Raw genomic sequence first — 57,671 nt, 5'->3', positions numbered from 1 at the left:
TTCTCGGGGGGTGAGGTCGTCTGCGAGGTGCTGGGCGACGCGCTGCAGGGTCGGCGTCAGGGGTGTGATCGGTGCGCTGGTCGTCACGGGCGGGGTCACGGGTGTCTCTTTCTCAGCTGGGTGGACGGTCACCGGAAGGGGTGCCGCCGGCCCCCGCGGGGGACGGGGGCCGACGACATGGGCCCGTGCGCGGCGGTTTGGATTTACGGGGTGCCGCGCACGGGGGCTCATGCGGCGGTGGGGTCGGGGCGTGCCCAGGACGCTTCGGCGGCGAGGCGTTCGGACCACTGGATGTGGTCCTCGTCGAAGGCGGCCTCGGCGAGCCGTATGCGCTGGACTTCGCCGGTTCCGGCCGGTGGATAGGTGTGCTGGATGTCGCGCCACAGGCGCTGGAGGACGTAGTCGCGGTCGAGGGCGTGGGCGCCGTGCAGTTCCATGGCGTCCTGGGTGGACTTCATGGCCCACTGGTGGCCGAGATACTTGGCGTTGATCAGGTCGGCGTCGCAGGGCAGGCCCTGGTCGAGGAGGTGCACGGACTGGTAGGCCAGGATTCGTCCGGCGCGCAGGCGGGCCTCCATGTCACCGATGCGGTCCCGCAGAACCGGCAGATCGGACAGGGCGCCCCGGTAGCGGGCGCGCGCCTTGAGGCGGGCAGTCGTGGTGGCCACGACCGCCTCGTGGATCCCGAGGCTGAGCGCGGCCAGGTTGGGACGGCCGTACAGGATGCTGCTGCTCTGGGCCACGCTCAGCCCCTGGCCGATCTCTCCGACCACGTTGTCCTCGGGGACGCGGACGTGGTCGAGGTCGAGGCGGCCGGCGGAGAAGCCGTGCAGGCCGAGGCCGGGACGGTGGTCGGAAACCGAGACCCCGGGTCGGTCGGATTCGACCATGAACGCGGTCAGCGCCTGGGAAGTACTTACGCTGGCCTCGGCGGTTCGGGCGACGACGAGGTGGGCTCCCGCGAGATGGCTGTTGCCGATGTGGACCTTGCTGCCGGTGATCACCCATTGATTGGCGGCGCGTTCGGCGGTGGTTTCGATGCCACCGATGTGTCCGCCGGCCCGCGGTTCGGTCACGGCGATCGACAAAAGAAGTGAACCGTCCGCCACCCGCGGCAGCCAGCGGCCCTTCTGTTCATAAGTGGCGAAGTGCAACAAGCCGCCGACGGGGATCAGGGTGGCCTGCAGGACGGCCGCGGCAGCCGCCGAGACCCGCGCGATGCGGTGGACCAGGACCGTCTTGGCCACATGGCCGGCGCCAAGACCGCCGAAGGCGGCCGGGACGGTGACGGCGAACCAGCCCCGTGCGGCCATCAGATCGGCGACCTTGCGCTCCACCCTGCCCGGAGCGGCCTCCATACGTGCGGCACGCGGCGCGATGTGCTCTTCCGCGAAGGCGTCCGCCTCGTCCCACAGCAGTTCGTGGCGGGCGGTGAGGTAGGGACGCAGCGCCGGTGGCGGAGCGGTGGGTGTGGCGGGCATGGTCGTCTCCCTCTCCCTGGGTGAAAGTCGCACAGTGGAGCGGCCGGGGATCGCCTGCGGCTCCCGGGTGGGGGTGGTGGAACGGCCTAGCGGACGGGCGCGTGGGCGATGTGGTCCATCACCTGGGCGCCGGCGTTGATGACGATGTCTCTCAGCCGTCGGGCCTCGCTCAGGGGCCGCTTCTCGGGGTCGATGACGCACACTGTGCCCAGCACGGTGCCGCTGTCGTGGATGAGCGGTGCGCCGAAGTAGGAGCGGATCCCGACCGCGTCGACCACGTCGTTGCCGCTGAAGCGCGGGCTGGCGTGCACGTCGTGCAGCGGGAGGGCCTTCTTGCGGGCCATGACCTCCGGGCACCAGCCGTGGTCGCGGCTCATGGTGCGGCCGACGATGACGTACCCGCTGTCCGCGGGCGGCTGGTGCAGCCCGACGAAGGTCTGCTCCTCCAGGAAGAGATTGACGAACCCGTACAGGAATCCGGCCTGCGTGGCCATGTCGCGTGCCAGCTCGTCGAAGTCCTGGCTGGCAGCGGTGGGCACGCCCAGGCGCTTGAGCAGCTCATACCGCCGGGCCAGTTCGGTCGTCTGCTGGTCCTGCGGGCCGGTGACGGCGACGTCGGCCGAGACGGACGGCCCAAGGGCGATGTCTCGCATGTTGCGTCGCGGCAGTGTCCGGGTTGCTCGGACGGTCTGCGGTACGAGGTAGGGGTCGTTGGGCTGATATGACATCAGGCGTCCTGGAGGGTGGTAGTGGCTGCTGGGCGAGCGGGGTCTGTCGATGCGTTCTTCACTGCGTGGCCGACGAGGGTCAGCAGGACGCCGGCGACGTGGTTCGGGTCGCGGGCATCGCAGGTGACCACCGGCGCAGAGGTGGGGAGTTCGAGGGCGGTGCGAACCTGTTCGGGGTGGTAGCGGTGTGCTCCGTCGAACTGGTTGATGGCGACGACGAAGGGCAGGCCGATGTCTTCGAAGAAGCTGACGGGGGTGAAGCTGCTTTCCAGGCGGCGGGTGTCGACCAGGACGACTGCGCCGACGGCTCCGCGGGAGAGGTCGTACCAGAGGTCGACGAACCGGTCCTGGCCGGGCGTGCCGAACAGGAACAGTTCCAGGGGCACGGGCGCGTCCGGCAGGCTGAGGCGGCCGAAGTCGAAGGCGACCGTGGTGGTCTGCTTCGCCTCGACGCCTGCCAGGCTGTCCACGTCCGCGCTTGCCTCGGTCAGGTACTCCTCCGTGCTCAGCGGCGTGATCTCACTGACGGCACCAACGGCGGTGGTCTTGCCCGCGCCGAAGCCCCCGGCAATCACGATCTTCAGCACAGTCGGTGCACCGGCCTGCGCGCGCGACGGACTCCGCAGCGCCACGGTCGAGTCATCCGGCCTGGGGATAGGCGACGGCATCGGGCCACTTCCTCTTCAGGCCCACAGAGAGGGCCGCCAATAGGTGGGTGGTGGGACGCTCATCCGCGTCTGCGTCGGAGGCGGCATAGGCATCGGTGACGGAGACGACCAGGGCGTCGGCGTCCAAGAGGTCCGAGACGAGGATCTTGACGGCGGTGACGGGGCGGCGGAGTCGGCCCGCCAGCTCGGTCACGGAACGCCGGTGCTCTCGGCACAGGGCGAGGATCTCTTCGCACTCCGCGGCCTGCCCCGGGCCCGGCCGCCCCGAACCGGCGTCCAGCACGGTCTCCAAGCCCAGCAGGTGCCGCGGCTTGGTGCGCCCGCGCGTCAGCGTGTAGGTCCGCACGAACGTCGATTCCTCGGCCGAGCGGCCGTGTGTGCTCACCGGACCTCAGCACCCGTGCCGACGCGGACGGGGATCTGCATGTAAGGAGCGAACTTCTGGACGAGGCGCCCCATCTCGAACCCGACGGTGCCCGCGTCGGCGTCCGTGGTGGCGATGACGGCGAGGATCGTGTCCACCTCACCGCGTTCGTTGCCGGGATGGCCCTCGAACGCTGCGCAGCACCCGGCGCTCTGGACAAAGAACAGGCAGTCGTCTCGCTCGATGATGACTTGCTTGGCCGGCCTCTTCTTGTGGCTGGGGCCGGTGATGTTCGTCGCGAGGGAGGCCACTCCGCTGAGCGCGGCCGACAGTTCGTCCGCCCAGTCCTTGTCGACGTCGCTGTCCAGCAGCCGCAGTCCGTCGCGCGACAGCAGGACGGCGTGCGTGACGCCCGGAGTCTCGGATGTGAAGTGACGCAGCAGCCAGGCCATGTTGTCCCGTTGACCGCTTGCCGTCGTCTCGGATGCGGGCGCGTCGCTGGTCACGTTGTTCATCGCGGGGTGGGTGCTCATAGGGATCGCTCCAAAAGGGGGAAGGGCCAGCGGATGTAACAGGCCACCGGGAACGTGAAAGGAAGGGCGAGAATCAGGGCCTGGGTTGCTCTGCCGAAGCGGGCGGAGAACCAGCGGTCCCGCTGGCCTGGATGCCGTTGCGGAAGGCAGCTGCGAGCCCTGGCGTCGCCGCGGTCACGGGGGCTTGCTCCCACTCGCGTGGTGGACGGAACGAGCCGACCTGACGCGTACGCGTGGGAAGGGCGGGCGCATCAGCCGAGTGACCTGCCTCTCCGGATCTCGGCGCCCCTGCGGTGCCCGGGCGCGGTACCTGGCCCGCCGGGATGGCTGGAGCCGTGGCACTCTGCCGGGGCGGCGGCGCGGAGGGGCGAGGTCTCCTGGGGAGCACGCCCGAATCCTCGAGCGAGGGAAGCGCGACGAGGAGCCGTGCCGGAATGACGACCAGGGCGGTGGTGCCTCCAGTCACGTTCTCCTGGAGGAGAACGGACAGCCCATGCGACTGGGCGATTTTCGCGGCGACCAGCAAGCCGAGCTGTCCCGCTCGTACCTGACCGCTGACGTCCACCTCGTCAGGGGCCTTGAGCAGGTGGTTCATCTGCGCGCGTGTCTGCGGATGCATAGGGATGGCCCGGTCCTCAACCTCGATCGCCAGCCCGTTAGAAACCCGCTGCGCTCGCACGGTCACCTTCGTTGCCGGATCGGAGCACTCGCAGGCGTTCTCGATCAGCTCGGCCAGAAGGTGGGTCAGGTCCGGACCCACATGTCCCGGAAGGCCCAGCTCAGCGCCCACGGAACCAGCCGCGACGGCCACGCGCGGATACTGCACAACTTCGGAGACCGCGCCGCGCAGCGCCGTCGCGACGGGGACGGGCCGACGCACGCTGCGCAGGGACTGCCCGCCCAGCACCGCCGTGCTCTCCACCTGGCGACGCATCCGCGTCACGAGGTGATCGATCTCGAAGATCTTCGAAAGCAGCTCCGGGTCGTCGGTCAGCATCTCCAGTTGGCTCAGTGCCTGGAGCGCCTTGCCGACCAGGGCGTGCTCGCGCATCGCAAGACGGCGCAGCACTTCCAGGAGAACGACGGACTGGGACTCGTCGTGCACGCGTATCAGCGACGCGATGGCCTGCGCCTGGAGGGAACTCAACGCCTTGTTGATCTCGACGGTCGGACTGGCCGACGGTGGCGTCTGCATGTCCGGCAGCGCCGGGCGTCCCCCGCGGCACAGCTCGTCCGCCGACCACTGCACCGACTTCTCGACGGCCGCCCCTGCCTCGGCGACCGCTGTCAGCGCCGCTGCCTGGGCCTCCTCCACAGCTGCCTGCATGGCCCCTGCGGCCGTGCGCACTCCGCGAGCCGCCACCAGCGCGACCCAGACCAGCCCACAGACAAGGCCAGTCAGGAGCCAGCCGGGACCTACCGCAGACATCGACCAGAGGGCGAAGGCGGCACCCAACAGCGCGGCCAGAAGCACCACGGGCAAGGCCACGGCGCGGCGGACACGGTGCAGCGTGATCGTGTCGATCCGTGGAGGCCGACGTCTGTGGTGGCCGGGAGCGGCCGGCCGTGCCGGGAAGGCGCTGTCAGGCATGGGAATCCTCGTCAGGGGGTGAGGTTGCTAGGCGTGCTGCGGCGTCAGGCTTGTGCAGGTCTCGAGCGGTGAGGTCGAGCGAGGCGCCGGAACCTCGACCGTGCCTCGGTGGCAGGAAGACTGCGTCGCCAGCTGATGAAGGAGCCGGGCACTTTGGATCAGGCCCATGTGGCTGAATGCCTGCGGGAAATTACCGACCTGGCGCTGCTGGACGGGGTCGTACTCCTCGGCCAGGAGCCCGAGGTCGCTGCGCAGTGCGAGAAGGTGTTCGAACAGGGCGTGGGCCTCGCCGAGGCGGCCGGTCAGGGCGAGCGCATCGACGAGCCAGAAGTTGCAAAGGAGGAAGGTGCCCTCATCGCAGGCCAAGCCGTCCACTCCGGTGCGCTTGCCGCGGGTCGGGTACCGGTACACGAGCCCGTCCGGTGTGGAGAGTTCACGACGTACCGCGTCCACGGTGCCGATGACGCGCGGGTCGTTCGGCGGCAGGAAACCGACGCGGGGGATGAGCAGCGTGGCGGCGTCCAGTTCCTGGGAGCCGTAGGACTGGGTGAAGGTGTTGCGCGCCGGGTCGAAGCCCTTGGTGCACACCTCGTGGTGGATCGTGGCCCGCAGCTCGACCAAGGGGGTCAGGTCCACGTCGAGGGCACCGACTTCGGCCAGGCGGATCGTGCGGTCGACCGCCACCCAGGCCATCACCTTGGAGTGCACGAAGTGCCGGCGTGCCCCGCGGATCTCCCAGATTCCCTCGTCAGGCTCCTGCCAGCGCTGCGCCAGGTGGTCGACGAGGCGCTGGTGCAGGACCGCAGTGTCGGCGCAGTGGGCGACACCGCTCTGGTGCGCGAGGTACAGGGTTTCGATCACCTCGCCGTACACGTCGAGCTGGAGCTGGTCCGCCGCCCCGTTTCCGACCCGTACCGGGGTTGAGCCTTCGTACCCGGGAAGCCAGGCCAGCTCCCGCTCCCGCAGATCGCGCTCCCCGGTGATCCCGTACATGATCTGCAGGTTCTCCGGATCGCCGGCCACCGCACGCAACAGCCACCGCCGCCATGCTTGCGCCTCCTGCCGGTACCCGGTCCCCAGCAGCGCGGCCAGGGTCGTGGAGGCGTCGCGCAGCCAGGTGTAGCGGTAGTCCCAGTTCCGTCCGCCGCCGATCTCCTCAGGCAGTGATGTGGTCGGCGCCGCGACGATCCCGCCGCTCGGCCCATAGGTCATCGCCTTCAGCGCGATCAAGGAACGAATCACGGGCTCGCGAAAGGGGCCGTCGTAGGTGCATTCCTGCGCCCACTCCTGCCAGAAGGTGAGCGTCTCGGTGAGCGCGACCTCCGGGTCGGGAACGTCAGGCGCGGCTGCATGGGATGGGCACCAACTGAGCGCGAAAGTCACGCTCTGCCCGGCGGCGACGGCGAAGGCGCTGACGATGGCACCGTCCTTCTCCACCTGCTGGACGCAGGTGTCGAGCCACAGAGCGTCCGCGCCGGCCTCCGCGACCATGCGGCCTCCGACCTCGTGGATCCACGGGCTGACGCTGCCGTATCCCGGCCGCGGACGCATGGCCGAGATCATCGGCACTTCGCCGGTAAGACCCTCTACGATCCGGATCACCTGAGGTGCCCCGTCGCGTGGCGGCATGAAATCCAGGACGCGGACCGAACCGGTCGGGATGCGCCACACCGATTCGAGGACGAGTGAGTCACCGCAGTACCGGCGTTTGGCTCCCGCTTCGGAGCCGGACGGGTCAGGAGGCGGCGAGGCCGGAGCGATCTGCCAGGTGCCGTGTTTCTGCGTCCCGAGCAGGCCGGCGAAAACGGCCGGAGAGTCGAAGCGGGGCAGGCACAGCCAGTCGATCGAACCGTCGTCGCAGACGTGGGCACTGGTCTGCATGTCGCCGATCAGGCCGTACTGCTCGATACGCGGAAGACGTTCCATCGTTTGTGAAATCTCCATTGACCCCGCAGGCCGGGGGATATCGGGGGCCGCTACGGCGGCCGGGAACACTGAGAAGGAGGGGCACCTGTGGTCACCGGGGTGAGGTCGGGTCGTTCAGGGTCGGCGGGGAGTCCTCGTCGGCCGCGACAGGACTGGCTGCGCGCTCGCCGCGGAGGACCAGCCAGGCCGTCGGACCGAGAATCAGCCCGATGACGACGACCCTGGTTACTGTCACGTCCTTGGCACCGAAGCGGCCCAGACCAAACAGGCGAGGGCGACTGCGAAAACCGCCCCGCGCAGCATGTTGATCCGGGACTTCCACGAACGCCGCCTGCGCTCCGGGCGCAGCGACCCGGGATCACCGCGCTCCACAAGCGTGACGAGTTCCTGCGTCGCTTCGGCGAGCTCGACCAGATACACCCGGCTGGGCATGTAGCCCCCGGGGACGCTGTCCGAGCAGAGCCGCTGCGCGCGCAGCAGGACGGGGGTGCCCGAAGCGGTTCGTGCTCCCAACTGGGCAATGTGACCGCGCAGACGGCGAACGAGGTCCTCCACATCAGCAGCGCTCTCGGGTAGCGGTGAGTCTTCGCCCAGCACGAGCGTCACCGTCTCCGACGCGGCCACCACGTGATCACGCTGCGGCGCCCGCTTCACGGTGACGGACCCTCGCTCTCCGCTCCCGCCCACGCTCTGGATGTCTCCTCCGCGAGGGACCAGCGAAAGGCGCATGACACAACTCCTGTTCGGATCAAGCCAAAGTGAGCCGAAGTCGCCGGCTGGCACCGACGGCTGGCGTGCGAAGTGAGTGATCTGGCAGCTACGTTGAGCGAACCGTGAATCCCGTCTGAGGGGTATGCCTGTGCGGACCGGAAGGCCGCCAAAGGCGCCAAAGATCATTTCGGACCCGAGGGGCAGTCCATGGCCCGTGAACGAAACGTCGCCCTCGCCGCACTCCTGCGCGAAGCAGGCTGGTCCCAGCCACAAGCAGCCGCTGCCGTTACTCGAGTGGCCGCGGAGAGCGGAGTGCGTGAGCTGGAGGCGATCTCCCGCTCGCACATCTCCATGTGGGTGCTCGGCACGAAGCCGAGTGGCAGAGCGCCGCATATCCTGCGCGAGACGCTGTCCCGCAGACTCGGCCGCCACCTCACCCTGGCCGACCTCGGGCTGGAAGAAGAGCCAACAGGCACGACCGACACCGGATCCGACTGGAGCGTCGACCCTCTGACCACACTGGCCGAGCTGGGAAGCGACGATCTCGACATGCACCGACGCAAGCTGCTGTCCACCGCCGCCTACTCCGCGGCCGGCCTCGCCCTGCCCACAGCCTCGTGGTGGGCAGCCGCCCCCGCCGCAGCGGCGAAGCGCCGACCGGCATCCCCGCGCCCGGTGACCCAGACAGACATCGACGACGTCCGCGACCTCACGGCCTACTACTCCGCGCGCGACCAGCAGCGAGGCGGCGCCTCCGGCCGCAAAGCCCTTGCCAGCCACCTGCTCGACGAAGCAGTACCGCTGCTCGGCGGTCGATTCCGCACAGATCAGCTGCGCCGCGACACGTACTCGGCCGTGGCAGAGATGACCTACCTCGCCGGCTGGATGGCGTTCGACGCCAGTGAACACCGCACCGCCCAGCGCTACCTCACCATCGCCGCCCGGATCGCGGCGGAAGCCGGAGACGGACCGCTCGGCGGCCACGTCCTGCGCGCCCTCGCCCACCAGGCTGTGGACCTTGGGCATCCACGCAGGGCGCTCGCCCTGGCCGACGCCTCGATGTCCCGCGACCGCTACGGCCAAGCCAGCCATCGTGAAAAGGCACTTCTGGCGATCGTCCACGCTCGCGCACTCGCGGCCGACGGCGACCGGGCCGGTTCTCTCGCGGCCATCAGCCGTGCGGAGCGGGACCTCGCCCGCGCCGACACCAACGAGGCGCCGGCGCGCGTCGGCTTCTTCCAGGAAGCCTCCCTCGCCCACGAGACCGCCTGCGCTTTGCGCGACATGGGCCAGCAGCTCGACGCGGAGATCCACTTCAAGCGCAGCGTGGCCACCCGCCGGCGCCAGCAATACGCCCGCACCCACAGCGTCACGCTCGGCTATCTCGGCGCCGTCCAGGTCCAGCAAGGCCGCCTCGACGAGGCGTGCGCCACCTGGAATCAAGCACTCGACGCCATGACGGGCGTCCAGTCCGGTCGTGCCCGCGACGTCATCGTCCGCATCCAGAGCGACCTCTCGCCCGTCCGGCAACGTGGAGGCCGCCATGTCGCCGAACTGGACCACCGGGCACGGAGCATGCTGCGGGCCATAGGCTGATCCCGACACGGGCTTGTGGCGTCCAGCGGCAGCTCGCGGACCAGCATCTCCAAGGGAGAGGAACCAGTACCGGTGACGACGTACGAGGTCGAATCGATCGCAACGGTCGTCGGCGGCCACACCCGCGTTCAGGACGACTTCCAAGGCGGGGTCCAGTCGGTGATCCGACTCAACGAGGAGTACCCCCTCGAAACCCTTCTGGGGATCGAAGAGTTCTCCCACCTGACGGTGACGTGGCGCTTTCACTTGGCGCAGCCCGAGGATGTTCAGCTCCACGCCCGCAGCCCCCGGGGAAACCCGCAGTGGCCGGCGACTGGCACTTTCGTCCACCGGAACCATCGGCGCCCCAACCAACTGGCCATCAGCTACCCACGGCTGCTGAGTGTGAAAGGCCGCGACCTCCTGGTGACGGATCTCGACGCGGTCGACGGGACACCGGTTTTGGACCTGGCTCCCTACTTTCACGAGATGGGGCCCCGAGGCACCGTCCGCCAGCCGGCCTGGCCGAGCGAGATGCTTGCGGCCTACTGGCGTGACGCGTCGGAGCGCTCGTAGACGGGCTTGCCGTAAGTCCTCGACGGTGGCGTCGCCGTGGGCATTCATCACGGCCTGCCCCCGGAGATGCGGAGGAGGGTAGCCCCGGAGGCACGGTCGTCCTGGCTCCCGTTTCCCTCTTCGGAGAGGTTCCGCACGGGGGCCGGGCCCGGGGCCGAAGCCTCACCCGGGCTCTCCGAACGCATCGTCGCCGAAGATGAAATCCCGTCGACCTTCGGATCGGTTTCGTCGGCCCTGGGCAACGGCAGCGAGTGCCGGCACATGGTGGTGGTCCTTTCGCGGCTCTTGTGAGACGGGCAGGTCTGGCTACGCGGAGTGCAGGATCGTGGCCCAAACGTCCTTGCCGTGTGCAGTGGACGAGCAGCCGTAGCTGTTGCTGAGCTCCTTGACCAGCACCAGGCCGCGACCGCCTTCGTCCTTGTCGCCAGCCGAGACGGGAGCCGGGAGCCGGGGGTCCGGGTCACTGACGCACAGGAAGACACCGTCAGGGGTTCGGGTGAGAACGACCTTCACTGGAACAGAGGACTCGTGTTCCTTGCGGGCGTGCTCGAAGGCGTTCGTCAGCAGTTCGGACACGGCGAGAGTGGCCCGCCAGTCGAGTTCCGTCAGGCCCCACAGACGTAGGCAAGCCCTGACGAGGTCACGCACGCCCGAGACGGCTGCGGCTGTTAGAGCGATGTCGATCTCGCATGCTCCGGCGCGCGTCCGGATCGCTGAGCTTGTGCCCTCCGTGATGGGCTGTTGAGCCACCAACAGGTCTGCCTGCATGGGGAGTCCCTCGTTCGACGAAATCTCTCCAACCGGCGCCGGATGCGGTGTGTACTGGGGTGGCGGCCGTGAGCAACCATTGAGCCAGGCCGACAGGACCGCGTGCAGATCTTGATTCGGAAACCTCGATCTTCCGTTTCGTGAGCGAGGAACAGCCCATGCCAAGACCCGAGAAGCAGTTGACTCCGGATGCGTCTCCGCGCGACTGGTTCGGCTATGAACTGCGGACCTGGCGCAAGAAGCGCGGCCCCCTCACTCACTCCGAGTTGGGCGGAAGAGTGCAGGTCAGCGGCTCTCTTCTTGAGAAGATCGAGAAGGGGACCGCCACCTGCTCGGAGGACTTGGCCGAGCGCCTGGACGAGGTCTTGGAGACCGGCGGAGTCCTCACCAGGGCGTGGGGGATGGTGTTCGGCCAAACGGAAAAACCCCGCCCCGAAACGGAAAGTGCATCCCCCTGCAGGGCGGAGGCGTCGGTTCAGGTCCATGCAGGCCGCATCCTGGGCAGAGGTAGTACAACACCTCCAAGCGGGAGCCCTGCCTCTGTGGACCGTCGTGCCTTCCTCGCCACGAGCGGCCTTGCCGCCATCGCCCCCATAGACCTCGTCCACCTTGTGACCCCAACGGCCCCCCGGGAGATCCCGACTCTGATCCGCCCCCGCGAGATCGGGCAGCTGAAGTCACTGGCCGATGTCATCCACCGCCAGGACAATGAGTACGGAGGCGGCGGCGCGGTACGAGAACTTGCCCGGAGCGCCATCATGTGGGGTGCCTCCCTGCTGCCGGTGCCTTGCCCCGAGCCACTGCGCCCCGAACTTCTAGCCTCCGTGGCCCGCTTGGGGATTGTTGTCGGTGCCTCGCAGTTCGACGCTTACGCCCACGACGATGCCCGAGTCAGCTTCCGGCTAGCCGCCGAGTGCGCGGAGGAAGCCGGGGAGTGGCACCTGCGCGCCAAGACGTACTCGTTCATGGCTCGGCAGGAAATCTGGGTCGGAGATCCGGACACCGGCCTCACCCATGCGGAGAAGGGCCTGGTGCGCTCCGACCGCCTTACTGCGACCGAGCGTGCCATGCTGCATACCGCTCGGGCCCGCGCCTTTGGCAAGATGCGCGACGTAGCCAACACCCTGCGGGCGGTCGGAGAAGCCGACGCTGCGTTCGAACAGTCAGATCCGGCACAGGATCCGCCGTGGATGGCGTACTACGACTACGCCCAGCACCACGGTGATACCGCGCACGCGCTCTTCGATCTCGCTGTCCACGCGGACCAGGACCCGGGGCAAGCTGCCCGCCGATTCGAGATAGCGGTGAAGGGCCACGGGAACGCCTTCGCCCGCTCACGGGCCATCTCCGAGACGAAGCTCGCTTCCCTGGTCATGGCAAAGGGCGACGACCCGCGGTACGCGATCGCGCTCGGCCACCAAGCGTTGGACGACGTCGGCAAGTTGACCTCGTGCCGGGCCGCCGACGACCTGCGGGAACTCGCCCGGTTCGCGGGCCGTCACAGGAAGCTCTCCGAGGCCAGCGACCTGCGCGAACGCATCGCGGCTACGGTGCAGGCGTGACCACTTCACCCACGCCCACCCAAGCCGTACTTCAGGCGGCGTGCCTCGCCGCCGGCCTCGACGCGACCGACGCGGAACCGATACGGCTCGCCGAGAACGCCATATGGCGTCTTCCCGCGGGGGTGGTGGTGCGTATCGCCCGGCCCGGCCAGTCCGCCGCCGCAACGCGCGAGGTTCTGGTCGCCCGATGGCTGGCCGCACAGGGCGTGCCTGCGGTACGCGCCCTTGACCTGCGGCAGCCGGTAGCGGCGAACGGGTACCCAGTGACGTTTTGGCAAGAGCTGCCGCCACATGAAATCGGGACCGTCGCCGACGTCGTCGCGCTCCTCAAGCAATTGCACGCCCTGCCGAAACCAGACCTGCCGCTCGGCGAGCTGGACCCGTTCGTCCGGCTGGTCGAGCGTATCGAGGCAGCGAGCTCGCTCTCCGACGATGACCGACAGTGGCTGCACGACCGCCTCACAGACCTCAAGACTCAGTGGGCTTCGAGGCCGAGGGGCCTGCCGGAGTGTGTAGTCCACGGAGATGCATGGGTCGGCAACGTGGCGCGTACGGAGGCCGGCCCGTTGTTGATGGACTTCGAGCGCGCTTCGTACGGCCCGCCGGAGTGGGATCTCGTGTCGACCGCAGTCAAGCTCACCACGACCGGCGCGGTGTCTCCCGAACAGTACGCCGCGTTCTGCGAGACCTACGGCACCGACGTAACGGAGTGGGAAGGGTATGAACTCTTCGCTGGCGTACGCGAGTTTCGGATGACGACCTACGCGGCGCAGCACGCCGCTACCCGCCCAGAGTGGCGGCGCGAGGCGCAGTACCGAGTCGACTGCCTTCGCGGCCGGGCCGGGGCGCCGCCGTGGCGATGGAAGGGGATCATGTAGCCCGCAAACCTGGGCAACTACCAGCTGCTCACGCTAATACGTACGACCAGATCGGCGAGGAGGCTGCCTGCCAACCACGTACCGTGGCCTGATCCTCGGCTTTGGCGGTGTGTTTACTAACGCATGAGGCAAACGGGCAGGTGCTCGAGAGGACCGGCGTCTGCTCACCCTCACCCCGGCCTGACCCAACGGAGGAGTACATGCGGGACTCGAACTTGGCGGAGCGCTTGGCGGGCTTACAAACTCCCCCGCCGAACCGACTTGCTGACGGTCCGACGGCCCTGTTTGTCTACGGCACGCTTCAGTTCGAGCCGGTGCTTATCGGCCTCATCGGACGCGTCCCCGAGCGCCAGCCCGCCACCACGCTAGGCTGGCGCGCCGCGGCTCTCGACGGTCGCGTATATCCCGGTCTTGTCTCCGCACCCGGCTCTGAAACCCCCGGCCTGCTGCTGACGGGCATGAGCGAGCGGGAGTGGCGAGTCCTCGACACCTTCGAAGATGATCGGTACGACCTGCGGCGAATCGATCTGACCTGCGGGTCTGCCGCCTGGGCCTACGTCTGGCCAGACGGAGAAGTACACGAGGAGGACTGGGACGCGGCAGAATTCCAGGAACGCCACCTTCAGGGGTACGCCGCGCGTTGTGCGAGGATCGCTTCCCAACTGGCGGCCAGGGCCGGCTACTGATCCAGCGAGCAGCGGAGTGAGGGCTATTACTCATCGCTGTTCCGATGTTCCTCGACCGAGCAGCTGTCCGTGCAAGTCGTCTGTTCGTTCACCCACCGCTGAGCATCTGCGAGGTTCGCTGCGGTGCCCGCGGGCTCGTACGAAAATCCGTTCCATTCCTCCAGGACTCGAGGCTCGCGCGGGCGGAGGTGTCCGCCGCCGCCGTGGAGCGGTCGGTGCCGGCGGTGGACATCCAGCGGCGGGCGGCGCCGCTTGTTGTACGCGGCGAGCCTGTCGTCGGCGTCGACGCGCGGGAAGGCGCGGGATGGCTGGTTCGGCGGTCCGGGTCGGGAGTGCTTGCCCATGAGTCCGATGGTCTCAGGCAGCGACCGTGATTGGCCGGGCCGCGGCGAGATCCGCCGCGCGGGTGTGAACCTCGTCCGGTGCCGCAGCGCGGGCACCAGGGGGCGACGCGGTGGTCCTCGACCAGCAGGTACGGATGTGGGCGGATGCGGACGTGCGCGAGGGGCACACGGTGCTGGAGATCGGCACTGGGACCGGCTACTCCACGGCGCTCGCCTGCGAACGTCTCGGCTGAGCCGATGTCACGAGCATCGAGGTCGATCCTCACCGCCTGGAGCAGGCGGCCAGCGCGCTGTATGCCTGCGGGTTCACCCACACCCTGGCAGTGGCGGACGGGTTGTACGGCTACTGGCCGGCTCAGGCCAAGTTCGACCGGATCGTGGCCGCCTGCTCTTTCCGCGCCGTCCCTCTGGCCTTGCTCGCCCAGACACGGCCGGGTGGGAAGATCCTGCTCACCCTGTCCGGCTAGCTCTACGGATACGCACGCGTCCTGCTCACCGTGAACGGCGACGGTACCGCCGAGGCCAGCTCATGGACGGCACCGTCTCCTTCATGTCCGCCCGCACCCACGCGGCGCCGACGTTCGGCAGCCCCGCCGACTGGGCCGCTGGCCTCCTGGAGACGGGCCGCGCCGCCCGGCACTCCCCGGAGCGGATCACCGCGGCGACCGAGGAGGCGTTCCACCTGCTCTTCCTCGCCAAGTGCGCGGTGCCCGACGCGCAGATGACGACCGTCGGCGACGTCGTTCACCTGGTCGACGTCATGACGGCTCCGCCGCCACCCTCACCCCGCGCGAAGGCCGGTGGGAGGTGAGTGAGGGCGGCCCCTTCAAGCTGTGGGAGCGGATCGAGGCCGTGCTGTCCGCGTACGATGAGGCCGGCCGGCCGGGGCCTCAGACGTTCACGCTGCACGTCTACGACGGCGGGCAGCACCTGCGCCACCCGCAGCTGCCTGGCCTGCCGCTGCCCCGGCCCTGACCACGCCACGGGCCCGGAAGCCTTCGGGCCCCCGGAGTGTGGCCGTTGCGTCAGGGCTTGAAGACATCAGCTGCGGCTGACACGACGGTTCCCACCATGGCTAGCCCAGTCAGTACAGCAGCGACAGTTGCCACCTTGTCCGCGAAGGAGAGGCGCTGCCAGGCGGGGCCGGAAGGAAGATCGGACGCCACGACCAAAGTCGGTCTGGTGGCGCGCACTCCGACGAAGTGTCTTACTGCGTTGCCGATACACCACAGGAGAAGTGCGCCCAACACCACCAACGAACTAGTTGGAAGCTGGCCGCCCGCCTGCGTGAGCGCGTGCTTGCCGTTCGCGAGAACAACCTCCTCTTGAGCGGTCGGGTACACGGTGACGCTGTACCAAAGGACGAAGGCCCAGAGCCCGACCCCCGCCAGGGAACTACGCAAGCGCTTGGCCGCTGGCGAGCGGGTCTGGTCATGGCGGCCCGCGGCTTGGTCTGTCAGGAGTTCGCCGATGCGGGCTTCGAGACCGCGAGCCCAAGTGTTGTGGGTGTCAGTTTTGACCTCCACGGCCGTGCGATCTGGGTCGATTGTGATGCTGCATTCAGATCCAGGAGCGGGCCCTTGTGCGGTGATCGTAAGGTTGTCCCAGGGCTTATTGGTGCCGACGTCTGGAGACGCTTCCACCTCCGCAACGAGGGCAGCCAGGGTGTCCGCCTGAAAGTGGTAAGTGCCAAAGTTCGTACGGAAGGACACTGATCCCGGCGCCATGTCTTCGCCAACCATGGCCGCCAGGTTGCGCAGCTGAGCCTGTCCGAAGCGACAGCCGTAGTACCGCTTGGTGTTCTTGTAGAGCGATGGCATGTCGGCATGTTGCCAGTGCGCCTTGGATCATCGCCACGCCCTTGCCTCAACGGGCGCGAACTTCCGCTAGTGGTGTGGCCGCATAGGTTCACCGGGTTGGCGGTTGGATGGGTGGTGACGAGGTCCCCGGTGGCGGGCGTGCTCGCGGCCCAGTGCGCCTGCGTGCTGCCTGCGGACGAACGCAGCCCGTCCCCTGCGGTCGCTGTTGCGGCACTAGAGCCGCGCCGTGCTCCGCTTCCGCCTCGTCGACACGGGGGGCCAGGAGGCGTAGGCAAGGGGACCATCAGACCGCTGTCCGGCCCGGCCAGTCGCTGTAGCGGGTCTCGCCAAGGATCGCGTCACTGCCCGGCACCAGAGTTCCCTCGCTCAGTTCGGCTCCGAAGTAGCGGGCGTGAGGGTCCGTGACAGCCTCACCGGAAGAAATCGTCCATCCGGAACCGCTCGGGCCCGGCGACCTCGACCCTGCCGTTCAGCGGCGACCCGGTCGAGATTCGGCCCATCGCCTGCGGACGTCGTCGCCTGCGATGGGTTGGAAGAGCGCCGGGGCCAGCCGGACTGCGCCGTCGGTAGTGGCGTCGTCGGCGATGCTCGCGACCAACTCGAAGAACTCTGTATCCAGAGCGCTCACCCCTCTGACAAGCATCCAAGTCGAGGGATTTGGGCCGACACGAAGAGAAACAGCTTGCAGAACTAGTGGTGACCTGTGCCGCCTGCTTCCTGGCCGGGTGCTCACCGCGGATCCGGATCGCAGGACCGGAACTCTTCGTGACTCGTCGCAAGTGATTCATGGGTAGGTTCTGGCGCTACACGCCGGGGTAACTGGCCCCCGGTTCGGCAGCTACCTTTCCTTATTCGCCCACGGCAGAAGAGAAAGGCGCAGAAGGAGGTGGAAGTTGCCGTTGGGGTATGTCAACGTACAACACCCCTGAACCCTGTGGTCGGTCAGCCCGTCCCTGACGTAACGAGAAGCTCGCCCTGTCCGTGAACGTTGCCGATATGTCCGCCTTCTCTTCGCCCCACCAACCTAAGCGACGCACTCAGAGCGTGGATCGTGTGGGGACGGCGAGCGCAACATAGACGACGATCGCCGGTTAGCAAAACCGGCGATCGTGACGATCCTCGAAGCGCGTTCGCGCGAGCGGCTGTGCTTGGCGGTGGAGCTGCGCGAACCTGCAGATGCCGTTCTGCGCCATGGCGCAGAACGGCGCTGGTCTGTTGTCAATCAGATGAGCTAGTGCCTAGCCGGCGTAGGCCACGTACAGAAGGAGAGTGAGTACCTCCTGTCCGATCCGATCAAGAAGCTCCCACCCAACTCGAAGGGGCTGGTGCGATACCGGTTCGTGGTCGACGTGGGAGTCGACCCTGCTACCGGAAAGCGCAGGCAGTTGACTCGTACGTTTGCCACGCTCAAGGAAGCGAGGGTTGAGTACGCGCGCATCACCAACCGTCGCCAGGAAGGGACGTTCGTTCCTCCCAAGCAGATCACTGTCAATGAGTGGCTAGATCGGTGGCTAGCCATGAAAGCGGATGATCTTGAAGAAACCACGATCTACAACTATCGGATTACCTTGGATCGGGTTCGTGGAAAGTTGGGCCACATTCAGCTTCAAGAGCTCACGGAGGAAGACGTAGAAGAGTGGATGCATTGGGCGCTGAGGTATGGACGCGCACGCGGCGGAAAAGCCGGCACTCCGCTCGGAGTGACCAGTGTGGAAATGAGTCTCGCACGATTTAAGGATGCCTTGAATCGGGCAGTGACGCGACGGCTGCTAGCCATGAATGTGGCCCAGCACGTCACAATTCCCCGCAGGGCGCGTAAAGAGGACCGGAAGAAGAAGCAGGAGGTGAAGCCGTGGAACGTCCAGGAAGTCCAGATGTTCATTCACGGCGTCAGGACGGAACGGCTCTATGCTCCCCTTCTGCTGTCCCTCATGGGTCTGCGTCCCGCTGAAGTCTGCGGACTTCGATGGGAGGACGTCGACTTGGACAATGCCACGATCACCGTAGCCAACACCCGGACGATGATGGGGAATCGATACGTCGTGGAAAAGGACACCAAGTCCATGGCCGGAGAACGTGATCTTCCTTTGCCGGGTCCAGTACTGATGGCCCTCAGGACGTTCAAGGCTCTCCAGGCCAAGGAGAAGCTCGTCCTCGGTGAGGCTTACTCGGACTCCGGGTACGTCGTGGTGCACGAGACCGGGGAGGCTTTCACGATCAAGCAGCTCCGCAGGCGCGCGTACCGGCTCATGGAGGTCCTTGGCCTGCGCAGAGTACGTCTCTACGACGCTCGTGCCTCCTGCCTCACTTTCCTTGCCAACAACGGCGTGCCAGATCACATCCTCGCCCGGTGGGCCGGGCACACGAACGTGAAGACCACGAAGAAGTGGTATGTGAAGCCAGACGTGGAAGACCTCCGCGAAGCCGCCACCACATGGGATGGCCTACATGGTGAGGCGGAGGGACGCGCCTGAGTTCGGCGGCGTATCCCAAGGGGTGGTGATCAGGGGCTGATCGGAGGGGCTCGAAAGGTTTCCCGCTACGTCGTCTCAACCTTCGGGGCGGCACCACATGCTTTGCTGCAAACTCGGAACGGCTGGCCGCTGAGCTGATGAAGGAAGCAGCGCGTCGATGTGAGGACAGGGTGAGAGCGCGGCCATAGGACACGCTGCGTCGGGGCGCGTGTGCAAACTGAGAGGCTCAGGCTCGATCGGTGAGGGCCGTCGCCAGTGCTCGATGAGTCGAGCCGGGGATGCATCGAGTCACTGGTTTCCCCCCGGCTGTGTGAGATTTCGTGAGACGTGAGAGGGTCTGGGGCGTGAGTGAGACACCGTCGAACACCCTGCAATACCGCTTTGACGGGCCAGAAGAGGCTCCCGTCCTGATCCTGGGTCCCTCACTGGGTACCACATGGCACATGTGGGACCGCCAGATCCCCGAGCTGACCAAGCTGTGGCGCGTCTTCCGGTTCGACCTGCCCGGGCATGGCGGAGCCCCCGCGTACCCGGCGGGCTCGGTGGGTGAGCTCACCACGCGGCTGCTGGCCACCCTCGACGAGCTCGGCGTGCAGCGCTTCGGTTACGCGGGCTGCGCGCTGGGCGGCGCCGTCGGCATCGAACTGGCCCTGCGCCACCCCGAGCGGCTCGCCTCGCTCGCACTGATCGCCGCCTCGCCCCGCTTCGGCACGGCCGACGAGTTCCGGCAGAGAGGCGTGATCGTCCGCACCAACGGCCTCGACCCGATCGCCCGTACCGCGCCCGAGCGCTGGTTCACCGGCGGGTTCGCCGCCGCCCAGCCGGCGATCACCGAGTGGGCCGTGCAGATGGTGCGCACCACCGACCCCGGCTGTTACATCGCCTCCTGCGAGGCGCTCGCCTCGTTCGACGTCCGCCCCGAACTCGGGCGGGTCGGCGTACCGACCCTGGTCCTGGTCGGCTCGGACGACCAGGTCACCGGCCCCGCCGAGGCCCGCACCCTGGTCGCCGGCATCCCGGACGCCCGCCTCGCCGTCGTCCCCGGCGCCTCCCACCTGGTGCCGGTGGAGCAGCCCGCGGCGGTCACCGACCTGCTGGTGCGGCACTTCTCCACCGCCTGGCAGCCGGCCTATGAGACCTCCACCGGCCAGAACGCCCTGCCCCAGGCCGTCCTCAAGCCGGTCCTGTCTCCCGCCCCGCCGCAGCCCCCGCAGGCCGGGCCGGTCGCCGAGATCGCCCCCGTCGCCGTGGCGCCGCAGGCCCAGGGGCGGCCCGATCCGTACGACGCCGGGATCAAGGTCCGCCGCGAGGTCCTGGGCGACGCGCACGTCGACCGGGCGCTCGCGCAGGCCGACGAGTTCTCCGGAGACTTCCAGGAGCTCCTCACCCGGTACGCCTGGGGCGAGATCTGGGACCGCCCCGGCCTGGACCGGCGCACCCGCAGCTGCGTCACCCTCACCGCCCTGGTGGCAGGCGGCCACCTCGACGAGCTGGCCTTCCACACCAGAGCCGCCCTGCGCAACGGCCTCACCCCGGGCGAGATCAAGGAAGTGCTGCTCCAGGCGGCCGTCTACTGCGGTGTCCCGGCCGCGAACAGCGCGTTCAAGGTGGCCCAGCAGGTCATCCGTGAGGAGACCACGCCCCAGGAGTGAACCGGCGGGAAGCGCGGAGGCAGGATGGACTCATGAAGCTCACGAAGATGTCGCACGCCTGCGTCCGTCTGGAGAAGGACGGCCGGACCCTCGTCCTCGACCCCGGCGCCTTCAGCGAGGGGGACGCCGCGCTCGGCGCGGACGCGATCCTCGTCACCCACGAGCACCCCGACCACTTCGACGAGTCGCGGCTGCGCGTTGCCATGGCGCACAACCCGGCCGCCGAGATCTGGACCCTGAAGGCGGTCGCGGAGAAGATCTCGGCGGCCTTCCCGGGCCGCGTGCACACGGTCGGCCACGGGGACACCTTCACCGCCGCCGGTTTCGACGTCCAGGTCCACGGTGAGCTCCATGCGGTGATCCACCCGGACATCCCGCGCATCACCAACGTCGGCTACCTCGTCGACGGCGGCAAGGTCTTCCACCCCGGCGACGCCCTCACCGTCCCGGACCACCCGGTGGAGACACTGATGCTCCCGGTCATGGCCCCCTGGAGCAAGATCTCCGAGGTCATCGACTACGTGCGCGAGCTCTCCCCGCAGCGCGCCTACGACATCCACGACGCCCTCCTGACCGACCTGGCCCGCCCGATCTACGACCGCCAGATCGGGCAGCTCGGCGGCTCGGAGCACCTGCGGCTCACCCCCGGGGAGTCCGCCGAGGTCTGACGGGGCCGGGCGGCGTTGTCGGACCCGCCGGGTAGGTTGTGGGGCATGCGCATCGCGACCTGGAACGTGAACTCGATCACCGCCCGCCTGCCGAGGCTCCTGGCCTGGCTGGAGAGCAGCGGCACGGACGTGCTGTGCCTCCAGGAGGCCAAGGTCGCCGAGGAGCAGTTCCCCGCGGAGCAGCTGCGCGAGCTGGGCTACGAGTCGGCGGTCCACGCGACGGGCCGGTGGAACGGCGTGGCGGTGCTCTCCCGCGTCGGCATCGAGGACGTCGTCAAGGGCCTGCCCGGCGACCCCGGGTTCGACGGCTCGGTGGAGCCCCGCGCCATCTCCGCGACCTGCGGCCCGCTGCGCGTCTGGTCGGTCTACGTGCCGAACGGCCGCGAGGTGGACCACCCCCACTACGCCTACAAGCTCCAGTGGTTCGAGGCGCTCAAGGCCGCCGTCGCCGGTGACGCGGCGGGCAGCCGCCCGTTCGCGGTCATGGGCGACTACAACGTGGCACCGACGGACGACGACGTCTTCGACCCGGCCTTCTTCGAGGGCTCCACCCACGTCACCGCCGCCGAGCGCGCCGCCCTGGCCTCGCTGCGTGAGGCCGGCCTGTCGGACGTGGTCCCGCGTCCCCTGAAGTACGAGCACCCGTTCACGTACTGGGACTACCGCCAGCTCTGCTTCCCGAAGAACCGTGGCATGCGCATCGACCTCGTGTACGGCAACACGCCCTTCGCGAAGGCGGTCGGTGACGCGTACGTGGACCGTGAGGAACGCAAGGGCAAGGGCGCGTCGGACCACGCGCCCGTCGTCGTGGACCTGGACGTCTAGGGCCGCAGCAGCCCGAGGTCGACCGAGTCCGCCAGGGCCGCCAGCCCCGTGTCGCCCGGGTGCAGGTGGTCCCCGCTGTCGTAGGCGGGGAGCATCCGGGCGGGCCGCTGCGGGTCGCGGACCACGGCGTCGAAGTCGAGCACCCCGTCGAAGACCCCGCCGTCGCGGATCCACTCGTTCACCGCGACCCGCTCGGTGTCGACGGCGGCGGTGCACCGTGCCTCGCCCTCGCAGGGCAGGATCGTGGCCGCGAGCATCCGCAGTCCCCGTGCATGCCCGCGCGCCGCGAGTTCACGCAGCCCCGCGATCAGCTGCTCCGCGGAGGTCTGCCACCGCAGGTCGTTCACCCCTTCGAAGACGACGGCGGTACGCGCCGACGGCTGGGCGAGGACGTCCCGGTCGAAGCGGTGCAGGGCGCTGACCCCGGCCGAGTCCGTGGACACCCCGTCGCCCGGGTACCGGTCGGTGACGACGCGGTTGCCCGAGACGCCGAGGTTCAGCACGCCGTAGCGCGGGACGGCGTCCTGCCTCAGCAGCCGGCCGGCCAGCACGTCCGGCCAGCGCCGGTTGGCGCCCACCGTCGACTTGTCGCCGTCGGTGATCGAGTCCCCGAGCAGCACCACCGACCCGGGCCCGCCGCTCACGTCGACCGCGGCGAGCAGTGGCCAGCGGGTGATCACCGAGGTGTACGCCCCGGCGGAGCCGTCCGCCGTGTGGTCTCCGGGCTCGCTGACGTAGGAGCGCTGCTGGGCGAGTCCGTGCACGGGCGCCGCGGCCACCGTGCCGGGCAGATGGAAGCTCACCAGCAGGTTGGCGTCCGCCGGGACGGAGAAGGCGAGCGGATCGCTGTACGCCTGGGCTCCGGCCGGGATCGTCACGCCCGCCGCACCGCCGAACGACAGTGTCAAGGGTGTGGCCCGCGGAGCGGCGCCCGCCGCCTGCACCGCGACCGTGGCGCTCTTGATCCGTACCGGAGCCGAGGCGAAGGTGTTGTCGAACCGCACCCTCACCCGGGACCCGCCGGCCGAGGTGTGCACGACCAGCCGCAGTGTCCGCTCCGTCCAGGGCCCCACGGCGGCGTAGCCGCCCGCGGCCGTGGTCCAGCTGCCCGTCCAGCCCCGCGTGGCGGACCGCACCGACACCGCGAAGACGTGCAGTCCGGCCGCCTTCGGCAGCCGGACGGAGGCGACCGCGCGGCCCGGGACGAGCGGCACCGTCACGACGTACAGGCGGGCCCGCTCGGCGAGTTGGCCTTCGGGCGTGTTGATGTGCGGCAGGGCCACCGCCTTGGTCGCGAGCGGCCCGGTGCGCCAGTCGGGAGCGGTCAGCCGGTACCCGGAGCGGGAGCCGTCCCCGTACGTGACCGTCCCCGGTCCGCCCACCTCGGTGCCGGCCGTGCCCGCCACCAGGAACGCCAGGGCGTCCCCGCGCCCCGCCACCCGGACGTGCTGCCCGGCGGCGCGCACGTTGTCCGGCTCTCCCGGCCGCCGTTTCGGCCAGGTCAGCCGGGCGCCCTGGACCGTGAGGGCGCGACCGGGCGTCCAGCCCGCCGCGGCGAGGTCCTGTGCGGACAGGGAGGCGCCGGAACCGCCGAAGTCGGCCCGGCCGGGCGAGCCGTCGTCGCTGACGGCCACATCGTCGAACAGCCGCTCCAGCGGCACCGCGGCGGCCGGTCTCTCCCCGGCGGCCCGGGCCGACACCGCCGGGACCAGCGAACCGCACAGGGCCAGGACGATCAGGATTCCCCGGACACATCGGCGCACGGCCGACTCCTCCCGCTCAGCGACACACGACGCGACAACACGAAACGCAGGGACGGAACTGACGAGGTAACGACGGCCGGGACACAAGACGCACGGTGAAGTTAGAGAGACAGGAGTGACCCGTCAACGCGCGTCGCGTGAACTCGGCCTGAACATGACCGGGATCGGCGGGTCCGCGCGCCCTGTGGTGCGTACGCCGGTGCGAATGACACGCTGGACGTATGAACATCCCTTTCCTGGGCCATCGGCGCCAGAAGGTCGGGATCCCCGACCCCGCGGGCATCGCGGAACTCCTCGCCGAGTGTGAACTGCTGCGCTCCCAGGCGTCCCGGGCGGGTGTCCGGCTGGACGACACGGCGGACTCGCTGGAGGCGCTGGACCAGCTGCTGCCGCGCTGGCGGGACGACGAGGAGACGCTGACCTGGCTCGGCAACGACGCCGGTCTCTACCTGGGCAGCGTCATCGTGCGCACCGTACCCGGGGCCGCCTGGGAGATCCGTCCCGACGGTCAGCCCGTCGTACGACTGGACTCCGGCCGCCAGTTCGACGTCGTCGACTCCGGCCACGAATGGGCCGCGTTCGGGGTGCCCGAGCTGTCGCAGCTGTACGCGGAGGTCGCGGAATCATGAACGCCCTGGCCAGAACCTTTGGCCCAAAGTCCGACGTAAATACGGCTAATGATCGAAAAGTGCGTGTCGCCCGCCAGGTTCGATCTTGCCTGGATACGTTGCGGCCACCACCACACAGCTGAGAGTGAGTAGGGCTGAGCATGGCCGTCGAGCCGCTGATCGAGCTGCGTGACGTCAACAAGCACTTCGGGGAGCTGCATGTCCTCCAGGACATCGACCTCACCGTCGGCCGGGGGGAGGTGGTCGTGGTCATCGGCCCGTCGGGGTCGGGCAAGTCGACCCTCTGCCGGGCGATCAACCGGCTGGAGACCATCGAGTCGGGGCAGATCGTCCTCGACGGGCAGCCGCTGCCGGAGGAGGGCAAGCCCCTGGCCCGGCTGCGCGCGGACGTCGGCATGGTCTTCCAGTCGTTCAACCTCTTCGCCCACAAGACCGTGTTGCAGAACGTGTCCCTGGGGCAGGTCAAGGTCCGCGGGCGCAGCAAGGAGGAGGCCGACCGGCGCTCCAGGGAACTCCTCGACCGGGTCGGCGTCGCCAACCAGGCGGACAAGTACCCGGCGCAGCTCTCCGGAGGCCAGCAGCAGCGCGTGGCCATCGCCCGGGCCCTGGCCATGGAGCCCAAGGTGATGCTCTTCGACGAGCCCACCTCGGCCCTCGACCCGGAGATGATCAACGAGGTGCTGGAGGTCATGAAGCAACTCGCCCGTGAAGGCATGACCATGATCGTCGTCACCCACGAGATGGGCTTCGCCCGCTCGGCCGCCAACCGCGTCGTCTTCATGGCCGACGGCAGGATCGTCGAGGACCGCACGCCCGACGACTTCTTCACCAATCCGAGCAGCGACCGCGCCAAGGACTTCCTCTCCAAGATCCTCAAGCACTGAACGGGCGGGCACCGGACGGCTCATCGCACCGGACCTCGACTACGATGTGCCCTTCATCCTGTCGGAGAGGGGGACTTCGCCGAAGGCCGCCGATCCCGTCGGGGTGAGCAGACCGCACGCCCGGTCCGCGGGGCATTCCCACCGGGTGCGGCCCCCATGACCCGAAGGCCACGGGGGCGGCGGTTCACATCGGCCAGGCCCGTCCGGCGGCAGCCGGAGATCACTGCTCGCGCAGCGGAACCGACACGTATGACGGGTCGTTCGCCGGCGAGGAGAAGGTCAGCTGCGCGCCGGACGGGTTGTGCTCGATGTAGAGCGGGTCGACCGTGTCGACGACCAGGGCGAGGCGATGCCCGGCCGGGACGTCGTAGGCCGTGGAGTACAGCTCCAGGTCGACGCCGAACGGCTTCCCGGGGGTGCGCCCGTGGAAGGTGTACGGCGCGTGGGTGACCAGCTTGCCGAGGCCGAGCGGCCCCACGTCGTACAGGTAGGCGACGAGGGTGCCGCTCTCCTTGGTCGGGGTGAGGGTCGTGTGCAACTTCGCCGTGCCGCGCACCTGCTGGGCCGTGGCGGACTTCTCCGACTGCCAGACGGCGGCCCAGCGGCGGGGGAGCAGCGGGATCGAGGCCATCGGCGGCAGCTGGGCCACCTGGTCGAGGATGCTGGACAGGAAGACGACACCGCCGTCCGCCCCCGAGTTCACGTTCGCGCGGATCGTGGTCGTGCCCCCGAGGGCGATCTTCCGGTCGGTCGCGGCGACCGATTTCCAGTCCGGGTAGCCCTCGTAGCCGCCCGCGGAACGGGACTTGAGCTGGACGGGCTGCTCATGGTCGATCCCGTTGTCCTCGCCCCTGAGGTAGTGATCGAACCAGCGCGCGGTGTCCTTCCAGACGTCGTTGGGCAGCCCGAACAGACCGGTCAGCTCGGCGGTGGCGTGGTCCCCGGGCCGCATCTCGAGCCGCTTCGGGCCGGTCAGCTTCTCGTAGAAGTCGACGTACTGGTTGGGCGGGAAGACGCTGTCACCCCAGGCGTTGGCGAGCATCACCGCGGCGCCGTTGTCGTTGATCCGGTCGACGTAGGTCGCAGCGGAACGTTTCTTCCCCCAGGCGACGAGCTCGGGCTCCTTCGCCAGGTTGGATCCGTAGAGGTCGTTGAAGGTCTGCCGCAGTTCCGGGCTCTGGCGGCCCGTCACCACACTCGCGCCGTCCAGCAGGGCCGCGGCTTGGAGGTGCTGGGTGCGCCCGGAGTAGATCGAGCCGATCAGGTCGGCCCAGCCGCTGAGCGAGGCGACCGCCTTGACCCGCTTGTCGTGTGCGGCCGTGAGCAGGCTGATGCCCGCGCCGTAGGAGACGCCCGCCATGCCGATGTGCCCGGCGTCGGCGGGGGTGTGGGCGAGCGCCCAGTCGATGACCTTCGACGCGTCGGCGACATCGGGCGGGCCCGCCACTTCTATCTCGCCGCCCGACTGCCAGAAGCCGCGCACGTTGTAGGTGACGACGACGTACCCGGAGTCGGCGAGTTTCTGTGCCTGGGCCAGGTATTCGACTTGAGGCAGGCCCCAGCTCGTGGGCATGACGAGCAGGGGGTGGCGGTCGGTGCCGCGGGAGCCGGCCGGGGTGACGACGTTGGCCTTGAGGACGGTGCCGCCGTCGCCGGCGATGTCGACGAAGCGGACGTTCGGCGCCGCGTGGGCGGTGGGGGCGAAGCCGAGCGCGGTGCCGGCGACCAGAGTCGCCGAGACGGCGCCTACGGCGGTGGTGCGCAGGGCCTTGCGGTGGTGTCCCACGGGTCACTCCTCACTCGTGTCAGTGCAAAGTGACCGAACGGTAACCTTCGCCTCTTACCAGGGGTAACCCGTCGGTAAGTTACGTGCCAGTAACGATTGTTGAGCGGTGGAGGAGTCTAGGAGGCGCGGTGTGTGTTGCGTGGAGCCGGCGTCGCCGCGGCGGGCACCGGGGTCTGTGCCGCCCGTGTCACGTCCTCCACCAGTTCGACCACGTCCGGGCCGTACGCCTGCGAGTTGATCACCTTGAGCAGCAGCACGAAGGACGTGTTGCCGTACTTGCGGGTCAGGCGCTCGTGGTTGCGGGCGAGGTAGCGGGTGGTGGCCTGGTTGGTGATCGACGTCTGGCCGCAGAACAGGAAGACGGGGCGGGTGTTCTGGCTGCGGTCTGCGGTGAGCCGGGCGAGCAGCGCGTACTCCTCCCTGCCGTTGTCCACGCGATAGCGCTCGGTGCCGACCTGGAACGCGCCACGGTCCGGGCCCGGTTCGGCGTCCACGTTCACCCGCACACCCGGCAGCAGCGACGACAGATGGGCCGCCATCCTCCGGTTGGACGCCGGGCCGCCCACGCAGAACTCCGTGCGCTCCCCGAAACCCTGACGTGCGGTGTCGTGCGGAAGTATCTGGGCGTGGGCATTGCAGTCCTTGATGAGCGCGGCGAGTTCGAGCAGTGCGAACACGTCGTACCGCATCACCGCGAACTCGGGTCCGGTCGCACCGCGGTTGACCACCAGCAAGGATTCGGAGTTGTCGGGCAGCCCGAAGAACGCCTGCTTCCTGCGGAGCTTGCGCTTCCACAGGTAGGTGCGGGCCACCCAGCCCAGCGCGGCACTGATGCCCGCCGCGACCACTCCCAGGACGATGTTGCGCAGGTCGTCATTCATGGGCGCGCATGCTAGCGGGCCCGACGCACCGGTGTTCGAAGCACGGGCGCGCATGCCGACGGGCCCGACGCACCGGTGTTGACGCCTGCCTGACGCGGCCATGGCGATGAATTAAGCTGCGCGGACGGCCTTTGACTGGAGGTGCGGATGCGTCGCCCTGTCGCACGGAATCTGACGGTCCTGGCGGTTTCGGCCGCCGTGGTGGTGTCGGTGGGAGCGGCGGCGCCGCCATCCGCGCCGCCGGATGCGGGCGGTGGGAAGACCCCGCTGGCCGTCGGTTACGGGGGCGCCGTCTCCAGCGTCGACCCGGACGCCTCCGCCGCCGGGATCGAGGTCCTGAAGAAGGGCGGCAACGCCGTCGACGCCGCCGTCGCCACGGCCGCCGCGCTCGGCGTCACCGAGCCCTACTCCGCAGGCGTCGGCGGGGGCGGCTACTTCGTGTACTACGACGCCGAGTCCCGCACGGTACGCACCATCGACGGCCGCGAGACCGCCCCGCTGAGCGCCGACGAGAACCTGTTCGTCGAGAACGGCAAGCCCCTCGCCTTCGCCGACGCCGTCAGCAGCGGTCTGAGCGTCGGCACCCCGGGGACGCCCGCCACCTGGCAGACCGCACTCGACCGGTGGGGCAGCAAGCGGCTCGCGAGCGTCCTGAAGCCGGCCGAGCGGCTGGCGCGCGACGGGTTCACCGTCGACGAGACCTTCCGTTCGCAGACGGCGTCCAACGAGACCCGCTTCCGCTACTTCCCGGACACCGCCGAGCTGTTCCTGCCGGGTGGGCGGCTCCCCGTCGTCGGTTCCACCTTCAAGAACCCCGATCTCGCCCGCACCTACGCGGAGCTGGGACGCGAGGGGGTCGGCGCGCTGTACCACGGCAGGCTCGGCCGGGACGTCGTCGACACCGTCAACAAGCCGCCGGTGGACCCCGGCTCGGGCTGGAACGCCCGGCCCGGCGACCTGACCGCCAAGGACCTCGCCCGCTACCGCACGAAGGTCCAGGCGCCCACGAAGACCTCCTACCGCGGCCTCGGCGTCTACTCCATGGCGCCGTCCTCCTCCGGGGGCACGACCGTCGGGGAGGCGCTCAACATCCTGGAGCGGACCGACCTCTCCAAGGCGAGCAAGGCGCGCTACCTGCACCGCTTCATCGAGGCCAGCCGGATCGCGTTCGCCGACCGTGGCCGGTGGGTGGGCGACCCCGCCTTCGAGGACGTGCCGACGAGGGAACTGCTGTCGCAGAGGTTCGCCGACTCGCGCGAGTGCCTCATCAAGGACGACGCCGTGCTGACCAGCCCGGTGCCGCCCGGCGATCCGCGCCATCCGCAGCGGTGCGGCTCCGGTGGGACGGCGGCGCCCACGACGTACGAGGGTGACAGCACCACGCATCTGACGGTGGCAGACAAGTGGGGCAACGTCGTCGCCTACACCCTCACCATCGAGCAGACCGGCGGCAGCGGCATCACCGTCCCCGGCCGGGGGTTCATCCTCAACAACGAGCTGACGGACTTCTCCTTCGCCCCGGCGAACCCGGCCGTGCACGACCCGAACCTGCCGGGCCCGGGCAAGCGGCCCCGGTCGTCGATCTCGCCGACCATCGTGCTGGACCGGCACCACCAGCCCGTGGTGGCACTGGGGTCGCCGGGTGGCGCGACGATCATCACGACCGTTCTGCAGACGCTCACCGGGTTCGTCGACCGGGGACTGCCGCTCGTCGACGCGATCGCGGCACCCCGGGCGAGTCAGCGCAACGCCACGCAGACGGAGCTGGAGCCCGGTCTCGACAGTGATGTCAGGAAGCAGCTGGAGGCCATCGGGCACTCGTTCAAGGCCAACCCCGAGATCGGTGCGGCCACGGGTGTTCAGCGGCTGCCGGGTGGCAAGTGGCTGGCAGCCGCCGAGACCGTACGCCGGGGTGGGGGGTCGGCGATGGTGGTGCGGCCCGTGCGGTGACGGCCGTGTGCGGGTGCGCGGGGGCTGGTCGCGCCCACGTGGCGGAGCCGCACATCGACACAGCCCCGCGCCCCTAGGACGAGGGCGCTGCTGCCTCTTGGGTCTGAAACGCGAGCCTGCCGTCCTCCACGTCCACCGTCACCCTGCCGCCATTCTCGACCCGGCCGTCCAGCAGCAGGCGTGACAGTTCGTTGTCCACCTCGCGCTGGATCGTGCGGCGGAGCGGGCGGGCGCCGTACTCCGGCTGGTAGCCGCGGTCGGCCAGCCACTGAACCGCCCGGTCGGTGAAGGCCACCGTGATGCCCTTGTCCTGCACCAGGGACCGGGTGCGGTCCAGCAGGAGGTCGGTGATCCGGCGCAGCTGTTCGGTGCTGAGCTGGCGGAAGACGACGATCTCGTCGATGCGGTTCAGGAACTCGGGACGGAAGTGTTCCCGCAGCGGGCGCAGGATCTGCTCGCGGCGGGCCTCCTCGTCGGCGTCGGCGCCGCCCGCCGCGAAGCCCGTCGTGGCGCCCCGGCGGGTGATCGCCTCGGAGCCGAGGTTGCTCGTCATCACGATGACCGTGTTGCTGAAGTCCACCGTGCGGCCCTGGGAGTCGGTCAGCCGGCCGTCGTCGAGGACCTGGAGCAGGATGTTGAAGACGTCCGGGTGGGCCTTCTCCACCTCGTCCAGCAGGAGCAGCGAGTACGGGTGACGGCGTACGACCTCGGTGAGCTGGCCCGCCTCCTCGTGGCCGACGTAGCCGGGCGGGGCGCCGATCAGCCGGCTGACGGTGTGGCGCTCCTGGTACTCGCTCATGTCGAGCCGCACCATGCGGTCCTCGCTGCCGAACAGGGCCTCGGCGAGCGCCCGGGCCAGTTCGGTCTTGCCCACGCCCGTCGGGCCGAGGAAGAGGAAGCTGCCGATGGGGCGGTCGGGGGCCGCGAGACCGGCGCGGGAGCGCAGCACCGCGTCCGACACCACCCGCACCGCCTCGTCCTGGCCGACCACCCGCTGGTGCAGATGCTCCTCCAGGCCCAGCAGACGGTCCTTCTCCTCCTGGGTGAGGCTGCTGACCGGGATGCCGGTCTGCCGCGACACCACCTCGGCGATCGACTCGGCCCCGACCACCAGGTCCTGGCCCTCGTCGACCTCGCCCTCACCGCCGGCCTCGGTGATCCGCTGCTTCAGGTCCACGATCCGGTCGCGCAACTGGGTGGCCTGCTCGTACTGCTCGTCGGCGACGGCCTGGTCCTTGTCCCGGGTCAGCTGCTCCAGCTCCCGCTCGAGGGCCCGTACGTCCGTGCCCTTGGTCCGGGCCCTCAGCCGCACCCGGGCACCGGCCTGGTCGATGAGGTCGATCGCCTTGTCGGGCAGGCGGCGGTCGGTGAGGTAGCGGTCGGAGAGCTCCACGGCCGCCACGAGCGCCTCGTCGGTGTAACGGACCTGGTGGTGGGCCTCGTAGCGGTCCTGGAGGCCACGCAGGATCTCGATGGCGTCCGCGGCGGTGGGCTCGGGCACCATGATCGGCTGGAAGCGCCGGGCCAGTGCCGCGTCCTTCTCGATCCGGCGGTACTCCTCCAGCGTGGTGGCGCCCACGATGTGCAGCTCGCCCCGGGCGAGGGCGGGCTTGAGGATGTTGCCGGCGTCCATCGAGCTGCCGTCGCCGCCACCGGAACCGGCGCCCACGACCGTGTGCAGCTCGTCGATGAAGATGATCAGCTGGTCGGAGTGGGCGCGGATCTCGCCCACGATGTTGTTCATCCGCTCCTCGAAGTCACCCCGGTAGCGGGTTCCCGCGACCACACCTGTGAGGTCCAGGGCGACCACGCGGCGCCCGATCAGCACATCGGGCACGTCCGCCTCGGAGATGCGCTGCGCCAGGCCCTCCACGATGGCCGTCTTGCCGACGCCCGCGTCACCGATCAGCACCGGGTTGTTCTTGCCGCGCCGGGAGAGGACCTCGACGGTCTGCTCGATCTCCTGGTCCCGGCCGATCACCGGGTCGATCCGGCCCTGGCGGGCCAGCTCGGTGAGGTCGCGGCCGTACTTGTCGAGGGTCGGTGTGTTCGTCGGGCGCGGCCGCTCGGACTGCGGGACCTCGGGCGCCTCGGGCGGCTCCGAGGGGGCGAAGCGGGCCGCGTTGAGGATGTGCCCGGCGGCCGAGTCGGGGTTGGAGGCGAGGGCGCTCAGGACGTGCTCCGGGCCGATGTAGCCGTAGCCGCGGGCCCGTGCCATGTCGTGCGCGTCCAGCAGCGCGCGCTTGGCGGCCGGAGTGAGGGACAGCGCGGTCGGCGGCGGGGCGTCCTCCCGGCTGTGCTGGGCCGGCCCCGACCGGTCGTCGATCTGCGACGCCAGCGAGTCGGGGTTCGCGCCGGCTTTGCTGAGCAGCGTGCGGGTGGGCTCGGTGGCGAGCGCCGCCCGCAGCAGATGCTGGGTGTCGAGGTCCCGGCTGCCGTGCTCGGCGGCGTACTGGGCCGCGCCGCGGACGAGCTCCCGGGCCGGCTGGCTGAGCAGCCGGCCGAGATCGATCTGCCGGGGACCGGGACGCGGTCCGCCGAAGAAGCGTGCGAGGAATTCTCCGAAGGGGTCCGAGCCGTAGCCCTCCGGGCTGGTGAAGCCGCTGCTCATGGGCCTTCCGTTCCCGGCGTCCCCGGCGCGCGGGCGGGGGACGCCCTCGCTTGTCGACGTGCCGGGGTCGGGTAACCCGGGTGGCGGCCGGTTACACCTGGGGCGCGCTCGTAGAACACCTTCGCACGATCGTCGGCGAGGGGCACCTTTGGGATGTATTCGGGTAAGTCAGGCATGGCTCAGCGTGCGGTCAGGATCCTCGGTCCCGCGTCCGTGATCGCGACCGTGTGCTCCGCGTGAGCCGCCCGGGAGCCGTCGTTCGTCCTCAGGGTCCAGCCGTCGGGCGCCGCGTGGTAGTCGTCCGTACCGCCCTCGACGACCATGGGCTCGATCGCCAGCACCATGCCGTGCCGCAGCCGCATGCCGCGCCCCCGGCGGCCCTCGTTCGGAACCCCGGGATCCTCGTGCATGCGGCGGCCGATGCCGTGCCCGCCGAAGCCGTCGGGGATGCCGTAGCCGGCCCCTCGGCAGACGGTGCCGATCGCGTGGGCGATGTCGCCGATGCGGTTGCCCACGACGGCCGCCCCGATGCCGGCCGCGAGGGCCCGCTCGGCGGTCCCGATCAGCCGGAGGTCCGCCGCGCGCGGCGTGCCCACGACGAAACTGAGCGCGGAGTCGCCGACCCAGCCCTCCAGTTCGGCGCCGAAGTCGATGGAGACCAGGTCGCCGTCGCGCAGGCGGTAGCGGCCCGGGACGCCGTGCACGATCGCGTCGTTCACCGAGACGCAGAGGACGGCGGGGAAGGGGGTCGGCGCGAACGACGGCCGGTACCCCAGGAAGGGTGAGGACGCGCCCGCCTCGCGCAGCACGCCGTGTGCCACCTCGTCGAGTTCCAGCAGGGAGACACCTACGTCGGCGGCCTCCTGTACGGCCGTCAGGGCGCGGGCGACGACCTGGCCCGCCGCGTACATCGCGTCGATAGAAGTGTCCGTCTTCAGCTCCACCATGCCAATTACTATACCGGTATTAGAATGGGGGCATGGTGCGCACCCCTCTCACCCCCGAAGAGCGCGAACGCGGCGAGCGGCTCGGCCGGCTGCTGCGTGAGGCGCGTGGCGTCCGGAGCATGACGGAGATCGCGGCGAACGCGGGCATCTCCGCTGAGACGCTCCGGAAGATCGAGACCGGGCGGGCCCCGACCCCGGCCTTCTTCACGGTGGCCGCGCTGGCCGCGGTCCTCGGCCTGTCCATGGACGAACTGGCCGGGCGGTGCGCGCCGGTGGCCGTCTGAGGCTCTTGAGCCGCGCGTGAAAACTCCCCGTAGCACTCCCGTAACACGACTCGTGTTGCCTACGGGGCGTAGTGCTCCGGTCTCACGGGAGTTGAGTGATGGCGGCGGATCAACTCCCGGCTGAAGTCGGGGAGTTCACGACCTACCTGGACGGGCTGCTGGCGCGCCTCGACCCGTCCGCCGGTTGGTGCGCCGTGTTCTGGCGGCGCGACCCGGACGGCATGCGGGCCTGTCTGGAGGGCCGCGAGATGCCTCCCTGGGACGTGGTCGAGGCCCTGCTGCAGGACCTCGCCGGGCAGTGCGGCCCCGGGGGAGTGGGGCCGGAGACGGACCGTGCCCGCGCCCTGCACGCCGCCGCGCTCGCCGCGTACGACACCCGGCCCGGTGCGCGCGACGCCCTCGGCGACCGGCTCGACGTCATGCTCCGCGAACAGCGGTACGCCGCCGAACGCCAGGCCGCCCTCGCCCGCCACCTGACCTCCGCCACGACCCGCGAACAGGCGGAGGCCCTGCGCCTGGACCTGGCCTGGGCCCGGGACGACCACGAACGGGCCGGCGCGCGGTGCGCGGAACTGCGGGCACGGATGGCCTACGTGGACCGGCGTGAGCGGGGGGGTCCCCCGGTTGCGTGGGGTGCCACCGAGGCCCCGAACCCGGCCCCGGCACCGGCCGCCGCACCCACCTCTGCCGCTGACGCTCCCGTGCGCTCGGCCCCGTCGCCCGCACCGGCACCGGCACCGGCCCCAGCACCCACCCCGGCCGCTCACGCTTCCGGGCCCCCAGCCCCAACCCCAGCCCCGGCGCACGCACCCGCCGCGGCCGCTCACGTCCCTCCGGCCCCCGCTCGCCACCCGGCCGCCCCCGAGCCCGAACCCCAGGCGTCGCCCCCGGCCGTCCCCAAGCAGCGCAGACGCCGTCGCGGCAGTGCCCGCTTCGCCGGGATGGCGGATGAGGAGGCCGCGCCCGCCGCCGTGCCGACCCTGCCCGCACCCGCCCCCGCGGCCACCGGCCGCACCCCTCGCGGCGCGCGCTTCGCCGGGGCCGCCGAGGAAGCCGTGGTGGAGCGTCCGGCGCGAGAGGCCGGTGCCGTCGGGGCCGCTGACCTGGCGGAGGTCGGACGGACCGTCGACGCGCTGGCCCGCCTGCGCAGCGAGGGGCGCAGCGGGGAGGCCCACGCCCTGCTGGCCGAGGTCGCCGCCTGGGAGCCCGGCCGGTTTCCGCTCCTCGCGGCGCGGCTGCACCAGGCAGGGCTGGACGCCGACTGGCAGACCCTCCTGTGGGAGGCCGCCTCGCTGCCCACCGGGCGGCTGGTCGCCGCCGCCGACGCGCTGGTCGCGGCCGGGAGGCCGGAGGACGGCCGGCAGATGCTGCGGCAGGGGGTCGCGCGACCGGCGGGCGAGATCGGCCGGGCCGTCCTCGGCCTGGTCGCGGAAGGGTGCCACCGCGAGGTGCGCGTGCTGCTCGACGCCTGCGTCAGGGCCCGTACCCCCGAGGAGGCCGCACGCAGCGCCGAGCCCGATCCGCGGCGCTTGGTGCCGCTCCTGCTGGAGGCCGCGCGGGGTGTCTCGGACGAGCGGTACTGGGACCTGGTGCACGCCCTGCGGGTCGCCGGATTCGCCACCTGACCGGCGGGAGTGCGCCCCGGGCGACTCACCCACAGGAGTGCGAATCGCGCAATGCCCCGCGGGTTGGCGACGATGGTCTTGGCAACCCCGTGCCGGAGGCTTACGTTCGTGGCTCTACGGCCCGCTTCTACGGGCGTAGAGGCGCAGACGTCGCGTCGAAGGAGCAGCTCATGGCCAACGTCGTACGTGCCGCCCTGGTCCAGGCCACCTGGACCGGCGACACCGAGTCCATGGTGGCGAAACACGAGGAGCACGCCCGCGAGGCGGCCCGCCGGGGCGCGAAGATCATCGGATTTCAGGAAGTCTTCAACAGCCCCTACTTCTGTCAGGTCGAGGAGCCGGAGCACTACCGCTGGGCCGAGCCCGTACCCGACGGGCCGACCGTGCGGCGGATGCGGGCGCTCGCGCGCGAGACCGGCATGGTGATCGTCGCGCCGGTGTTCGAGGCGGAGCAGCCCGGCTTCTACTACAACACCGCGGCCGTGATCGACGCCGACGGCACCTACCTCGGCAAGTACCGCAAGCACCACATCCCCCAGCTCAAGGGCTTCCGCGAGAAGTTCTACTTCAAGCCCGGCAACCTCGGCTGGCCCGTCTTCGACACCGAGGTCGGCAGGGTCGGCGTGTACATCTGCTACGACCGCCACTTCCCGGAGGGCTGGCGGCAGCTCGGCCTCGCCGGGGCCCAGCTGGTCTACAACCCCTCCGCGACCCACCGGAGCCTGTCGTCCCACCTGTGGCGGCTGGAGCAGCCCGCGGCGGCCGTAGCCAACGGGTACTACATCGCGGCGATCAACCGCGTCGGCCAGGAGGAGTACGGGGACAACGACTTCTACGGCACGAGCTACTTCGTCGACCCGCGTGGGCAGTTCGTGGGGGACGTCGCCAGCGACAGCGAGGAGGAGCTCGTGGTCCGGGACATCGACCTCGACCTCATCGAAGAGGTGCGGCAGACGTGGGCCTTCTACCGCGACCGCCGCCCCGACGCCTACGAAGGGCTGGTGCAGCCGTGACCAACGACCTCCTGGGCCGCCACCGGGCCGTGCTCCCCGACTGGCTCGCCCTCTACTACGAGGAGCCCCTGGAGATCACCCACGGCGAGGGCCGCCACGTCTGGGACGCCCAGGGCAACCGGTACCTCGACTTCTTCGGCGGCATCCTCACCACCATGACGGCGCACGCGCTGCCCGAGGTGACCAAGGCGGTGAGCGACCAGGCCGGGCGGATCATCCACTCCTCGACCCTCTACCTCAACCGGCCGATGGTGGAACTCGCCGAGCGCATCGCCCAGTTGAGCGGGATCCCGGACGCCCGCGTCTTCTTCACCACGTCCGGCACCGAGGCCAACGACACGGCCCTGCTGCTGGCCACGGCGTATCGGCGCAGCAACACGATCCTGGCCATGCGCAACAGCTACCACGGCCGTTCCTTCAGCGCCGTCGGCATCACCGGCAACAGCGGCTGGTCGCCGACCTCGCTGTCCCCGCTGCAGACGCTGTACGTCCACGGCGGCGTGCGCACCCGCGGCCCGTTCGCCGCCCTCAGCGACGACGCCTACATCGCGGCCTGCGTCGACGACCTCAAGGACCTGCTCGGCCACACCCGCGCGCCGGCCGCGCTGATCGCCGAACCCGTCCAGGGCGTCGGCGGGTTCACGGCACCGCCGGACGGCCTGTACGCCGCCTTCCGCGAGGTGCTGCACGAGCGAGGGATCCTGTGGATCGCCGACGAGGTGCAGACCGGCTGGGGCCGCACCGGCGAGCACTTCTGGGGCTGGCAGGCCCACGGCCGCAACGGACCACCCGACATCATGACCTTCGCCAAGGGCATCGGCAACGGCATGTCCGTCGGCGGGGTCGTCGCCCGCGCGGAGATCATGAACTGCCTGGACTCCAACAGCATCTCCACCTTCGGCGGCACCCAGATCACCATGGCCGCGGGCCTCGCCAACCTCAACTACCTGCTGGAACACGACCTCCAAGGCAACGCCCGGCGCGTCGGCGGCCTGCTCATCGAGCGGCTGCGGGCCGTCGCCGCGCAGGTACCTGCCGTGCGGGAGGTACGCGGCCGCGGCCTGATGATCGGCATCGAGATCACGAAACCGGGGACCGACGAGGCCGATCCGCAGACCGCCGCGGCCGTGCTGGAGGCGGCCCGCGAGGGCGGCCTGCTGATCGGCAAGGGCGGCGGCCACAACACCACTGCGCTGCGCATCGCACCACCGCTGTCCCTCAATGTCGCGGAGGCCGAGGAGGGCGCCGCGATCCTCGAGAACGCTCTGCGGAGCATCCCGTAGCAGTGCACTGAACAAGGGGCCCGCCATGACCATCACCCTGGATTCCCTGGAGCCCGCGCTGTCGGTGCGGCGGGTCCTCACCCTGGAGCGGGTACTCGCCGGGGAGCCCGAGGTGGTGGCCGGGGCGGGCCATCTCGACCGGCTCGTGCGCTGGGTGCACGTCGCCGAGGCGGCCGACGTCGGGGTGATGCTCAGTGGCGGCGAGATGGTCCTCACCACCGGTGTGCTGCTCGCCGGTGACGAGGACAAGCAGGCCGAGTACGTCCGGTCCCTGCATCGCGCCGAGGCCGCCGCCGTCGTCCTCGGACTCGGCCGTGCCTTTCCCACCGCCCCGGAGGTGATGCGCCGGGCCGCCGAGCGGTGCGGACTGCCGATGGTCGTCCTGCACCGGCCCTTCCCCTTCGCCGACCTGACCGAGGAGGTCCAGTCGCGCCTGGTGCGGCGCAAGTTCGCCGCCGTCAGCCTCTCCGAGGCCGTGCGCACCGAACTCACCGCCCTCATCACCGCCGGCGCCCCGCTGCAACGCCTGCTCGACGAGGTCGCACGGCACAGCGCCTGCCCGGTCGTCGTCACCAACCTCGCCCACCGCGTCCTCGGCACGGCGGGGGAGCGGCCCGCGGTCGACGACGTGCTGCGCGACTGGGAACGCATCGCCCGGCAGGCGTGGGGGCACCACCCAGGCCGTTCCGGCACGGGGGGAGGCACCGAGGGCGACGGCTGGATCCGGGCCGAACTGGGCGGGCGCGGGGAGCGCTGGGGCCGGATCGTGCTGTGCGGCTACCGCGGCGACACCGCCACCGGACGGCTGCTGGCCGACCGCGCCGCCGAGGCCCTCGTCCTGCACCGCATGCTCAGCGGCGGCGCCGCGTGTTCCTGGGAGGGGCAGTCCGCGCAGAGCCTGCTCACCGACCTGGTCAGCGGCGTCGTACCGGCACGGCAACTGCTGCCCCGGGCGCGTGCGGCCGGGCTGCCCGTCAACCGGCGTACGTTCGTGCCCCTAGTCGTCCGCGACGGCGACCCCGCCCGGCTCGAACGGCTCCTGCGGCTGCTGGGCCTGCCGGGGCTGGTCGCCGAACTCGCCGAAGGGGCGACCGCCGTGCTGCTGAGCGTCCCCCGGGACCAGGACGCGGGCGCCCTCGCCGCGCACTTCGCCGCCCGGCTGCGCACCGAGTCCGGCCCGGACCACACCGTCGTCGCCGCGGCCGAACCCTGCGCCGCCTGGGACGACGTACCCACCGGGCTGCGCGAGGCCCAGCACGTCTCGGACGCCGTGGCCGACTCCTGCGCCGTCCTCGACCTCCCGCCGGTCGTGCGTCTGAAGGACGTCCACCTGCGGGGTCTGATCCGGTTGCTGCGCGACGACCCGCACGTGCAGTCCTTCGCGGAGCGGGAGCTGGACGGGCTGCTGCGCGAGACCGACGAGGATCTGCTGCCGGTGCTGCGCACCTACCTGGCCACCGGGCGCAACAAGTCCCGCACCGCCCAGCTCCACCACGTGTCGCGGCCCGCCCTCTACCGCCGCCTGGAGGCCATACAGGTCCGCCTCGGGGTGAACCTCGACGACTTCGAGCAGGCCGCCTCCGTGCACATCGCTCTCCTCGCGCACGACGCGCAACAGCAGTGAAACGCGTAACCGCATGGGAAAACGGCGGGAAACATGAATCCACGAAGGAGTGACACGGTGGCACGCCGCACGCCCCCGGACGTGACACGGTGCAACTCAAAGACGGCCGCGCGACTTCCTAGGCTCACGGCACACCGAGCGACCGGAGGTCCCGATGAGCCAAGTGATCCGCGCCGCCGTCTTCCAGACCGCCTGGACGGGCGACAAGGAATCGATGATCCAGGTCCACGAGCAGGCGGTCCGCGACGCCGCCGCTCAGGGTGCGCACGTCCTGTGCTTCCAGGAGCTGTTCTACGGACCGTACTTCTGCCAGGTGCAGGACCCGGCCTTCTACGAGTACGCCGAGCAGATCCCCGAGGGTCCCGTCGTCCGGCGCTTCCAGGCCCTCGCGAAGGAACACGGCATCGTCCTGGTACTGCCGATGTACGAGGAGGAGCAGCCCGGCGTCCTCTACAACACCGCCGCCGTGATCGACGCGGACGGCTCCTACCTCGGCAAGTACCGCAAGACGCACATCCCCCAGGTCAGGGGTTTCTGGGAGAAGTTCTACTTCCGCCCGGGCAACTCCGGCTGGCCCGTCTTCGACACCAAGGCCGGCCGCATCGGCGTCTACATCTGCTACGACCGCCACTTCCCGGAGGGCTGGCGCGCCCTCGGCCTTGCGGGTGCCGAGATCGTCTTCAACCCCTCGGCGACCTCCCGCGGCCTGTCCGGCTACCTCTGGCAGCTGGAGCAGCCGGCGGCGGCCGTGGCCAACGAGTACTTCGTCGGCGCGATCAACCGGGTCGGCGTCGAGGAGTACGGCGACAACGACTTCTACGGTACGTCGTACTTCGTGGACCCCGAGGCCCAGTTCGTGGGCGAGGTGGCGAGCGACAAGGAACCCGAACTGGTGGTGAGGGACCTGGACATGGCCAAACTCCGCGAGGTCCGCGACCGCTGGCAGTTCTACCGGGACCGTGCGTCTGGAACGTACGGTCCGCTGACGGCCCCTTAGGGGCGCGGGGAACTGCGCGAGCAACCACCCACAACCGGCACGCATCCACCGCGAGGAGCGATCACGACATGAGCAGCCGTACAGTCGTCCGCGGCGGCCTCGTCATCACCGCATCCGACGAGATCCACGCCGACGTCCTGATCGAGGACGGCCGAATCGCCGCCCTCGCAGCCACGGGGACACCCGCCGCCGACACCTTCACAGCCGACCGCACCATCGACGCCACCGGAAAGTACGTCATCCCCGGCGGCGTCGACGCCCACACCCACATGGAGCTGCCCTTCGGCGGCACCTTCGCCTCCGACACCTTCGAGACCGGCACCCGCGCCGCCGCCTGGGGTGGCACCACGACGATCATCGACTTCGCCGTCCAGAGCGTCGGGCACAGCCTGCGTGAGGGCCTCGACACCTGGCACGCCAAGGCCGAGGGCAACTGCGCCGTCGACTACGGCTTCCACATGATCGTCTCCGACGTCAACGACCACACCCTCAAGGAGATGGACCACCTGGTGGAGGAGGGCATCACCTCCTTCAAGCAGTTCATGGCCTACCCGGGCGTCTTCTACAGCGACGACGGCCAGATCCTGCGCGCGATGCAGCGCTCCGCCGAGAACGGCGGCCTGATCATGATGCACGCCGAGAACGGCATCGCGATCGACGTGCTGGTGGAGCAGGCGCTGGCCCGCGGGGAAACCGACCCCCGTTACCACGGGGAGGTCCGCAAGGCCCTCCTCGAAGCGGAGGCCACCCACCGGGCCATCAAACTCGCGCAGGTGGCCGGCGCACCCCTCTACGTCGTGCACGTCTCCGCGACGGAGGCGGTCGCGGAGCTGGCCCGGGCGCGCGACGAGGGACTGAACGTGTTCGGCGAGACCTGCCCGCAGTACCTGTTCCTGTCCACCGACAACCTCGCCGAGCCGGACTTCGAGGGTGCGAAGTACGTGTGCAGCACCCCGCTCAGGCCCAAGGAGCACCAGGCCGCTCTGTGGCGGGGGCTGCGCACGAACGACCTCCAGGTCGTCTCCACCGACCACTGCCCCTTCTGTTTCGTGGGGCAGAAGGAACTCGGCCGCGGCGACTTCTCCAAGATCCCCAACGGCCTGCCGGGGGTGGAGAACCGCATGGACCTGCTCCACCAGGCGGTCCTCGACGGCCACATCTCGCGCCGCCGCTGGATCGAGATCGCCTGCGCGACCCCGGCCCGGATGTTCGGCCTCTACCCGAAGAAGGGCACCATCGCGCCGGGCGCCGACGCCGACGTCGTCATCTACGACCCGCACGCCGAGCAGGTCGTGTCGGCCGAGACGCACCACATGAACGTCGACTACTCGGCCTACGAGGGCAAACGCACCACCGGCCGGGTCGAGACGGTCCTCTCGCGCGGCGAACCCGTCATCACCGAGCGCCAGTACACCGGGCGCGCCGGGCACGGCGTGTTCACCCCGCGTTCCACCTGTCAGTACCTCAACTAGGAGTGGCGCAGATGGACTTCGGACTCGTCCTGCAGGCCGACCCGCCGGCGTCGCGGGTGATCAGCCTGATGAAACGCGCGGAACGGAACGGTTTCTCGTACGGCTGGACCTTCGACTCCGCCGTGCTGTGGCAGGAACCGTTCGTGATCTACAGCCAGATCCTGGCCAACACCACGACCCTGAAGGTCGGGCCGATGGTGACCAACCCGGGCACCCGCACCTGGGAGGTCACCGCCTCCACCTTCGCCACCCTCAACGACATGTTCGGCAACCGCACGGTCTGCGGCATCGGCCGCGGCGACTCCGCGATGCGGGTCGCCGGCCGCAAGCCCAACACCCTGGCCCGGATCAGCGAGGCCATGAAGGTAATCCGGGACCTCGCAGGCGGACGGGAGGCCGACCTCGGAGGCGGCACCGTCGTCCGCTTCCCGTGGATCAAGCCGGGGGCCGAACTGCCCGTGTGGATGGCCGCGTACGGCCCCAAGGCCCTGAAGATGACCGGAGAGGAGGCCGACGGGTTCATCCTCCAGCTCGCCGACCTCTACCTCACCGAGTACATGGTCAAGGCCGTGAAGGACGCGGCCGTCGCGGCCGGGCGGGACCCCGCCGAGGTGACCGTCTGCGTGGCCGCACCGGCGTACGTCACCGAGGACGACTCGCCCGAGGCACTAGCCCACGCCCGTGAGCAGTGCCGCTGGTTCGGCGGCATGGTCGGCAACCACGTCGCCGACCTCGTCTCCAAGTACGGCGAGCACTCCGCCGCCGTCCCCGACGAACTCACCGACTACATCAAGGCCCGCGAGGGCTACGACTACTCCCACCACGGCCGCGCCGGCAACCCGGACACCCAGTTCGTGCCCGACGAGATCGTCGACCGGTTCTGCCTGATCGGCCCCGTCGAGAAGCACATCGAGAAGCTGGACGCGCTGCGCGCGCTCGGCGTCGACCAGTTCGCCGTCTACGACATGCACGACGCGCAGGAGGCCGTGATCGAGGCCTACGGATCGCGGGTGATCCCGGCCGTCAACGGCTGACCTCCGCCGCCCCACCCCCTGTGAACTCCCCCTTCCCAGCGGTTCGGGAAGGGGGCCCAGGACGCTCCCGAGCGCACCCCCCATCGGCTCACCGCACGGCCTTTCCCGTCCCACCTCCCCTGATTGGCCCGGCCCATGACCGATACCGCTCCCACGGCGCCACCGCCGACCACCCAAGTCACCCTCGCCGACGGCCGGGTGGAGATCGCCCCGGGCGCCCCCGCGCCCACCGGCCCCTACGCCAACGAGGACCTGCTGCCGGTCCCGGTCGAGAAGCGCACCTGGACGACGTACAACTTCTCCGCGCTGTGGGTCGGCATGGCCCACAACACGGCCTCCTGGACCCTGGCCTCCGGGCTCATCGCCGTCGGCATGGACTGGAAGCAGGCGGTGCTCACCATCGCCCTGGCCAATGTCATCGTGCTGATACCGATGCTGCTCACCGGGCACGCCGGACCCAAGTACGGCATCCCGTTCCCGGTCTTCGCCCGGGCCTCCTTCGGTATCCGCGGCGCCAACCTGCCCGCAGTCGTACGGGCGTTGGTGGCGTGCGGCTGGTTCGGCATCCAGACCTGGATCGGCGGCGAGGCCATCTACTTCCTCGCCGGCAAGCTCATCGGATCGGGCTGGACGGACGCCGCGAAGGTCGGCGGCCACGCCTGGACGATGTGGCTGTCGTTCGCGATTTTCTGGGCACTCCAGGTCGTCATCATCTACCGGGGCATGGAGACCATCCGCCGCTTCGAGAACTGGGCGGCGCCCTTCGTGCTCGTCGGCGCGTTCGTGATGCTGTGGTGGATGAGCGACAAGGCGGGCGGCTTCGGCCCGCTCTTCGACCAGCCCTCCAAGCTCGGCTGGGGCGCCGACTTCTGGAAACTGTTCGCCCCCGCCCTGATGGGCATGATCGGCTTCTGGTCGACGCTGTCGCTGAACATCCCCGACTTCACCCGCTACGGCAGGAGCCAGAAGGCACAGACCCGCGGGCAGGCCCTCGGCCTGCCCACCACCATGACCCTGTTCGCCTTCCTGTCGGTGATGGTCACCTCCGGCTCCCAGGCCGTCTACGGCGAGGCCATCTGGGACCCGGTGCAGCTCGCGGCCAAGACCGACAACACGGCGGGCCTGCTCTTCGCACTGGTCACCGTCCTGGTGGCGACGCTCTCCGTCAACGTCGCGGCCAACCTGGTCTCCCCGGCGTTCGACTTCTCCAACATCGCGCCCCGGCGCATCAGCTTCCGGGCCGGCGCCCTCGCCACCTGCGTCCTCGGCGTGCTGATCTTCCCGTGGAAGCTGTACTCCGACCCGCAGGGCTACATCTTCACCTGGCTCGGCCTGGTCGGCGGACTGCTCGGCACCGTCGCCGGCATCCTCATCGCCGACTACTGGATCCTGCGCCGCTCCCGGCTCGACCTCGCCGACCTGTACCGCCCGGGCGGCCGTTACTGGTACGAGGGCGGCTGGAACTGGCGGGCCGTCGTCGCCTTCGCGGTCGGAGGTGTCCTGGCCGTCGGCGGCGCGAGCTTCAAACCGCTGATCGACGGCCGCCCGATCCCCGCGCTGGCCGATCTGGCCGACTACGGCTGGGCCGTGGGCCTCGGCACGTCCATGGTCCTGTACCTGGCGCTGATGGCCCTGCGGGGCCGCGACCGCGCATCCGCCTGACCGGGAGGTGCGCTGGAGAGCGGCGGATCAGCCCCTGTCGCTCTCCAGCGCGGCCACCGCTTCCTTCGCGGCCTTGATGGCGCCCTTGTTGATCGTGTCCGTGCCGGGCGCCTTCTTCGACTCGAAGTCACTGCCGTTGTAGGTGATCGTCACCAGCGCGTTGGAGGCGCGGGCGATCACGACGCCCTCACGGGTCTCCTGCTTGTCCTCGGTCGTGAGGTTCACGACCGAGTACGCGCTGTCCCCCAGACCGGGTACGGCCCCGCCGCCGCTGTTCTTCTCGACACCGGCCGCGTACGAATTCCGCGCGGCCTCGTCCGACTGCATGATCTCGTAGGACACGTCGAGCCAGCGGTAGTCGTAGCCCTTGAGCGCGTTCCAGGAGCAGGTGCGGCGCAGCTCGGTGTCGGTGGACGGTATCTCCTTGCCGGCCGTCTTCGCGCCCGGCACCAGTGACTCGACCGTCTTCTCGGCGACGCTCTCGCACGGGGCGGGAGCGGCCGAGTACGCCTTCGACACCGTCGACGTCGACGGAGCGGACGCGGACCGGCTCTCGGTCTTCTGCTCGGCCGGCTGCTGCTCGGCGGCCTGCGGCGTGGCGAGCGGACCGGACGACAACGCCCAGCCCGCCGCGGCGAGCACCACCACCGGGGACAGACGGGCGGTCAGGGCCAGGGGCAGGGATACGGAACGCACGGCGCCCTTCAGGTGGGGACGGACGGTGCGGAGCGGGTCCGCACGGCGGACGGGGACGACAGTGTCACATGCGTCCCCGTGGTGCGGAAGTGCCGCCTCCCACCCGAGTCCCCGGGGACACTGCGCGTGCCGGTCCGGTCGCGCTGCGCGCAGGTCGACGCCCCGTGGGCCGCCCGGACAAGGTCGGACATGTCTCGACTTCCCGCAACAGGAGGGACATTCACTCCCCGGCCGACGCCCGCAGCGCGTGGTCGCAGAAGCGCCGGGCGATCGGTGGCACGGCGCGGGAGCTCAGCCAGGCGATGCCGATGTCCCGGGCGCCCCGTACGTCGGTGATCTCCAGATAGCGGATCGGGGACTCGGCGGCCGCCGTGACGTCCGGCGACGACGGGATCAGGGACACCCCGAGCCCCGCCGCGACCAGACCGCGCAGGGTCTCCACCTCCTCGCCCTCGAAGGCGATGACCGGCGCGAAGCCGGCCTCGCGGCACAGCTCCGCGGTGATGTCCCGCAGCCCGTATCCCCGCTTGAGCAGGATGAACCGTTCGTCGGCCACTTCGGCCAGGCGGATCCGGCGGCGCCCGGCCAGCCGGTGCCGGGACGGCACGGCCAGGAGCAGCGGCTCGACGAGCAGCCGCCGCCACGTGATGAGGGGGTGGCCCGGGTCGCTGCTGGTGATGACCAGATCCGCGGTCGCCTCCAGGAGGTGCCGGGTCAGCCCCATCTCGCCGTCCTGGTGCAGCTCGAACTGCGCCCTCGGAAAGGTCCGCCGGAAGTCGGTGACGAGCCGGGGGACGAGCCAGGTGCCCAGGGTGTGCAGGAAGGCCAGTGACACCACGCCCGAGTCGGGGTGGACCATCTCGGTCACGGCACGCCGGCCCCTGTCGTAGTTGTCGAGCATCCCGTCGACGTACTCCTTGAACACCCGGCCCGCCGGGGTGAGGCGCAGCACGCGCCCGACACGCCGCAGGAGCTCGGCGCCGACCTCGTCCTCCAGCCGGGCCAGGGCCCGGGACAGCGCGGGCTGGGTGACACCGGCGTCCGTCGCGGCGTCGGTGACCGTCGTCCCCTCCGCGACGGCCTGGAAGGAACGCAGCACCTGGATATCCATGCTCCCATTCTTCCCTGTCATGGGTAGCCGACGATCCAGGCGGAGGCTGCATGGGTCACGCCCGCGCCGGGCCGCGAGCCGCTACCGGGCCGGAAGCCGCTACCGGGCCGGCCGCGCCGCGCCCGCGACCACACGCCCCGTCACCTGGTCACAGAGCTGTTCGGCCGCGGTGATCGCGCTCTCCCAGTCGGGCAGCGGCCGCCCGCGGCGGGCCGGTTCGCGCCGCGCGTGAGCGACCGTCCGGCGCGCCTCGGCCAGCCGGTGGTAGGCCGCTCGGCGCAGTGACTGCCGCCGGACCGGGCCCGCTCCCGGCGCGGCGTCGCGGTAGCGCCGGGCGGCGGCGACGGCGGCCTCGGTCTGCGCCTTCGCGCGGTGAGCGGCGGAATCCGGCCACACCGCGAAGTGCGCGACGAGCACCAGCGCCGACGCCAGCGCCGTGTCCACCACCCGCGTGCCGTACAGCGGACGATGGTCGCCCAGCAGGTCCAGCAGCACGAACACCACAGCGGTCAGGCCCAGCGTGGCGAGCGCGTAGTGGTGCCGCACACCGATGGCCATGAGCGCGCCGAACACGGCCACGACACCCGCCACGGCGTACGTACCCGTGGCCGCCGCGGACACCGCCCCGATGGCGGCCACGCCGACGATCGTGCCGACGCACCGGTGCAGGGCCCGGGGCAACAGCGGGCCGAAGTCCGGCTTGTAGACGAAGGCCACCGTCATGGGCAGCCAGTAGCCGCGAGGCCGGTGCAGCACCTCCGCGAGCACATGGGCGGCGAGCACGCACCCCGCCAGCAGCAGCGCGTACCGCACACGTGCCGCCCGCCCGGGCCCCTCGTGCACCGGCAGGCGCAACTCCAGGTCGAATGCCTCCGGTTCCCCGTCGACGGCGTTGACCAGTTCGGCCAGGGCGCGCCCGCCCGGCGAGCCGGACACCGGTGCCGGCAGCACCGGGCGGTCCTCCGGGGCCGCGAGGTGTCCCGGCAGCAGCCGTCCGGCCAGGTGCCGCGGTACGCGGATGAGGCCGGGCGGCAGCGCACGGTCCTCCCACACCAGGGCCGTCACGGCCTCGCCCAGCCGCACGGCGTGGTGGAACGCCCGGACCAGGTCCCCGGCCCCGGCCCGCCGCCGCCCGCGCGGGGCGAGATGAGGGGCCATCACCTCGTGGGCGTGGTTCAGGGCCAGCGTCATCCGCAGGCGGGCCTCCTCGGCGGCACCGGTACCGGCCGCGGCCAAGGCCTCGCCCGCGCTCCGGTACACCGCGAGCAGGGCGGCCCGTTCGACGTGGTGCCGGCGCCACAGCCACGGGGCCGAGGACAGCACCAGGACGAGGAGGACACCGGCGAGCAGCGCCAGCGGCGGCTGCCACCACGGCCCCGGCACCGGGATGCCACTGCCGATGGTGACGCCGAGCAGCAGGTGCATGCCCGACACGGACGCGATCCGCCCGCGCAGGCCGACACCGCCCGCCACGAGCGCTGCCACCACCAGGCACCCCGCCACCGCCGCCGGCTCCCCGCTGCGCAGGGCGAGTTCACCGGCGAGCAGACCGAGCGCGCTGGACACCCCGGTCCAGCCCAGCCGTCGCACCCGGACCCGGTACGGGTCGGAACCGTCCTGGCTCACCCCCCACAGGGCGCCGATGGCGGCGATCGCCGAGAGCACGACCCACCCGGTGGCCAGCCCGACGAGCAGGGGCAGCGCGAGCGCGACGGCCCCTCGCGCCGCCGCGGCCAGGGGCAGCGATCCGGGCACGCGGACGTGAAGGGGGCGCGGCCACCACGGGAGCGACGTGCGGCGCGGAAGGTCCGGTCGCGTGTCTGCGGCCGGTGTCGTACGGCCGTGTCCGGCACGGCGCCGCCGCGCACGTATGCGGAGGACACCGTCGGCGGTGCTGCTCCCTGTGCCCATGGCTCCTCCTCCGACATCGCGACCGGGGCTCACTCCCCAGACTGGGCCGATGCGTGGCATGCGTCCAATGCCTGGTCCGGAAGAGATCCATAACCTCAGGGCATTCGAGCTGTGACCTGCGGGTTTTCCGAAGGTGCCGAGACCGCCGTGCCGTCGCCTGTGATTGACGTCGCCCGGGCGGGGGCAGCGAAGGGGAGGGAGTTCCGGACCCGACGGCCCCGGCCCCGCTCCCGCGTCCCGAGGCCCGATGAGAGGTCTGATGTTCACCACCCGCCCCACCCTCCAGGGCACCTTCGGCATGGAGGTTCCGGGGTCGGGTCGCTGACCTGGGCTTTTGTTGCCCATTGAGTCCCTGACCTGCGGTGACCCTTCTTTCAGCGTCTTTCGGTGGGGTACCGGCTTATGCCGCCGGAACTCCCCAGTGGCCCGCGAACCACCACCCGTCTCAGCGGGCGGGAGGTGGCGCTCGCACAACCATCGATACTTTGCGCAAACTCGCAACTTGGCGGCGAGAGGTAGACGACTGTTTCCGGGGGGGGGGAGGTAGATGCGCCCCTCCGCTCGATCGTGTCCTGGTCGGTCCAGGAGCGCGGAGCGGGATACGGGGCAGACGCGCGGCGGTCCCGCCCCCTTTACGGCAGGAGTTCAGGTGCGGATCGAACGACCTGGGCCCCGTACGCCTCGACCGTAAGAGGTCGCGCTCACACCGTGACAGGTGGAAGGGGATGCATCTGGCCAGCTCGGAGTGCATTCGGACAAGTGTGCGTGATGCAGGCCACACTTGATTGACTCGCTCGCTGACGCTGCATTAACTCTGTGCTTTCTGTGTGAAATTTGTGACGGAGGGTGGGCTCCGTGATGCGGGGGGTGGGGTCTGTGTTCGTTCTGCGTGCGCGAAGAACGCGCGGGGTGTTGCTGGGGGGTGTGGCCGCCTCGTTGGTGCTGTCGGCACTGCCGATGCTGCCGGCGACGGCTGCGGCGCAGTCAACAGCCGCTGCGGCGACGGCGAATGTGGTGGATACGAGGACCGCGCTGGAGCAGGCGAAGTCCTCCGGTGAGCCTGTGGAAGTGACGGCGGACCGTACGGAGTACTCCACGACGCAGGCCAACCCGGACGGAACGTTCCTGCTCACTCAGTCCTCGACCCCACAGCGCGTCCACCAGAAAGACGGCAGTTGGGGGCCGGTCGATCCCGTTCTGGAGCGCCGGCCTGACGGCCGGATCGCCCCCAAGGGCGCTGTGGTTGACCTGTCGTTCTCTGGTGGTGGTTCCGGCTCTGACATGCTGCGGATGGGCAAGGACGGCCGGTCGATCACCCTTGGTTGGGCTGATGCGCTGCCTGAGCCGACCCTCAAGGACGCAACAGCCACCTACGCCAACGTGTTGGACGGCGTGGATCTGCAGCTGACCGCGACTGCGGAGGGGTACCGCGAGGTACTCGTCGTGAAGACGCCTGAAGCTGCCGCCAATCCCGAGCTCGAGCAGGTCAAGCTCACCGCATCTGGAGACGGTCTGAGCGTGGTACCGGGCGCCGGTGGCGGTCTGCGGGCGGTCGACGAGGACGGCAACGCCCTCTTCCGAGGGCCGGCTGGCCAGATGTGGGACTCAGCTGGCGATGACACCGAGTCCGGTCCGCAGCCCCAGCTCTTTGCGGCCGGCGTGCAGACCTCTGTGAACGAGCCCAAGGAGGACGACCCTTCGCAGCCAGGCAACGGAGACGCCAGCGCGGTCCTGCCCGTCAAGGTCGACAACAACACCGTTGCCGTACACCCCGACCTCGACCTGCTGCGCGGCAAGGACACCGTCTACCCAGTGTTCATCGACCCTTCGGTCGGCCTGGGCGCCCAGGAGCGCACGAAGATCTCCTCCGACGGCGACAAGTTCTGGATGTTCGACGGCGACAAGGGCGTCGGCAAGTGCGGAACGGCTGACGGCTATTCGTGCGGTAGCGGCTACATCGACCGCATGTACTTCGAATTCGCGCCGACCAAGCTCTCGGGCAAGCACGTCCTGGACGCTACCTTCCGGGCCCGCGAGACGTGGTCGTACAACTGCACGCCCTACTGGGTGGACCTGGAGCGCACCGACAACATTTCCGAGGGCACCCGGTGGCCGGGCCCCAAGCAGCTGGACCAGATGGGCGACCGGTACGTTTCCGCCGGGCGCGGCGGTCTGTGCACGCCTGACCAGCCTGACGCGTGGATCGAGTTCAACGACAACCCAGATGAGGCGGACGAGAATTTGAAGAACACCGTCCGCTCTTTCGCGGACGGCAAGATAAGCCGTCTGACGCTGATGCTTCGGGCCAAGGATGAAGGTGAACCGCGAGCCTGGAAGCGGTTCGACGACAGCGCTGAGCTGCAGGTCATCTTCGCTTACAAGCCGGGCACGCCTACGGATGTCGGCCTCGTCCCCGGTGGCGGCAACACCGCGTACTGCAAGAAGTCCTCCAGTGATCCGTTGATCGTCACCCAAGACAAGCCAGTCGTACAGGCCCGCGTCCAGACCCGAGTCGAGTCCAACAAGGGCGACCAGGAGGGCTCCCTGCAGGCCGAGTACGTCGTGGAGCGCGGAGATGACGCGGCCTGGCACCAAGTGTGGACCGGCCATGCGCCCGATACCGGCTGGCATCCGGACGGCACGCTGGAAACGCGCCAAATGACCAGTCGCGCCGACGGGGGTCTCTACCGCTACAAGGCGCGCACACAGTCCCACTGGTCCTACAGTGGCAAATCCGGTGACCTGTTCTCCGGCTACAGCTCCTGGTGCTACTTCAAGATCGATTCGACAGCGCCGAAGCCGCCCCGTATCACCGCTGGCTCCCCGTACACCGAGTGCGTTGCGAACGCCTGCGAGGGGAAGGGCGGCCCGGGAATTCCGGGATCCTTCACCTTCCAGCCGAACACCGCCGACATCAAATCCAGCGGCAAGACCGACATCACCAGCTACCAGTGGAAGCTGCTGTCCACCCCGGCCAAATCCGTCTCCGGCAACTTGAAGGTCTCCGTTCCGAACGTGACCCCGCCACTGGCAGGCACTCAGGTGTTGTCGGTGCGCGCCAAGGATGTCTACGACCGCTGGGGCGCTTATCAGGAGTTCACCTTCAAGGTAGCCACGGCCGAGGCCGCGGTGGGTCGCTGGCATCTCGACGGAGTCCCTGGCTCGGGCACCGTGACCGCCAAGGACACCGCCACCGTCGGTGCCCGTCACGATGCGACACTGGTCGGTGAGGAAGGGACCGGCTGGTCGACCAGGGCCCGTCGCGGCGAGGCGGACTACGCGCTGCGTCTGAACGATGACACGAGCGACCCGGCACAGCAGACCGGCTACGCGGCCACGTCCGCCCCTGCGGTCAACACCCGGGATTCCTTTACCGTCTCCGCCTGGGTGCAACTCTCCAACGCCTCCGCCAACCGGGCGGTCCTGTCTGCACCGGGCACAAGTGGCAGCGCATTCACGCTCTACTATTCCGCCGCGTACAAGAAGTGGGTCTTCAACCGCGCCGACAAGGACACAGCGAGCCCGGTGTACGTCCGCTCAATGTCCGACGAGGAGAACCCGCCGCTCAACGTGTGGACGCACGTGGCGGGCGTCTTCAAGACCGAAGGCGATGACAACCTACCGGACACCGACCCGGCCAACGACACCATCCAGCTGTTCATCAACGGTCAGCCCCAGGGCCGGCCGGTCGGCCTGTCCAAGGCCGCACCCACCTACACCCCGTGGACTGCAGGCGGGGGACTGCAGTTCGGCCGCTCCAAGGCGGGCGGCAAGTACCTCGACCACCACTTCGGTCTCCTCGACGAAGCCGCAGTGTGGCAGCGAGCCCTGCAGCCGGCTGAAGTCGCCGACGAAGCCAGGGCGCTGCAAGACGGAGTACCCGCCAACGAACTGGTCGCACACTGGGACGCCACCACCGCAAAGGGCACCCAGGTCGCCGAAACCACGGCCTACCCGCTCTCGGCCATGGCCCTGTCCGCTTCCGGCGCCACGCTGAACGAGGAGGACAACGCACTGTTCCTGAATGGCACAGCCGGGTACGCCGCTGCCACCGGTCCGGTGGTCGACGAGACCGGCTCGTTCACGGTGTCGGCGAGCGTCCGCCTGGATTCAGCGGCCCTCAATGCCAAGCCGGCTGGCTACCAGGCGCAGGTGGCCGCCCAGCGCCTGAACTCAGAGTCCTCCTGGGCTCTGTGGGTCACGAAGCCCGGCGACGGCATCTACCAGTGGAAGTTCACCCGCACCGCAGTGGGACCGGACGGCAAGGTCACCCAGAGCGCACAGGTGCCCGCAGCAGACGTGGCCGCCACCGACACCTGGGTCCAGATCACAGGCACCTTCGACGCCCAGGAGACCTGGGAGTGGACCGATCCGACCGACGGCACCACCGAAGCCCGCTACGGCCAACTCCACCTCTACGTCGGTGAATTCGAACAGCCCTCGGAACAAGTAGCTGGCTTCACCACACCGCAGCAGGGCAGTGGTGAGCTGAGCCTCGGCCGCGGGACCACCTCAGGCAAGACCGGCAACTATCTGCCCGGCGGTCTGCAGGACCTCAGGGTCTGGACCGGAGCCATGACCGCCGACCAGGTCCGCTCCCAGGTACTGGACACGCCCGACACCACCTGAGACCTGCCCCGAGCCGGATATGCCGGTGCTGGGTGGCCAACCGCGCGAGCGCGCCAGGCCACCCAGCACCGGCAGACCGGACCCCCCTTTCCTCCTTCTTTCCACCGTCTCAACGGCCCGCGTCCGGCGCGCCGCCCCGGCGCCGTACAGGAAGACACCACATGAACCCCCTCGGCATACCCGGCTCTGTCCCGGGCCGCAGGAGCGAGATCACCAGACGCTGGTCCCGCCGCCTGGCCGCAGCCACCGGACTGGCCATGCTTCCCGGCCTGCTCACACCCGTAGCATTCGGCGCCGACTCCGACCCCCTGGGCGCTCCCCGCCTGCAAAAGCCCCGCTCGGCCAAGGTCAGCCCGTTCACCGCGAAGATGAACATGAAGGCCTCCGCCACGGTGAAGAAGTCCGAGGAAGCGGACCAGTCAGCCATCGCCCGCGCACGCCGTGACCGGTCGAAAGGAACCACTTGGCCCAAGGCCGGCAAAGCGCAGGTGAACCTGCCGGCCAAGGGCACCGCGAAAGCCACCCCAGGGTCCCTGCCCATCACCCTGACTGCCCCGAGCAAGGGCCGGACGACTGGGCCCGTCTCGGTTGAGGTGCTTGGCCAAAAGGCGGCGGCGAAACTCGGCATCAAAGGCGTCGCCCTGAAACTTACGGGCCCGAAGAACGGCGGGAAGACGCGGCTGGGCCTGGACTACTCAGCCTTCGCCTCCGCCTACGGAGGCGACTGGGCCGGTCGCCTGCAACTGACGCGCCTGCCCGGCTGTTCGCTGACCGATCCGGCCACAGCGAAATGCCGCAAACGCCTCACACTCGATTCAACCAATGATCGCCTCAAGAAGCAGGTATCGGCGCCCGTCGACCTGCCGTCTTCCGGCACACCGATGATGCTGGCGCTGGCGGCCGGGACACAGTCCGGGGCCGGTGACTACAAGGCCACCCCGCTGTCGGTCTCCTCGACCTGGGAAGCGGGCGGCTCGTCGGGCACGTTCACTTGGTCCTACCCGTTGCGGGTACCGCCGGCCGCGGCAGGGCCCCAGCCCACGCTGTCCATCTCGTACGACTCCGGCGCTGTCGACGGACGCACCGCGAGCACCAACAACCAAGGCAGCCAGATCGGCGAGGGCTTCGACCTGACCTCGTCCTACATCGAGCGCAAGTACGGCTCCTGTGACGACGACGGCCAGGACGACAAGTTCGACCTGTGCTGGAAGTACGACAACGCCTCCCTCGTCCTCAACGGCCAGGCCACCGAACTGGTCAAGGACGACACCACCGGCAAATGGCGGCTGAAGAACGACGACGCCTCCAAAGTCACCCGCTCCACCGACGCCGACAACGGTGACGACAACGGCGAGTACTGGACGGTCATCACAGGCGACGGCACCAAGTACGTCTTCGGCCTGAACAAACTCGAGGGCGCCGGAACCGACGACCGCACCAAGTCGGTGTGGACCGTACCCGTCTTCGGCGACGACGAAGGCGAGCCCGGCTACGCAGACGGCACCACCTTCTCCGGCCGCGCCAAGACCCAGGCCTGGCGGTGGAACCTCGACTACGTCGAAGACACCCGCGCCAACGCCATGTCCTACTGGTACACAGCCGAACACAACAACTACGACAAGCTCGGCGACGACAACACCGGCACCGACTACGTCCGCGGCGGCTACCTCAAGGAGATCCGCTACGGCCAGCGCGTCGGCACCCTGTTCTCCGGCTCGCCCGCCGCCTCGAACAAGGTGGTTCTCGACTACGCGGAACGCTGCCTCGCCACCGGTACCGCTTGCGACTCGCTGACCGAGGACAAGCGGGACAACTGGCCGGACGTCCCGTTCGACGCGGTCTGCAAGAACGACGACAAGTGCACCGGCAATACCGGCCCGACGTTCTTCACCCGCAAGCGGCTCACTACCGTCACCACATACGCGTGGAATGCGGCGGCCACGACCCCCGCCTTCGATCCGGTGGACGTCTGGTCCCTGAAGCAGAACTACCTGGACCCAGGCGACACCGGTGATTCGACGGATCAGTCCCTGTGGCTGGACGAGATCAAGCACACCGGCAAGCGCGGAACCGACCTGTCGCTGGACCCCGTCAAGTTCACGCACGAGATGCGGGCCAACCGGGTCGACGGAACCGACGACATCCTGCCCCTGCACAAGCCACGTCTGAAGAGCGTCATCTCCGAGACCGGCGCGAAGACCATCGTCACCTACCTGGACGCCGACTGCGTCGCTGGCCAGACCATGCCCAAGGCCGACCGGAACACCAAGCGCTGCTACCCGGTGTACTGGTCTCCCAACGGCGAGAAGGACCCCATTCTCGACTGGTTCCAGAAGTACCCGGTGAGCTCGGTGCAGACCGTCGATGAGCGCGGCGGTTCGGAGGCGCTGGAGGACACCTACCAGTACAGCGGCGGCGGCGCCTGGCACTACAACGAGAACCCGCTCACCCCGGCCAAGGAGCGCACCTGGTCCATCTGGCGCGGCTTTGAAAAGGTCACCCACCTCGCCGGCATCTCGACGGGAACCCAGAGCAAAACCGTCACCCTGTACCTGCGCGGCATGCACGGCGACCGCGTCCTGGGACCGGACGGCAAGACGCCCGACCCAGACGCCCGCAAGACGGCAGAAGTCTCCGGCATCCAGGCCGCCAAGATCACCGACTCCGACCAGTACGCGGGCTTCACCCGCGAGACCGTCACCTACAACGGCACGGCCGAAGTCGCAGGCACGATCAACGATCCCTGGTCAAAGCGCACCGCAACCCAGCACAAGTCCTACGCGGACATCGAGGCGTACTACGTCCGCACCGGTGCCACCCATTCCCGCACCAACATCACCAGCAAGCTCGACCCCTACGACCGGGTGCGCACGGTAAAGACCACCTTCGACGACTACGGCATGGCCGCCACCGTCGAAGACCAGGGCGACACCGCCGCTTCCGGCGACGAGAAGTGCACCCGCACCTGGTACGCCCGCAACGACGCCAAGGGCATCAACTCCCTGGCATCGCGCACCCGGACCGTGGCCAAGACCTGCTCCACCGCTGACTCGGCTCTCGACCTGCCCGCGGACTCCAGCCGTCCCGGCGACGTCATCACCGACACCGCCACCGTCTACGACGACGCGACAGCCACCGCCTGGTCGGCCGCTCAGGCACCCACCAAGGGAGACGCGACCTGGACCGGACGGGCCAAGGGCTACGGCAGTGACGATGCGCCCGCCTGGCAGAAGGTGGCCACCTCAACCTTCGACACACTCGGCCGCCCGCTGATCGTCAAGAACGCCAACGGCCTGCAGATCTCCAAGACCACCTACACGCCGACCGCAGCAGGACCTCTGACCGCGACCGCTGTCGAAGACGCCAAGCTGTACAAGACGACCACCAACGTCGACTTCGCCACAGGCACGCCACAGAAGGTGACCGACCCCAACAACAAGGTCACAGAAACCGAGTACGACAGCCTCGGGCGCCTGACCAAAGTCTGGCTGCCCAACCGTCTCAAGGCACTGAACAAGACGCCGAACCACGTCTACGCCTACAGCGTCACCAGTTCCGCAATGTCCTGGGTATCCACCGGGACCTTGAAAGGCGACGGCTCCGGCTACAACACCAGCTACGCCTTCTACGACTCGCTGCTGCGCACCCGCCAGACCCAGTCACCGACCCCGCAGGGCGGCCGGCTCGTCTCGCTGAACCTCTACGACACCAGAGGCCTGACAGTCAGCCAGCAAACGGACATCTGGGACAGCACCTCAGCCCCCGCAGCTGCCCCGGTACAAACCTCCGCCGGCCAGGCCCCGATACAGACGGACACCACCTACGACGGCGCCGGCCGTCCGACCAAGGTGGTCACCAAGGCACACGGCGCTACACGCTGGACGACCACCACGTCCTACACAGGTGACACGGTCAGCACCAGCGCCCCCAACGGCGGCCAGGCCACCGCAGAAGTGACCAACGCTCTGGGCCAAACAACCGAACGCCGTGAATACGGCGGCCCGCAGCCGACGGGAACCGACTTCACCAAGACCGCACTCACCTACACCCCGGCAGGCCAGCAGGACACCATCACGGGCCCTGACCAGGCCAAGTGGTCCTACACCTACGACCTGTTCGGCCGGCAGGTCACGGCCACCGACCCGGACAAGGGCAAGAGCACCACCGAGTACAACACCCTCGACCAGGTCGTCAGCACCACACCGAACAGCGACACGAACAAGAAGCTGCTCTACGACTACGACGACCTCGGCCGCAAGACAGGCATGTGGCAGGTCGCCAAAACGGACGCCAACAAGCTTGCAGCCTGGACGTTCGACACCCTCGCCAAAGGCCAGCAGGACACCGCGGTCCGCTACGACGGCGGCCTGACCGGCAAGGAATACACAACGAAGGTCACCGCCTACAACAACCTCTACCAGGTCACAGGCAGCCAGCTGCTTCTGCCCGACGCTGAGCCTCTGGTGACGGCCGGTGTCCCGAAGACCTTGTCGTTCAGCACTGGCTTCAACCTGGACGGGACGACCAGCCAGTACGCCTCGCCCGCGATCGGCGGACTGCCTGCCGAGACCGTCTCTTACAAGTACGACTCGACCGGTCACCAGATCAGCTCAAACGGCACAACCGGCTACCTCCAAGGCGCGGCCTTCTCCCCCCAGGGCGACCTCAACCAACTCGCCCTCGGTATGGATCCCGCAGACTCATCGAAGAAGGCGTACCTCAACTGGGCCTATGAGTCGGGCACTCGCCGACTCACCGGGGCCTACGTCACCGATGACGTACACGGCTACATGCCGCAGGAGCTGAAATTCACCCAGGACGACGCCGGGAACGTCACGTCGATCTTCGATGGCACCACCCAGGGTGGAACGACCAAGGCGGACTTCCAGTGCTTCGCCTACGACGGCCACAGACGTATGACCGAAGCCTGGACACCCAAGACCGCAGACTGCGCGACCTCCGGCCGAGTGATGGCCAACATCGACGGCTCAGCCCCCTACTGGACCTCCTACACCTATAACCCGGCAGGGCAGCGCAAGACTGAGACCA

Annotated in this window: 44 protein-coding genes and 1 pseudogene (2 of these 45 cut by a window edge); 24 read left to right on the top strand and 21 right to left on the bottom strand. The window is 69.5% G+C overall.

Translation table 11 applies throughout. The features are described from left to right. The 10 genes from ACIQU3_RS16755 to ACIQU3_RS16710 all read right to left on the bottom strand — a co-directional run. Positions 1–99: the start of a DNA-binding protein gene (locus ACIQU3_RS16755; RefSeq protein WP_403925738.1), read on the bottom strand. 393 nt of this gene lie to the left of the window's left edge; only the first 99 of its 492 coding nucleotides appear in the window; it begins with the start codon at positions 97–99; its stop codon lies off the left edge, out of view. A gap of 128 nt (positions 100–227) precedes the next feature. Then, a complete protein-coding gene (locus ACIQU3_RS16750) occupies positions 228–1,481 on the bottom strand; it encodes an acyl-CoA dehydrogenase family protein (RefSeq protein WP_403925735.1) in 1,254 nt (417 codons plus the stop codon). An 86-nt stretch (positions 1,482–1,567) separates the two neighbouring features. After that, the gene (locus ACIQU3_RS16745; RefSeq protein WP_403925732.1) at positions 1,568–2,209 is read right to left on the bottom strand and encodes a GAF domain-containing protein; all 642 of its coding nucleotides are present in this window, start codon (positions 2,207–2,209) and stop codon (positions 1,568–1,570) included. Then, on the bottom strand, positions 2,209–2,796 hold the full coding sequence (locus ACIQU3_RS16740) for a GTP-binding protein (protein WP_403925729.1): 588 nt from the start codon (positions 2,794–2,796) through the stop codon (positions 2,209–2,211). Before ACIQU3_RS16740 ends, ACIQU3_RS16745 begins: the two co-directional genes overlap by 1 nt. A 52-nt stretch (positions 2,797–2,848) precedes the next feature. Then, complete coding sequence (locus tag ACIQU3_RS16735) at positions 2,849–3,262, bottom strand: DUF742 domain-containing protein (RefSeq protein ID WP_403925726.1); 414 nt, start codon at positions 3,260–3,262, stop codon at positions 2,849–2,851. Further along, a complete protein-coding gene (locus ACIQU3_RS16730; RefSeq protein ID WP_403925723.1) occupies positions 3,259–3,774 on the bottom strand; it encodes a roadblock/LC7 domain-containing protein in 516 nt (171 codons plus the stop codon). Before ACIQU3_RS16730 ends, ACIQU3_RS16735 begins: the two co-directional genes overlap by 4 nt. A 73-nt stretch (positions 3,775–3,847) precedes the next feature. Further along, positions 3,848–5,365 carry a sensor histidine kinase gene (locus ACIQU3_RS16725; protein ID WP_403925721.1) on the bottom strand — a complete coding sequence of 506 codons (1,518 nt, stop codon included), beginning with the start codon at positions 5,363–5,365 and terminating at the stop codon, positions 3,848–3,850. Between the two features lie 27 nt (positions 5,366–5,392). Next, positions 5,393–7,291, bottom strand: coding sequence for a glycoside hydrolase family 15 protein (locus tag ACIQU3_RS16720; RefSeq protein ID WP_403925719.1), 1,899 nt, complete (start codon positions 7,289–7,291; stop codon positions 5,393–5,395). Between the two features lie 91 nt (positions 7,292–7,382). Continuing rightward, complete coding sequence (locus tag ACIQU3_RS16715) at positions 7,383–7,526, bottom strand: hypothetical protein (RefSeq protein WP_403925716.1); 144 nt, start codon at positions 7,524–7,526, stop codon at positions 7,383–7,385. Continuing rightward, positions 7,523–8,020, bottom strand: a complete 498-nt coding sequence (locus ACIQU3_RS16710) for a DUF6415 family natural product biosynthesis protein (protein ID WP_403925714.1) — start codon at positions 8,018–8,020, stop codon at positions 7,523–7,525. Before ACIQU3_RS16710 ends, ACIQU3_RS16715 begins: the two co-directional genes overlap by 4 nt. A gap of 189 nt (positions 8,021–8,209) precedes the next feature. On the opposite strand from ACIQU3_RS16710, the gene ACIQU3_RS16705 reads away from it, so the two are divergent. Both ACIQU3_RS16705 and ACIQU3_RS16700 read left to right on the top strand, forming a co-directional pair. After that, positions 8,210–9,598, top strand: coding sequence for a Tat pathway signal protein (locus tag ACIQU3_RS16705; protein ID WP_403925712.1), 1,389 nt, complete (start codon positions 8,210–8,212; stop codon positions 9,596–9,598). 72 nt (positions 9,599–9,670) lie between these two features. Then, complete coding sequence (locus ACIQU3_RS16700) at positions 9,671–10,153, top strand: SAM-dependent methyltransferase (RefSeq protein ID WP_403925709.1); 483 nt, start codon at positions 9,671–9,673, stop codon at positions 10,151–10,153. A 306-nt stretch (positions 10,154–10,459) separates the two neighbouring features. On the opposite strand, the gene ACIQU3_RS16695 is transcribed toward ACIQU3_RS16700, so the two are convergent. Further along, complete coding sequence (locus ACIQU3_RS16695; RefSeq protein WP_403925706.1) at positions 10,460–10,921, bottom strand: ATP-binding protein; 462 nt, start codon at positions 10,919–10,921, stop codon at positions 10,460–10,462. 140 nt (positions 10,922–11,061) lie between these two features. Here ACIQU3_RS16695 and ACIQU3_RS16690 point away from each other — a divergent pair, with 140 nt between their 5' ends. The 3 genes from ACIQU3_RS16690 (at position 11,062) to ACIQU3_RS16680 (ending at position 14,047) form a co-directional block, all read left to right on the top strand. Further along, positions 11,062–12,483 carry a helix-turn-helix domain-containing protein gene (locus ACIQU3_RS16690; RefSeq protein ID WP_403925703.1) on the top strand — a complete coding sequence of 474 codons (1,422 nt, stop codon included), beginning with the start codon at positions 11,062–11,064 and terminating at the stop codon, positions 12,481–12,483. Further along, positions 12,480–13,361, top strand: coding sequence for an aminoglycoside phosphotransferase family protein (locus ACIQU3_RS16685; protein ID WP_403925700.1), 882 nt, complete (start codon positions 12,480–12,482; stop codon positions 13,359–13,361). Before ACIQU3_RS16690 ends, ACIQU3_RS16685 begins: the two co-directional genes overlap by 4 nt. 200 nt (positions 13,362–13,561) lie before the next feature. Then, the gene (locus ACIQU3_RS16680; protein WP_403925698.1) at positions 13,562–14,047 is read left to right on the top strand and encodes a gamma-glutamylcyclotransferase family protein; all 486 of its coding nucleotides are present in this window, start codon (positions 13,562–13,564) and stop codon (positions 14,045–14,047) included. A 26-nt stretch (positions 14,048–14,073) separates the two neighbouring features. Here the strand turns inward: ACIQU3_RS16680 and ACIQU3_RS16675 are convergent, their stop codons facing one another. Beyond that, entirely contained in the window at positions 14,074–14,391 is a 318-nt protein-coding gene (locus ACIQU3_RS16675; protein WP_403925696.1) for a DUF6087 family protein, read from the bottom strand. A gap of 128 nt (positions 14,392–14,519) precedes the next feature. Between ACIQU3_RS16675 and ACIQU3_RS16670 the strand changes: the two are divergent. Next, positions 14,520–15,366: pseudogene (locus tag ACIQU3_RS16670) on the top strand (methyltransferase domain-containing protein); the annotation flags it as partial. Positions 15,367–15,416: 50 nt separating this feature from the next. Here the strand turns inward: ACIQU3_RS16670 and ACIQU3_RS16665 are convergent. Beyond that, positions 15,417–16,211, bottom strand: coding sequence for a hypothetical protein (locus ACIQU3_RS16665; protein ID WP_403925693.1), 795 nt, complete (start codon positions 16,209–16,211; stop codon positions 15,417–15,419). Between the two features lie 1,340 nt (positions 16,212–17,551). Between ACIQU3_RS16665 and ACIQU3_RS16660 the strand changes: the two genes are divergently transcribed. The 4 genes from ACIQU3_RS16660 to ACIQU3_RS16645 all read left to right on the top strand — a co-directional run bounded on the left by ACIQU3_RS16660 (position 17,552) and on the right by ACIQU3_RS16645 (position 21,830). Then, a complete protein-coding gene (locus ACIQU3_RS16660) occupies positions 17,552–18,685 on the top strand; it encodes a tyrosine-type recombinase/integrase (protein WP_403925691.1) in 1,134 nt (377 codons plus the stop codon). Between the two features lie 344 nt (positions 18,686–19,029). Next, a complete protein-coding gene (gene pcaC, locus ACIQU3_RS16655) occupies positions 19,030–20,337 on the top strand; it encodes a 4-carboxymuconolactone decarboxylase (protein ID WP_403733462.1) in 1,308 nt (435 codons plus the stop codon). Between the two features lie 32 nt (positions 20,338–20,369). Beyond that, on the top strand, positions 20,370–21,005 hold the full coding sequence (locus tag ACIQU3_RS16650; protein ID WP_403925688.1) for an MBL fold metallo-hydrolase: 636 nt from the start codon (positions 20,370–20,372) through the stop codon (positions 21,003–21,005). Between the two features lie 45 nt (positions 21,006–21,050). Next, positions 21,051–21,830, top strand: a complete 780-nt coding sequence (locus tag ACIQU3_RS16645) for an exodeoxyribonuclease III (RefSeq protein WP_403733466.1) — start codon at positions 21,051–21,053, stop codon at positions 21,828–21,830. Here ACIQU3_RS16645 and ACIQU3_RS16640 read toward each other — a convergent pair. Continuing rightward, a complete protein-coding gene (locus tag ACIQU3_RS16640) occupies positions 21,827–23,593 on the bottom strand; it encodes an SGNH/GDSL hydrolase family protein (protein ID WP_403733469.1) in 1,767 nt (588 codons plus the stop codon). The two genes, ACIQU3_RS16645 and ACIQU3_RS16640, sit on opposite strands and share 4 nt — an antisense overlap. Positions 23,594–23,814: 221 nt before the next feature. Between ACIQU3_RS16640 and ACIQU3_RS16635 the strand changes: the two genes are divergently transcribed. Together ACIQU3_RS16635 and ACIQU3_RS16630 are read left to right on the top strand one after the other, a co-directional pair. Further along, the gene (locus tag ACIQU3_RS16635) at positions 23,815–24,222 is read left to right on the top strand and encodes a DUF6278 family protein (RefSeq protein WP_403733472.1); all 408 of its coding nucleotides are present in this window, start codon (positions 23,815–23,817) and stop codon (positions 24,220–24,222) included. Positions 24,223–24,362: 140 nt separating this feature from the next. Then, the gene (locus ACIQU3_RS16630) at positions 24,363–25,106 is read left to right on the top strand and encodes an amino acid ABC transporter ATP-binding protein (RefSeq protein WP_403733475.1); all 744 of its coding nucleotides are present in this window, start codon (positions 24,363–24,365) and stop codon (positions 25,104–25,106) included. 220 nt (positions 25,107–25,326) lie between these two features. On the opposite strand, the gene ACIQU3_RS16625 is transcribed toward ACIQU3_RS16630, so the two are convergent. Further along, positions 25,327–26,892: an alpha/beta fold hydrolase gene (locus tag ACIQU3_RS16625; RefSeq protein WP_403925685.1), complete on the bottom strand. Its 1,566-nt coding sequence runs from the start codon at positions 26,890–26,892 to the stop codon at positions 25,327–25,329. Between the two features lie 116 nt (positions 26,893–27,008). Continuing rightward, on the bottom strand, positions 27,009–27,773 hold the full coding sequence (locus ACIQU3_RS16620; protein WP_403733485.1) for a hypothetical protein: 765 nt from the start codon (positions 27,771–27,773) through the stop codon (positions 27,009–27,011). A 147-nt stretch (positions 27,774–27,920) separates the two neighbouring features. Between ACIQU3_RS16620 and ggt the strand changes: the two genes are divergently transcribed. After that, positions 27,921–29,723 carry a gamma-glutamyltransferase gene (gene ggt, locus ACIQU3_RS16615; RefSeq protein ID WP_403925682.1) on the top strand — a complete coding sequence of 601 codons (1,803 nt, stop codon included), beginning with the start codon at positions 27,921–27,923 and terminating at the stop codon, positions 29,721–29,723. Between the two features lie 73 nt (positions 29,724–29,796). Here the strand turns inward: ggt and ACIQU3_RS16610 are convergent, their stop codons facing one another. Together ACIQU3_RS16610 and map are read right to left on the bottom strand one after the other, a co-directional pair. After that, positions 29,797–32,334: an ATP-dependent Clp protease ATP-binding subunit gene (locus tag ACIQU3_RS16610; protein WP_403925680.1), complete on the bottom strand. Its 2,538-nt coding sequence runs from the start codon at positions 32,332–32,334 to the stop codon at positions 29,797–29,799. A 179-nt stretch (positions 32,335–32,513) separates the two neighbouring features. Further along, a complete protein-coding gene (gene map, locus ACIQU3_RS16605) occupies positions 32,514–33,281 on the bottom strand; it encodes a type I methionyl aminopeptidase (protein ID WP_403925677.1) in 768 nt (255 codons plus the stop codon). Between the two features lie 32 nt (positions 33,282–33,313). On the opposite strand from map, the gene ACIQU3_RS16600 reads away from it, so the two are divergent. The 9 genes from ACIQU3_RS16600 to ACIQU3_RS16560 all read left to right on the top strand — a co-directional run bounded on the left by ACIQU3_RS16600 (position 33,314) and on the right by ACIQU3_RS16560 (position 44,275). Next, positions 33,314–33,565, top strand: a complete 252-nt coding sequence (locus ACIQU3_RS16600) for a helix-turn-helix domain-containing protein (protein ID WP_403733497.1) — start codon at positions 33,314–33,316, stop codon at positions 33,563–33,565. Between the two features lie 98 nt (positions 33,566–33,663). After that, the gene (locus tag ACIQU3_RS16595) at positions 33,664–35,190 is read left to right on the top strand and encodes a hypothetical protein (RefSeq protein ID WP_403925674.1); all 1,527 of its coding nucleotides are present in this window, start codon (positions 33,664–33,666) and stop codon (positions 35,188–35,190) included. Positions 35,191–35,360: 170 nt separating this feature from the next. Beyond that, on the top strand, positions 35,361–36,203 hold the full coding sequence (locus ACIQU3_RS16590; RefSeq protein WP_403733505.1) for a nitrilase-related carbon-nitrogen hydrolase: 843 nt from the start codon (positions 35,361–35,363) through the stop codon (positions 36,201–36,203). Then, positions 36,200–37,486 carry an aspartate aminotransferase family protein gene (locus ACIQU3_RS16585; protein ID WP_403925671.1) on the top strand — a complete coding sequence of 429 codons (1,287 nt, stop codon included), beginning with the start codon at positions 36,200–36,202 and terminating at the stop codon, positions 37,484–37,486. Before ACIQU3_RS16590 ends, ACIQU3_RS16585 begins: the two co-directional genes overlap by 4 nt. Before the next feature lie 25 nt (positions 37,487–37,511). Continuing rightward, the gene (locus ACIQU3_RS16580; RefSeq protein WP_403925668.1) at positions 37,512–39,110 is read left to right on the top strand and encodes a PucR family transcriptional regulator; all 1,599 of its coding nucleotides are present in this window, start codon (positions 37,512–37,514) and stop codon (positions 39,108–39,110) included. 154 nt (positions 39,111–39,264) lie between these two features. Then, on the top strand, positions 39,265–40,107 hold the full coding sequence (locus tag ACIQU3_RS16575; protein WP_403925665.1) for a nitrilase-related carbon-nitrogen hydrolase: 843 nt from the start codon (positions 39,265–39,267) through the stop codon (positions 40,105–40,107). Between the two features lie 68 nt (positions 40,108–40,175). Next, a complete protein-coding gene (hydA, locus tag ACIQU3_RS16570) occupies positions 40,176–41,579 on the top strand; it encodes a dihydropyrimidinase (RefSeq protein WP_403925662.1) in 1,404 nt (467 codons plus the stop codon). An 11-nt stretch (positions 41,580–41,590) separates the two neighbouring features. Next, positions 41,591–42,613 carry a TIGR03842 family LLM class F420-dependent oxidoreductase gene (locus ACIQU3_RS16565; RefSeq protein WP_403733524.1) on the top strand — a complete coding sequence of 341 codons (1,023 nt, stop codon included), beginning with the start codon at positions 41,591–41,593 and terminating at the stop codon, positions 42,611–42,613. 135 nt (positions 42,614–42,748) lie between these two features. After that, positions 42,749–44,275 (top strand): NCS1 family nucleobase:cation symporter-1, encoded by a 1,527-nt coding sequence (locus tag ACIQU3_RS16560; RefSeq protein ID WP_403925659.1) that lies wholly within the window; start codon positions 42,749–42,751, stop codon positions 44,273–44,275. Between the two features lie 27 nt (positions 44,276–44,302). Here ACIQU3_RS16560 and ACIQU3_RS16555 read toward each other — a convergent pair whose 3' ends face one another. The 3 genes from ACIQU3_RS16555 to ACIQU3_RS16545 all read right to left on the bottom strand — a co-directional run bounded on the left by ACIQU3_RS16555 (position 44,303) and on the right by ACIQU3_RS16545 (position 47,837). Continuing rightward, entirely contained in the window at positions 44,303–44,971 is a 669-nt protein-coding gene (locus tag ACIQU3_RS16555; protein ID WP_403925657.1) for a hypothetical protein, read from the bottom strand. A gap of 220 nt (positions 44,972–45,191) precedes the next feature. Then, positions 45,192–46,082 (bottom strand): LysR family transcriptional regulator, encoded by an 891-nt coding sequence (locus ACIQU3_RS16550; RefSeq protein WP_403925654.1) that lies wholly within the window; start codon positions 46,080–46,082, stop codon positions 45,192–45,194. 99 nt (positions 46,083–46,181) lie between these two features. Continuing rightward, positions 46,182–47,837: an FUSC family protein gene (locus tag ACIQU3_RS16545; protein WP_403925651.1), complete on the bottom strand. Its 1,656-nt coding sequence runs from the start codon at positions 47,835–47,837 to the stop codon at positions 46,182–46,184. Positions 47,838–48,950: 1,113 nt separating this feature from the next. On the opposite strand from ACIQU3_RS16545, the gene ACIQU3_RS16540 reads away from it, so the two are divergent. Together ACIQU3_RS16540 and ACIQU3_RS16535 are read left to right on the top strand one after the other, a co-directional pair. After that, positions 48,951–52,622, top strand: coding sequence for a LamG domain-containing protein (locus tag ACIQU3_RS16540; protein ID WP_403734259.1), 3,672 nt, complete (start codon positions 48,951–48,953; stop codon positions 52,620–52,622). Between the two features lie 161 nt (positions 52,623–52,783). After that, positions 52,784–57,671, top strand: partial view of an RHS repeat-associated core domain-containing protein gene (locus ACIQU3_RS16535; RefSeq protein ID WP_403925648.1) — the 5' portion only. It continues 1,667 nt past the right edge of the window; the window shows 4,888 of its 6,555 coding nt (coding positions 1–4,888); the start codon lies at positions 52,784–52,786; the stop codon falls past the right edge of the window.

The sequence above is a fragment of the Streptomyces sp. NPDC101110 genome (assembly GCF_044759525.1).
Taxonomy (GTDB): Bacteria; Actinomycetota; Actinomycetes; order Streptomycetales; family Streptomycetaceae; genus Streptomyces.
Note: the sequence above shows the minus strand (reverse complement) of the source record. Positions and strands in the feature narration are given on the sequence as shown.

Excerpts from the sequence above, each read along its gene's own strand:
- ACIQU3_RS16575 (WP_403925665.1), top strand. The coding sequence starts at position 39,265 with ATGAGCCAAGTGATCCGCGCCGCCGTCTTCCAGACCGCCTGGACGGGC.
- ACIQU3_RS16650 (WP_403925688.1), top strand. The coding sequence starts at position 20,370 with ATGAAGCTCACGAAGATGTCGCACGCCTGCGTCCGTCTGGAGAAGGAC.
- ACIQU3_RS16725 (WP_403925721.1), bottom strand. The coding sequence starts at position 5,365 with ATGCCTGACAGCGCCTTCCCGGCACGGCCGGCCGCTCCCGGCCACCAC.
- ACIQU3_RS16590 (WP_403733505.1), top strand. The coding sequence starts at position 35,361 with ATGGCCAACGTCGTACGTGCCGCCCTGGTCCAGGCCACCTGGACCGGC.
- ACIQU3_RS16675 (WP_403925696.1), bottom strand. The coding sequence starts at position 14,391 with ATGGGCAAGCACTCCCGACCCGGACCGCCGAACCAGCCATCCCGCGCC.
- ACIQU3_RS16610 (WP_403925680.1), bottom strand. The coding sequence starts at position 32,334 with ATGAGCAGCGGCTTCACCAGCCCGGAGGGCTACGGCTCGGACCCCTTC.
- ACIQU3_RS16620 (WP_403733485.1), bottom strand. The coding sequence starts at position 27,773 with ATGAATGACGACCTGCGCAACATCGTCCTGGGAGTGGTCGCGGCGGGC.
- ACIQU3_RS16540 (WP_403734259.1), top strand. The coding sequence starts at position 48,951 with ATGCTGCCGGCGACGGCTGCGGCGCAGTCAACAGCCGCTGCGGCGACG.
- ACIQU3_RS16710 (WP_403925714.1), bottom strand. The coding sequence starts at position 8,020 with ATGCGCCTTTCGCTGGTCCCTCGCGGAGGAGACATCCAGAGCGTGGGC.
- ACIQU3_RS16645 (WP_403733466.1), top strand. The coding sequence starts at position 21,051 with ATGCGCATCGCGACCTGGAACGTGAACTCGATCACCGCCCGCCTGCCG.
- ACIQU3_RS16595 (WP_403925674.1), top strand. The coding sequence starts at position 33,664 with ATGGCGGCGGATCAACTCCCGGCTGAAGTCGGGGAGTTCACGACCTAC.
- ACIQU3_RS16600 (WP_403733497.1), top strand. The coding sequence starts at position 33,314 with ATGGTGCGCACCCCTCTCACCCCCGAAGAGCGCGAACGCGGCGAGCGG.
- ACIQU3_RS16720 (WP_403925719.1), bottom strand. The coding sequence starts at position 7,291 with ATGGAACGTCTTCCGCGTATCGAGCAGTACGGCCTGATCGGCGACATG.
- hydA (WP_403925662.1), top strand. The coding sequence starts at position 40,176 with ATGAGCAGCCGTACAGTCGTCCGCGGCGGCCTCGTCATCACCGCATCC.
- ACIQU3_RS16705 (WP_403925712.1), top strand. The coding sequence starts at position 8,210 with ATGGCCCGTGAACGAAACGTCGCCCTCGCCGCACTCCTGCGCGAAGCA.
- ACIQU3_RS16665 (WP_403925693.1), bottom strand. The coding sequence starts at position 16,211 with ATGCCATCGCTCTACAAGAACACCAAGCGGTACTACGGCTGTCGCTTC.
- ACIQU3_RS16750 (WP_403925735.1), bottom strand. The coding sequence starts at position 1,481 with ATGCCCGCCACACCCACCGCTCCGCCACCGGCGCTGCGTCCCTACCTC.
- ggt (WP_403925682.1), top strand. The coding sequence starts at position 27,921 with ATGCGTCGCCCTGTCGCACGGAATCTGACGGTCCTGGCGGTTTCGGCC.
- ACIQU3_RS16635 (WP_403733472.1), top strand. The coding sequence starts at position 23,815 with ATGAACATCCCTTTCCTGGGCCATCGGCGCCAGAAGGTCGGGATCCCC.
- ACIQU3_RS16550 (WP_403925654.1), bottom strand. The coding sequence starts at position 46,082 with ATGGATATCCAGGTGCTGCGTTCCTTCCAGGCCGTCGCGGAGGGGACG.
- ACIQU3_RS16565 (WP_403733524.1), top strand. The coding sequence starts at position 41,591 with ATGGACTTCGGACTCGTCCTGCAGGCCGACCCGCCGGCGTCGCGGGTG.
- ACIQU3_RS16695 (WP_403925706.1), bottom strand. The coding sequence starts at position 10,921 with ATGCAGGCAGACCTGTTGGTGGCTCAACAGCCCATCACGGAGGGCACA.
- ACIQU3_RS16745 (WP_403925732.1), bottom strand. The coding sequence starts at position 2,209 with ATGTCATATCAGCCCAACGACCCCTACCTCGTACCGCAGACCGTCCGA.
- ACIQU3_RS16680 (WP_403925698.1), top strand. The coding sequence starts at position 13,562 with ATGCGGGACTCGAACTTGGCGGAGCGCTTGGCGGGCTTACAAACTCCC.
- map (WP_403925677.1), bottom strand. The coding sequence starts at position 33,281 with ATGGTGGAGCTGAAGACGGACACTTCTATCGACGCGATGTACGCGGCG.
- ACIQU3_RS16730 (WP_403925723.1), bottom strand. The coding sequence starts at position 3,774 with ATGAGCACCCACCCCGCGATGAACAACGTGACCAGCGACGCGCCCGCA.
- ACIQU3_RS16630 (WP_403733475.1), top strand. The coding sequence starts at position 24,363 with ATGGCCGTCGAGCCGCTGATCGAGCTGCGTGACGTCAACAAGCACTTC.
- ACIQU3_RS16560 (WP_403925659.1), top strand. The coding sequence starts at position 42,749 with ATGACCGATACCGCTCCCACGGCGCCACCGCCGACCACCCAAGTCACC.
- ACIQU3_RS16580 (WP_403925668.1), top strand. The coding sequence starts at position 37,512 with ATGACCATCACCCTGGATTCCCTGGAGCCCGCGCTGTCGGTGCGGCGG.